Source organism: Bacteroides sp. QWL-09 (assembly GCF_058683585.1).
The window spans coordinates 1,095,760-1,153,430 of sequence record NZ_CM178748.1 but is presented as its reverse complement, the minus strand read 5'-3'; the positions used below and the strand labels follow the sequence as shown (position 1 = coordinate 1,153,430).

Genomic DNA, 57,671 nt, shown 5'->3' with positions numbered 1-57,671 from the left:
GTAAACTGGAGCGGATCGAAAATGGTCGAGAGATTTTAAAGGATACTAATAATTCAACGGAAGATTTTAATTCTTCAGTTCGTGCAACTTTATTACCATAAGCCAATTTGTTGTGATCTTAACATGAATAAATCTTTTCTTCTTTTACTTTTTCTGATTACAGTGTGTCTGGATACATTACATGCTAATGGGCCAGATACACTCGTAATACAAAAGAAACTGATTAAGTCCGATCGCCCAGCTGTCAGCTTCCGCTCTCTAGTGTTTGATAATCCATCTATGCGTTACAGTATGCAGAATTTTAGTTTGACGACTATTTCTTTAAATGGATGGCATGAGCGAAAAGATCAAGGAGCATTGATACAAGAAGGGGATGGGAGTACTTTGGGGCAAATTGATGTTTTTTCATTTGTTGCATTGGATTCTTTAAATAGACTTTTTGGATCGGCATCTTATTCTAATGGGCGAGTAGAAAACATGCGTTGGAATGAAAACCTAGATCTTTCTGTGATTCACCCGTATGTGATAGGAGATTCTATTGGGGGATTCATGAAAAAAGAACGGTATAACTTTTCCGGAGGGTATATACACCGGTTTAATAACTGGCGTGTTGGTGGAGAACTTAACTATCTGGCTCAAATAGGATATCGTGATATAGATCCTCGTCCACAGAATATAACGTCCGATTTGTCAATAAAAGCATCTGTCTCTAGAGCATTAGGGCGGTGTTATGATTTTGGGACTTCGTTTTATCTACGCAAGTATCATCAACGAAGCCATATCAGTTTTCGGAACGATAAAGGTTCAACTTCTGTTTATCAGATGCTCGGACTTGGAATGGATTATACTCGTTTTGCCGGTGCTCAATTTTCTGCTAAGTATAATGGATGGGGAATGGGAATAAGCATTGATCTAATTCCATTGAAAGAAAATATGGTTTCATCCGGATGGTCTGTATCGTTACAAACTGATCTTTTCAATTTATCAAAGGATCTAGATGGTATTAGCACCGAACCCTTAAATACCTTGCGTGATTTGAACTTTGGCTTGGAGGTTAGTTGGATTAAAGAGTCTCATAATTTTAATTATGGGGTTAAATTATTAAGTTGTTGGCGCATGCGAAACGGTTACGAATCGTTATTTGGAGAACCGATTGGAGCGACTTACCCTTTATTGAGTCGTATTCGGCAATATCAGAAAAAAGAATCTCAAATTGGGTTATATGGTCTCTTGCAACACCAACTATTGGAATCTCAAAATTGGGATTGGAAAGTGATGCCACGTGTCGTGTTAAGTCGTATGGACGTTGATCATTTATCTGCTAGACGTTGGGTAGATATGGCTCATGTTGAAGGCGGAGTGGATCTTCAAGCTCGTTGGAGAAAGAAAAGTTGGTTGATCACTCCTTATTGTGGATTGGGATATCAGACCAATCTTGGCTCAAAACATCAGTTGCCGGGACTGAATGAGAATTCATCTATTGGACAAATGATCATCCATGATATTAAGGCACTATCGAATAATCGTTTCTTATTTGATTTGACTTTAAGAGTGGATTATCAAGTTACATCCAATTATGGTTTTCTGTTTCTGACTCATTGGAGTCATACCGTTTATGAGACTTACGGTAAGACAAATACTTTAGAGTTGAGTTTGGGTATTAATTTTTAAACCCATTCAATCATTATAACTAAACTATTATTAAAATAAACAACATGAAAATGAAAAAAGGGATTATTGTATTGGCCATGATGGCCATTGTTATGACGGGAACGTCGTGTGCAAATAAGCAAAAAAAAGTAGTAGAAGTATCGGTTACCGAAAGAAAAGGTTTAGATGATGCTTTAGAGGTTGATTCTTTGTTGGGAAGTGCCGAAAGACTTTTAAACAAGGAGGTAACCGTTAAAGGTCTTTGCACTCATACTTGTAAACATAGTGCGAAGAAAATATTTCTTATGGGAAGTGATGATACACAAACCATTCGTGTTGAGGCTGGAAAATTAGGATCATTCGATTCAAAATGTATAAATTCGATGGTGAGAGTTACTGGGTTAGTTAGAGAACATAGAATCGATGAGGCTTATCTGCAGAGTTGGGAAAACCAAGTGAAGGCACAGTCTAAAGAAGAACATGGAGATGATGCATCAGGTTGTTCTACGGAAAAGAAAGCGCGGGGAGAAACGGGTAGCACAACCCAAGAGCGTATCGCTGATTTTCGCATGAAGATAGCTCAATCTAAAGAAAAAACGGGGAAGGATTATCTCTCATTTTATTTCATTGAAGCTATGTCATATGAAGTGGAAGAGTAGTATTTTTTATAAATGGAATCGGTCTATTCATCGTGAACTTTCATTCTTCTTTTCCGGTATGGTTCTCATCTATGCAATTTCTGGAATAGTGATGAATCATAGAGATAAGATTAATCCTCACTTTTCCATTGAAAAAAAAGAATATATTCTTGAGCAGGAATTGCCTGCTCAAGATCTTATTTCTATTGATTTGATCAAGAAAATACTTTCCCCTCTTGACGAAGAAGACCACTATACGAAACATTATTTCCCTAATCATCATTGTATGAAGGTCTTTTTAAAAGGAGGTTCGAATTTAACTGTTGATCTAGCAACCAATTCTGCCGTTTATGAATCGGTTAAACGTCGCCCGATTATTGGGAACATGGCTAAACTTCATTATAATCCAGGGAAATGGTGGACTGTTTTTGCTGATGTTTTTGCAATAGGACTTATTGTGATTACGATCACCGGTCTTGCGATGCTTAAAGGAAAAAAGGGAATATTAGGGAGAGGAGGGATTGAATTGGGACTAGGGCTTATTCTTCCATTACTATTTCTTCTCTTCTCTTGAAAATAAGAAAATATATTTTAGCGCAATTAGCTTTTGCCTTAGAGGAAAATATCTAATTAATAATATAATAATGATTAAATGGAATCGATAATAGAGTGTGAAAATCTAACCCATTACTATGGTAAACGTTTGATTTATGAGGATTTGAACTTTTGTGTCCCTAAGGGGAGAATATTAGGACTTTTAGGAAAAAATGGAACAGGAAAAACGACAACAATAAATATTTTGAGTGGATATTTGAAACCTCGTTCCGGAAAATGTCGGATTTTTGGACAGGATATACAGACTATGGATGCCACATTAAGACGGCATATTGGTTTATTGATAGAAGGACATGTGCAATATCAGTTTATGACTATTAGGCAAATTGAACGATTTTATTCGGCGTTTTATCCTAATCAATGGCGGAAGGAAGCTTATTACGAATTGATGAACAAACTGCAAGTGGGTCCTGGACAGTTAATATCAAGAATGTCTTGCGGGCAGCGCTCTCAAGTTGCTTTGGGACTTATTTTGGCTCAAAATCCTGAACTGTTGGTTCTAGATGATTTTTCTTTAGGTCTTGATCCCGGTTATCGCCGATTATTTGTCGATTATCTTCGGGATTATGCATGTAGCGAGGATAAGACGGTTTTTCTTACGTCCCATATTATTCAAGATATGGAGAGATTGATTGATGATTGTATCATAATGGATTATGGCGGTATTCTATTCCAATCGCCTGTTGATAAACTCCTACGTGATATTCGTCAGTATACTTGCAACGTTCCGGAAGGAACCTTTTTGCCTGATATTCAGGAACTTTATCACCCGTCCATTATCCGTCGGACATTAGAATTTGTATCGTTCCTTCCTATGGACGAAATTAGAACTTTGTTGAAAAAATCCTCGATCAATTACACTGATCTAAAAAGTCGTAACGTGAATCTTGAGGATGCCTTTATTGGGCTGACTGGGAAATATTAATAAATGATTAAAAACTAAATTAGAGTGAATACTGCATTGTTTTATAAAGAATGGATAAAAGTACGATGGTATTTTCTTTTATCTGTAATAGCAACACTTGGACTTTCTGGGTATACGATGTTGCGTATCAATCGTGTCGTTAATCATAAAGGTGTAGAACACGTTTGGGAAGTCATGTTACAACGGGATGCCATTTTTATTGATTTATTACAATATATGCCATTAATTGTTGGCTTATTGATGGCTATTGTACAATTTGTACCGGAAGTTCAACGCAAATGTTTAAAGTTGACTCTTCATTTGCCTCAGAAAGAGATTCGATCAATAATCATGATGATGCTTGTGGGCTTGTTATTGCTGTTAATAGAGTTTGCTTCAACTTTCATCTTCATGGACATTTATCTTGATTCGATTTTAGCATCGGAACTAAAATGGCATATTCTACTAACAGCTTTACCATGGTACCTTGCTGGTATTGCTGCTTATTTCTTGATTGCTTGGATCTGTTTTGAGCCGGTGTGGAAGATGAGAGTCTTCAACTTAGTCATTGCGCTGTTAATTCTTCGTGTTTTCTTTTTATCAGATGCTCCGGAGGCTTACAACAAGTTCCTGCCTTATATGGGACTTTATACCTTAGTTATAATTTGTTTTTCTTGGCTTTCTGTTTTAAGATTCAAGTCGGGTAAGCAAGATTAATTTTATAAAAATAAAAAGATGAAACGATTTAGTCAGTTATTATTATCTGTGACGATCTTATTTTTGCTTTTGTGGCAACTTCCATGGTGCTATAATTTCTTAGCATCTACCTCTGATCGTACCCCTTTTACAATATATAGTACTTTGGTGGGTGATTTTGTACAAACACTTCCTAACCAGAATGGTAAAGGTGTTGTCCGGCGTGATCTTTCAGGTAAAGTTTATACTGAATCAGAGTTCGATAGTATACTTCCAATGTTTTATGTTCGTCAGTTGGTCGTTGACGAACGTTTTCCCGATACGATTTGTGGAGTATCGGTAAATCCGCGGTTGGCTCAAATGGAAAATTTCACGTTTCGAAGTACCCCATCTGAGATTAACTCTGTAAAAATTGGACTTTACCCATTGATGGAGTCGTTGTCTGGTCGGGTAGATTTGAAAATGCCTAATGACGTTTTCCGCATCACATCAGAAGGACTTGAGTTTATTGATATCCAATCAAATTTAATTAATCAGTCTAAAAGTCTTCTGTTTACAGAAGCTTTAAAGCGCAAAGGCTTTTTGTTTCCTGCTATTGAAATTGCTGGAAATCCCACAGTGCGCAAGGATTATGATGAGGGATACCTTCTTTTGGATTCTAAAAAGCAATTGTTTCATTTAAAACGAATGAGAGGGCGCCCATTTGTCCGGCAAATAGAGCTTCCTCAGGATTTGGTGTTGAAACATCTATTTATCACTGAATTTAAGAATAGAAGAACTTTGGCTTTTATGACGGATGTTAAGAACCAATTCTATGTTTTAAAGGCTAAAAGCTATGAAGTCGAACCTACAGGGATCAGTTCTTTTAATCCTGAAACGGATGATTTGATGATTTTTGGAGATTTGTTTAATTGGACAGTTAAAATAGCGCATCTGAATATGGACACTTTTTATGCTCTAAAGGCTTCCGATTACTCTCTTGTGAAATGTTATAAACGTGAGGTTTATTCACATTATATGCCGGGAATTCATTTTTCATCGTTCTTGGATAACGATATTTTCCCTCGAATTAATTAATGATTTGAGCTATAACGTAAAAGGCTATCTGACGTAAATTTTCAGATAGCCTTTTTGTTATTTAATATTTCTTGTTCGCTTAATAAGCAAAGATTGGATATTTTTCCATTGTCTTATTTACACGTGCTCGTACTTTTGCGATAACATCTTCATTTTCAACATTCGAAAGTACAGTTTCGATCATTTCAGCTATTTCAGCCATTAATTCTTCTTTTGCGCCGCGTGTTGTAATGGCTGGAGTGCCTAAGCGGATACCAGAAGTTTGGAAAGCCGAACGGCTATCGAATGGTACCATGTTCTTATTAACAGTAATATCTGCTGCAACTAATGCTTTCTCAGCAACTTTTCCAGTTAGATCAGGGTATTTAGTGCGTAGGTCGACTAGCATAGAATGGTTGTCTGTACCTCCAGAAACAATGCTGAATCCACGTTCAATAAGAGCTTGAGCCAATGCAGCTGCATTCTTCTTAACTTGTTTTTGATATTCTTTATATTCTGGCTGTAAGCATTCACCAAAAGCAACGGCTTTAGCTGCAATAACATGCTCCAATGGTCCACCTTGTGTTCCTGGAAATACAGCAGAATCAAGCAGTTGAGACATCATTTTAATTTCCCCTTTTGGAGTCTTCTTACCCCAAGGGTTTGGAAAATCTTTTCCCATTAAGATTACACCTCCACGAGGGCCACGTAAGGTCTTGTGAGTTGTAGATGTTACAATATGGGCATATTCAAGAGGATTATCAAGTAAACCTGCAGCAATGAGTCCTGCCGGGTGAGCCATGTCAACCATGAAAATAGCTCCAACTTTGTCAGCTATTTCACGCATACGTTTGTAATCCCATTCACGTGAATAAGCCGATCCACCACCGATAATCATTTTAGGCTTCTCGCGTAGAGCAATTTCTTCCATTTGGTCATAGTCAACGCGGCCTGTTTCCTGGTTTAAATTATATTCACAAGGAGTATAAATGATCCCTGAAGTATTTACTGCAGAACCGTGAGATAAGTGACCACCATGAGCCAAATTTAATCCCATAAATTTATCCCCAGGATTTAAAACGGCTAAAAACACTGCAGCATTGGCTTGTGCACCGGAGTGAGGTTGTACGTTAGCCCATTCTGCTCCAAAAATTTCTTTGAGGCGATCAATAGCGATTTGCTCACTTTGATCCACAACTTCGCAACCACCATAATAACGTTTGCCAGGATAACCCTCTGCATACTTATTGGTTAAGCACGATCCCATGGCTTGCATAACTTGATCACTTACAAAATTCTCAGAAGCAATCAACTCAATACCTTTGAGTTGACGTTGATGTTCTTTTTCGATGATATCGAAAATCAAATCGTCTCTTTTCATTCTTTTATCAGATAAGATTAAATTTCTAAATTGAGATACCTTGTTTGCCCACAAATTTAGAAAAATAAATTGAGATTGAAGAACGTAAAAAGAATTTGTTGGTGGACTCTGTTATATAACAGTTCCTAAAAATTAAAAGAGTAGGCCAAATGAAAAACTTAAAGTGCTTTCTTTACGGCGAACTGTTATATTGGAGTTGTTTGATGTCGTTTGTGAAGGGTCTGAAGTATATGTAACAGATTTGGACAAATTAGTTATGCCTTGTTCATACCTAAAATCAAAAAACAGCTGCGATATAGTCACCCCAATGCCAATAACGATTCCGACGTTTATAGGATGTAACTTTTCTCTGATGTTTTGTTGATCAAAGTTCTGAAATTCAGTATCACACTTGTTTTTCCATAAGTAACGGAATTTCGGTCCACCAAAGATAGCCATTGAATATGGGAAGGATTTTACAAAATTATATCCATATAATATAGGAAGATCAAAACTATGAATAGTCGATTTTATAGATGAATAAGTGACTTCCTCTTTTAAATCGCTATTTTCTTGTTTATCGAATGCTATCTCCGATTTATTTATATTATAAGATAATTCAGGTTGTATAAAGTGATTCTTGATATTGAATCGTGTAAAGAAGGCTAGAAGATATCCGTTTTTATAATTATTTTGGATCTCATCAATTGTGTGATCATTAATTTGGAGTTTAGACACCATAAACATCGACGAATTGAATCCGGCCCTTATTCCGAAGTTTATACTCTTATTTTTATCAGTGGAAGTTTGGGCGTTTTCTTTTGCAATAGTCTGACTTATTCCAATAAAGGCTATTATAAAAATAAGAAATGCTTGTCTCATCATTATTGATCTATTTCTGTTTTTTGTTCTTCTCAACACTCCATCCGAATTTTCCGATTTTATCACCTAAGTCGTAATATCCCCCATGCACATAGACTAAAGGATGAGCTTCTGCTAGCTCTAACTTTCCGGTCTGAGCATTTAAATGTCTGTCATCTGCGCGTACGTTTACAACATCGGCAATGAACATATCATGTGATCCGAGTGACATAATTTCTTTGACTCGACACTCAATACATAAAGGAGACTCTTCTATCAAAGGCGCATTAACTACCGTACATTTTCCCGGAGTTAATTTCATCTCTTTAAATTTGTGATAATCTTTTCCTGAACGAACGCCGCACCAATCCGTTGCAAAAGCCATATCTTTAGTTGTCAGATTAATCACAAACTCCATGTTCTTTTTTATGATATCATAAGAATGACGCTCTGGTCGTACAGAGATATAGCACATCGGAGGATTGGTACAAAGGGTGCCGGTCCATGCTACTGTAATAATATTATATTCTTTCTCTTCCGAACCACAACTGATTAAGACAGCCGGAAGAGGATAGATCATTGTTCCTGGTTTCCAATCTTGTTTCATATATAGTCAAATATAAATGCCATCAGTAACAATGAGGATTGGGCGCTACTGATGACATTGATTTTAGGGGTTATTTATAAAATTGAGAAATCTTCTCTTTTTTGCTCTTTTTCGCAATAATGGCATTTTACAATACACTCTTCCTTGTCAATAACATGAAAGATAGTTGGCATTGGTTCATTATTGGTGATGCATTTGGGATTTGCACATTTAATAATACCTTTTAGCTCATCTGGCATTTGAACCTCTTTTTTCTCTATGACTTCATAGTCACGAATAATGTTCAGTTTGACGTGTGGCGCTACAACAGAAATACGATTGATTTCTTCGTCACAGAAATATTTATCGGCAATTTTTATGATTCCTTTTTTACCTAACTTTTTGCTATCCAAGTTGAACCCGATAGTGATATTGCTGGTCATTTGTTCAATCCCTAAGAGTTGTACAACTGTAAATAATTTCTCAGAAGGGATGTGGTCGATAACTGTTCCGTCTTTTAATGCGGCAACCTGTAAAGCTTGTTTATTTTCCTTCATAACTTTTATCCTTTATAACATCTTCCAAAGTAATACCTAACACATCGCAAAGAATGGCCTCACGTGCATAAAGACCATTTTGTGCTTGTTGAAAATAATAAGCTTTAGGGCTCTCATCAACATCGTATGCAATTTCATTCACACGCGGTAGTGGATGCAAAATACGGAGATTGTCTTTGGTTTGCGCTAACATCTTATGACGGAGAATATATACGTTTTTAACTCGCTCGTATTCCATTAAATCAGTGAATCGTTCTTTCTGAACCCGAGTCATATAAAGAATATCGGCATCAGCAATGATTTCTTCATTAAATTCAGTGTGTTCTACATATTTGATGTTATGCTTCTTACAGTACAATTTGTATTCTTCCGGCATTTTTAACTCATCAGGAGCAATGAAATGAAATGTAGGATTAAAATGGCGCATAGCCATTAATAAAGAATGCACAGTACGTCCGTACTTAAGGTCGCCGACCAAAAAGATATTTAAGTTTTCTAAAGTACCTTGAGTCTTATAAATCGAGTAGAGATCGAGCATGGTTTGTGAAGGATGTTGGTTTGCGCCATCACCGGCATTCACAATAGGCACCGGAGCCACTTCACTAGCATAACGGGCTGCTCCTTCAAGATAATGTCTCATGACGATAATATCGGCATAGTTACTCACCATCATGATGGTGTCTTTTAATGTTTCACCTTTTGAAGAACTGGTTACTTTAGGATCAGTGAAGCCGATAACACGTGCTCCTAGTCGATTGGCGGCTGTCTCGAAACTAAGACGAGTGCGAGTGGAAGGTTCGAAGAAGAGAGTTGCAACAACTCGGTCTTGCAGTAACCGGCGATTAGGGTTCATTTCAAACTGTCTCGCCATTTCAAGCATATAAAGGATCTTCTCTTTTGAGTGCTCGGCAATGGTTACTAAACTTTTGTTTTCCATTTTGTTATGATTAAAAATGTGGATAGAACTTGAATTACCGGAGTGTAAAGATAGTAATATTTTATAAAACTAGATCGATTTTAAAGGTTATTGTTTGAGATTTTAATTTTGCGAACGTGCTGATTCTTTTGACGATTTGATAAACGAACGAACTCTTGAATAAAGAAGTATAGGTCTTTATAGAGATTACTTAATGCGATATAAATAAATATTAAACGTGCTTGGCGTGTGAGGGATTTTATTTAACTTTGCGCTAATTATAATAAGCTTTAAGACTGTATTTATTTTAATTAGAGTATGATAAAAAAGATAATAAAGAGTCTCTGGATATTGTTTGCAGTAGGCGTATTGCTATGTGTCGTTGTTTTTGCTTCCATCTCTTATGGATGGATAGGTTATATGCCTCCTATTGAGGAATTAGAAAATCCTAATTATAAATTTGCTACGGAGATTCTTTCTGAGGATGGGAAAACGCTTGGGACGTGGTCGTACAGCAAAGAAAATAGAGTGTACACCGGTTATGATGAATTATCGCCTAATGTCATCAATGCTCTTGTTGCTACAGAAGACGTGCGTTTTGCTGAGCATTCGGGGATTGATGTTAAAGCTCTCTTTCGTGCGCTGATTAAACGAGGATTATTCTTTCAAAAAAATGCAGGTGGAGGTAGTACCCTTTCCCAGCAGTTAGCTAAACAGCTTTATACGGAGAATGTGGCTAAAAACACGTTACAGCGTTTGCTTCAAAAGCCGATTGAGTGGGTGATTGCCGTAAAGTTGGAGCGTTATTATACTAAGGAGGAAATTTTGAGCATGTATCTGAATAAGTTTGATTTCTTAAATAACGCAGTAGGCGTCAAGACTGCAGCATATACTTATTTTGGCTGTGAACCTAAAGATCTTAAACTAGAGCAAGCTGCAACATTGATTGGTATGTGTAAGAATCCTTCTTTATATAACCCGGTTCGCTATAACGAACGTTCGCGTGGACGTCGTAATGTTGTACTTGACCAAATGCGTAAAGCGGATTATTTGACGGAAGAACAATGTGATTCTTTACAAGAATTACCTCTTAAGTTAAATTATCATCGAGTAGATCATAAAGAAGGATTGGCTACTTATTTCCGTGAATATTTACGTGGAGTGATGACTGCTAAGAAGCCTGATAGAGGAGATTATAGATCTTGGCAGATGCAGAAGTATTATGAAGATTCTTTAGATTGGGAGACGAATCCTTTATATGGTTGGTGTGAGAAAAACCACAAGAAAGATGGTACTCCCTATAATATATATACAGATGGGCTGAAAATTCACACGACCATTAATTCACATATGCAACGTTATGCTGAAGAAGCAGTTAAAGAACATATTGGAGAATATCTTCAACCATTATTTTTTAAAGAAAAGAAAGGACGGAAAAAAGCCCCTTATAGCAACCAACTCACTCAAGAAGAGGTGGATGCTATATTGAATAAAGCCATGAAACAATCGGATCGATATCGCATCATGAAATCTGGCGGAGCTTCTGAATCTGAAATTAGAAAAGCGTTCAATACTCCTGAATCTATGTCTGTTTTTAGTTGGGAGGGGGAAAAAGACACTATAATGACTCCAATGGATTCTATTCGCTATTATAAATGTTTCTTGCGTGCCGGATTTATGTCGATGAATCCCAAGAATGGTCATGTGAAAGCATATGTTGGTGGACCTAATTATACTTATTTCCAATATGATATGGCTATGGTTGGACGCCGTCAAGTCGGATCGACTATAAAGCCTTATCTTTATACCTTGGCAATGGAGAATGGATTCTCTCCGTGTGACCAAGCAAGACATGTCGAACAAACTCTTATCGATGAAAATGGGCAACCGTGGTCACCACGCAACGCTAATAAGAAACGTTATGGTGAGATGGTGACATTGAAATGGGGATTGGCAAACTCAGATAACTGGATTACGGCTTATTTGATGAGTAAGTTGAATCCTTATGCTTTAGCCCGATTAATTCATAGCTTTGGCGTACGGAATAAGGATATTCAACCGACCGTTTCACTTTGCCTTGGCCCATGTGAGATCTCTGTAGGCGAGATGGTCAGTGCCTATACAGCGTTTGCTAATCGAGGAATTCGTGTGGCACCGTTGTTTGTAACGAGTATTGAGGATAACGAAGGTAATGTGATCGCTACCTTTACTCCACAAATGAAAGAAGTTATCAGTACGACTAGCGCATATAAGATGCTTGTAATGTTGCGTGCAGTTATTAATGAAGGAACTGGTGGACGCGTTCGTCGTTATGGAATTACTGCCGATATGGGAGGAAAGACGGGAACCACTAATCGTAATTCTGATGGTTGGTTTATGGGATTCACGCCTTCACTTGTATCTGGTTGTTGGGTCGGTGGTGAAGAACGTGACATTCACTTTGACACGATGACTTATGGTCAGGGAGCTTCGTTGGCTTTACCAGTCTGGGTCAAATATATGAAAAAAGTTTATGATGATCGGTCATTAGGTTATAGTCAGAAGGAAGAATTCCAACTGCCTGAAGGTTTCGATCCATGCAATACTTCGGAAATACCTGATAGTGATATTCCGGAAGAAACTGGTTTGGATGATTTATTTAACTAATAAATGAGTCAATGTCTCATAGCTATAGGAAGTAACTATCGGCGGCGGGAAAATATGCTTTCTGCGCGCGACAAGTTGGAGAAGATGTTTCCTTCTATTTGTTTCGCTCGTGAAGTAGATACTGTTCCGATTGAGTTTAAAAATCCGGCTTTATTTTCCAATCAAGTTGCGGTGTTTTCTATTGATGAGACGCTTGCGACTATTCAGCAGAAACTAAAAACCATTGAAAAAGAAATAGGTCGTTGTTCTGAGGATAAATTGGTTGAGAAAGTTTGCATTGATATCGATTTATTGGCTTATGACGGTCATATTTTAAAAACGGACGATTGGGATAGAGATTACATTGTCACGGGGTTAAAGGAACTAAAGAATAAAATAATATTATATCAGATGAAATTTCTAGGCATTATACCTGCTCGCTACGCTTCCACGCGTTTCCCGGGCAAACCACTCGCTTTGTTAGGAGGAAAAACGATGATTCGTCGTGTATACGAACAAGTTTCGGATGTGCTTGATCATGTTGTTGTGGCTACTGACGATGAGCGTATAGAAGAAGAAGTGCTATCTTTTGGAGGAAAAGTGGTGATGACTTCACCCGATCATAAGAGTGGCACCGATCGTTGTTATGAAGCTTTTACGAAGGTTGACGGCCATTTTGATGTTGTCGTTAACATTCAAGGTGATGAACCTTTTATTCAGAAACAACAATTAGAAGCGATCAGATCTTGTTTCGAGGACTCGACAACTCAGATTGCTACATTAGTTAAACCGTTCACATCTGCAGATTCTTTTGCTGCATTGGAAAATGTTAATTCCCCGAAGGTTGTGGTGAATCGTAATTTTAATGCTTTATATTTTAGTCGTTCTATCATACCGTATCAACGAAATCAAGATCAAAAAGTATGGTTAGCTAACCATACTTATTACAAACATATTGGTTTGTATGCTTATCGTTCGAATGTTTTACGAGAAATCACTAATTTGCCTCAATCGGCATTAGAGTTAGCTGAATCATTAGAACAACTTCGTTGGCTCGAAAATGGATATACGATAAAAGTTGGTTTGAGTGATGTGGAAACAATCGGAATTGATACCCCTGAAGACTTAAAGCAAGCAGAAGATTTTTTAAGAAAAAAAACAGATCAAGAATGAATCGTACGATACAACCCGATATTCAAACTTTAGAGACCATTCATCTTGCTTTACCCCAGCGACAGACTTTACCTAATGGCATTCCGCTGACGATTCTTAATGCCGGATCACAAGATGTGGTACGTATTGATATCATTTTCTCGGCAGGGCAATGGAATCAGTCTCAAAAGTTGCAAGCTCTTTTTACGAATAGAATGTTACGCGAGGGTAGTCGTTCTTATTCAGCTGCAATGATTGCCGAAAAGCTCGACTATTATGGTTCATGGCTTGAGTTATCTAGTGGTGCTGAGTATTCTTATATTACGCTTTATTCTTTGAATAAATACGTTTCGGAGACGTTACATATCATCGAATCTATCATCAAAGAACCTCTTTTTGGAGAAAAAGAGTTGAACACATTGGTTGATGCTAAAGTACAGCAACATTTAGTCAACCGGACGAAAGTTGATTTTTTAGCTCATCGCCAGCTTCTTAATGCCCTCTACGACCCTTCTCACCCTTGTGGTAAATTGGTTGAAGAAGAAGATTTTCGGGCGATTACTCCTGAGGTGTTGAGAGATTTTTATAGCGAACATTATCACTCTTCCAATTGCGCAATATTTGCTGCCGGCAAAGTGACCGATGATACTCTTCGCTGTATAACCGATATTTTTGGCTCTTCTTTTGGTGAAAGGCGTGCTCAGACATTGAAAATTGATTATCCTTTTTATAGCAGTTGTGAAAAACGCATCTTTGTGGAACGTGAAGATGCTTTACAGAGCTCCATAAAGATGGGTCTTACTACAATTACCCGTCATCATCCGGATTACCTTAAACTTCGTGTTGTGAATGCTATTTTCGGAGGATATTTTGGTAGTCGGTTAATGTCGAATATCCGTGAAGAAAAAGGCTACACGTATAATATTAATTCAGGCATAGCTTTCTATCCCGGTAGTGGATTATTTGTTATTTCTACCGAAGCCGATAATGACTATGTTGAACCGATTATTAAAGAAGTTTATCACGAGATTGACAGACTACAGCAAGATTTAGTTAGCGTGGAGGAGTTGACTCTTGTTCGTAATTATATGTTAGGTGAGATGTGTCGCACTTATGAATCTCCATTTTCTATTCTTGATGCTTGGATTTTTATATACACATCAGGAGTCGATATGAATTATTTCTCTAACTCCTTAGAGGCTTTAAAAACCATAACCCCGAATGAAATCCAAGAATTGGCTTTACGTTATTTATGTAAAGAGAGTTTAAAAGAAGTCATCGTGGGTAAAAAGATGTCATAAAACAAGGGCGTAGAGTCCGGTTTTTAGATAGAAATTCTATCTTTGTCGAAAATGAGATAGATCGTTTTATAATTGAAAAAAAGAAATCCATGAAATTTAAATATTTACTCACAGCATTTGCGTTAGTATGTGTCACCCATAGTAACCCTGTTGTAGCACAAAATAATAACCTGTTTGAGAAGTTCAAAAACATATTTTCTTCCGAAATTAAAATTGGAAATTACACCTTTAAAGATGGTAGCGTTTATACCGGAGAACTGAAAGGAAATAAACCGAATGGTAAAGGTAAAACGGTTTTTAAGAATGGAGATGTCTATGAGGGAGATTATGTGAAAGGTAAACGACAAGGTTTTGGTATCTATGCTTTCCCAGACGGTGAGAAATATGTTGGACAGTGGTTTCAAGATCAACAGCATGGTAAAGGTATTTATTATTTTATGAACAACAATCGTTATGAAGGGATGTGGTATCAAGACTATCAACATGGTAAAGGTACGATGTTTTATCATAATGGCGATTTGTATGAAGGCAATTGGGTTAATGATAAACGTGAAGGTGAGGGAACATATACTTGGGCCAATGGTGCACAATATAGCGGTCACTGGAAAAACGATAAAAAGAACGGGCAAGGAACGATGAAATGGGATGACGGATGTATTTACGTTGGAACATGGAGTAATGATGTTCGCCATGGAAAAGGTGTTTTTGAGTATACTAATGGCGATAAATATGACGGAGATTGGAAGGATGATATACAGCACGGTCGAGGAACTTACTTTTTTCATACGGGCGATCGTTATGAGGGAGCTTATGTTTTAGGGGCACGTACCGGACAAGGAAGTTATTATTATGCCAATGGTGATAAATATGTTGGAACATTTAAGGATGGCATTCAAGAAGGTGAAGGTTCTTTCTTTTGGGCCAATGGTGCTGTGTATGAAGGCCAATGGAAGAATAATGTTCGTGTAGGTCACGGTAAATATAAATGGAGTAATGGGGATCTTTATGAAGGCGAATGGAAAAATAACCGACCGGATGGGGAAGGAGTCATGACGACAATTGCCGGAGTACAATATAAAGGACAGTTTAAAGAAGGACTTGAAGATGGACATGGCGTTCAGACTGATAAGAATGGAATTGTATATGACGGGTTCTTCAAACAAGGTCAACGTCATGGGTCATTTGTTGAGAAAGATAAGGATGGAAATCTTATTCGAAAAGGTATTTACAAGATGGGGCATCCTGAAAATGTGTAAATCATCCATTCGAATTAACATGTAGATGGCCATCTGAAACGTTCTTTTAATAAAAGGTCATTGATCATCTTCATGCATATTAAAACAAGAAGGAGTCAAAATGTAACTCGTTACATTTTGACTCCTTCTTGTTTTATAGTAACTACATTTTAGTCTTGTGGATGATATAACTAGTCATGTTGTCCTTTGTTTTAACTTGCTGTAAAGTCCGTCCTAAATTGAAAAACGACCATTGCGGTCGTTATTTCTTTAAATCAAATAGATAAGTGACTTTCGCCGTTAACGTACTATGCGCAGCTCTTGAAAAATAATCCTTTTTAGTTGTGCCCATAAAGTCTGATAATGCAAAATAATAGCGTCCTTCTATTAGAAAACTGCCAAGCTTTGCTGTTTTTAGTTCCAATCCCAATCCTCCTGTAATTCCATAATCGAATTTATTATCGGCTTTGTTGGTATAGATGGCTTGTTGCGTTGATGTCAAAGTCCATTGATCGAGAGATGGACTAATCGATTCCTTTTCAGAGAGCAAAAAACCGATTTGTGGTCCGGCATTAATAAAAAACTGAAATCCTCGGTCTTTCCCGAAAGCCAAGTGAGCAAGAAACGGAATATCAATATAATTCATCTTTCGGACATACGAACGTGTATTGTCCTTTATGGTTTGGCCGTTAGCATCTGTCGTTTCAAACAATTCGCTCCATCCTCGTTGTGAGTAGTTCAATTCCACTTGTGCTCCACAGATCATTGCGAAATACTTCTCAGAGATATAGCGTACTGTGATTCCTCCGGTTAGTCCGGTCATCGTTTGCTGTTTTATTTTATACTGGAAAGTTGCATTGTTGAAGTTTACTCCTCCATTGAATCCAATAGCCAGATTCTGACGTTGTTCCCCGATTTGGGCAAAAGTTTGTAATGAACAAAATGCAAGCGAAGCCGCAAAAAATAATCTTCTAAGTTTTACCATCTGATTTATTGATGTAGATATTTTGAGTTATTATTCAAAATCGAGTTTGACCAATTCATAATTCCTTGTAAAACGTACAAAGAATGCTTTTTTATTGACGAATCCTCCCCAGTTGTTTACCCGTTCGAAGTTAAATCCGGTTTGTATAGGGGTGACATCCACTCTATTGAGATTGCTTTCGAAAGTTGATCCGAACCGATTAAGTCCTTTGATAAAGAAGAATCCGGTGTCAAATCCAAGCATGGCATATTGTGGATAACAGTTAGGCAACATATCTTTACTATACCATTTGTGGTAAGCTTTTGTGAAGTGTATGGCTGCCGGAAATAGATTGTTCGTATAAAATGATGAGTAGAAATAGGTGTCTAAATCGAAGAAAGTTTCTAGGTGGTCTTTCGTATAAGTCTGCCACTCCGGATACCCAAATAAATGAATGTTCATTTCAGGAAACTCTCTAACTAATAGGGTTAACTGAGGTAGGGTTTTAATCAAGATGATATTATTTCCCGAAGTTGGAATGAAAATATTCTGCTTGTCAGCACGTATCGCATTTTTGAGAATATCGGTTGTAGCTGTTTCACTCACGTTTTCGATACTAATTTTATTGCGTCTCAGTTCGGCTTTAAGTCCTTTGATGAACTCTTCCTTATCTTTGTCGACTTGACTAGGATGGATAAAAATGACATGAGCGTTAGAGAATTGACGAATGAAATGTTCGTAAACCTCAGAGTAAAGGTACGACTGTGGGGTATTAATTTGATAAAGATTAGGGTAATTAAAGACCTCGTTAACTTTCGATGAGAAAGGAATAACCAAACGAATATTATTGGCTTTGGTAAATTCTGCCAAAGGCTTGATGTGTTGCGATTGTGCCGGGCCTATAATCAAGTCCATCTTTTTAAGCTCTTCTTTAGCTAAGATGCTTTGCAACGAAGTTTGATCCTTCGCACAATCGTAAACGTGAAGGTCGATAGAAATACCCATCTGTTTCAAGCTGTCCACTGCTATGAGGAATCCTTCATAATATTCCACCATTCGTCTGTCTTCTGTAAAAGGAAGGAGCAAGGCTGTTTTGACGGTACTGAGTGACTTAGGTGCCACCTTGTTTTGACTAAAGAGCTCTGTGTTAGTTGGTGGAAGCAGATCCTTGGTTGCCTCTCCATTACTTTTGGCTGTCGGGTAGGAAATACAAAGAAGCTGTCCCTTTTTTATGCCATTCTTTAATTCAGGATTTGCTTTTATTAGTTCGTCTTGTGTAATTCCGTATTGGCGACTTACACTAAAAATAGTCTCTTTCCGGCTGACGCGATGCATTTCCTTGCATTTAGACTGTACCGGACCTTGAATATTATTTTTGACTCCTTCGCTAACCACAGTCGTATCAGTATTGCTTTGATTCAATGGGATGCGGATGACCTGACCAATACGGAAATTATCTGCGCTTAAGCCGGGATTTGCTTCACAAATGGTTTTAGCAGAAACTTTGTAAATTGTGGTTAGACGATATAATGTTTCTCCGGACTGGATGGTGTGGAACGTTTCTCCATTTAAATTGACTTTCTTTCTAGGAATTTTTATGGTTTGCCCAGAATATATCTTTTCTTCACATCCTGGGTTTAAACGGATAATATCAGATGTGGTGACATCGTACATGTTTGAGATAGAATATAGGCTTTGCCCTTTTTCTATGGTATGAAGAAAGTAGGATTGATTTTCTTGAGCCTTGCAAAAAAATGAGGCACTTATTACGATTAAAAATAAGATAATTCTTCTAGTTGCTTTCATTTAAGTTCAAACGTTTAGTTTCGAATTTGTGCAACAAAGGTAAACATTCTGCCCTGAATTTTAGGTATAATTGCGTTAAGAAAATAATAATAACCCTTGTAAACGTTTATATTTTCGACTGGAAACATTAATTTTGCAGATTATAGATTTCGATAATACGTATGCAAGAAACTGAATATATAAACGTTTATGGCGCACGCGTCCATAATTTGAAAGATATTGATGCGGAGATCCCAAGAGATAGTTTGACTGTGATTACCGGATTGAGTGGGAGTGGTAAGTCGTCTTTGGCCTTCGATACCATTTTTGCTGAAGGACAACGGCGATATATTGAAACCTTTTCGGCTTACGCTCGTAATTTTCTAGGGAACTTGGAACGTCCTGATGTCGATAAAATCACTGGATTGAGTCCGGTGATCTCTATCGAACAGAAGACCACGAATAAGAATCCACGGTCGACCGTAGGGACGACCACTGAGATCTACGATTATCTACGTTTGCTTTTTGCCCGTGCCGGAATGGCCTATTCATACCTTTCGGGCGAGAAGATGGTGAAATATACCGAAGAGCAGGTACTCGACCTGATCTTAAAGGACTATCATCATAAGAAGATTTATATGCTTGCTCCGTTGGTTAGGGCTCGAAAAGGACATTATAAAGACCTCTTTGAACAAATTCGACGTAAGGGCTATCTATATGTTAGGGTAGATGGCGTGATTACTGAAATAACTCACGGGATGAAACTCGATCGCTATAAGAATCACGATATAGAAGTGGTGATTGATAAGTTAGTTGTCGAAGATAAAGACGACAAGCGATTGAAACAGAGTGTGTCGACGGCTATGCGTCAAGGTGATGGACTATTGATGATTCTTGAAATGGGAGCGGATCAAGTCCGGCATTACAGTAAACGATTGATGTGCCCGGTCACCGGATTGTCCTATCGAGAACCGGCGCCTCATAACTTTTCATTTAACTCGCCACAAGGAGCTTGTCCGAAATGTAAAGGTCTAGGCGTGGTTAATCAGATCGATATCGAGAAAGTGATTCCGGATCAAGAACTTTCTATTCATGAAGGAGGAATTGCTCCTTTAGGAAAGTATAAAAATGTGATGATCTTCTGGCAGATTGCGGCTTTGCTTGAGAAATATGAAATATCACTGAAAACGCCTTTGAAAGAGTTCCCTGAAGAAGCACTCGAGGAGATTCTTTATGGCTCTGATGAGCGACTGAAGATTAAAAGCTCGTTGATTGGAACATCTTCCGACTATTTTGTGACTTATGAAGGGGTAGTGAAGTACATTCAAATGTTGCAAGAGAAAGATGCTTCGGCTACCGCTCAAAAGTGGGCGGAACAATTTGCTAAGACGGCGGTTTGTCCCGAATGTAAAGGAGCAAAACTGAACAAGGAAGCGCTCCACTTCCGGATGCATGACAAGAATATTAATGAGTTGGCGTGTATGGATATCAGTGAATTGTATGTTTGGTTGGAACAGGTCGATGAGTTCCTAACCGACAAGCAGAAAAAGATCGCTGCCGAAATCTTAAAGGAGATTCGTACGCGACTGAGATTTTTGCTGGATGTGGGTTTGGATTATTTGTCTTTAAATCGAAGTTCAGTGAGCTTGTCGGGTGGAGAGAGCCAACGTATCCGGTTGGCTACACAGATTGGGTCACAATTGGTCAATGTGCTTTATATCCTCGATGAACCGAGCATCGGACTTCATCAGCGCGATAACTTACGACTGATTAATTCATTGAAGGCTTTACGCGATATTGGCAACTCGGTGATCGTGGTTGAACATGATAAAGATATGATGATGGCGGCCGATTATATCATCGATATGGGACCTAAAGCAGGACGTCTTGGGGGAGAAGTGGTGTTTGCCGGTACTCCTCAAGAAATGGTGCAGACCGATACCTTAACGTCGCAATATCTCAACGGACAAAAGCAGATTGAAGTACCTGAGAACCGTCGCAAAGGGAATGGGCATTCTCTCTGGTTGCGTGGCGCTAAAGGTAATAATCTAAAGAACGTCGATGTCGAGTTTCCTCTAGGTCGCCTGATTTGCGTGACCGGAGTCTCCGGAAGTGGAAAATCGACGTTGATTAACGATACATTACAACCGATTCTTTCACAACGTTTCTATCGCTCATTGCAAGATCCCTTGGAATATGATTCGATTGAAGGACTCGATTTTATCGATAAGGTTGTCAATGTAGATCAGTCGCCTTTAGGTCGCACGCCGCGCTCTAATCCGGCCACTTATACCGGAGTCTTCTCCGATATCCGTAATCTGTTCGTTGGCTTACCGGAAGCTAAGATTCGTGGTTATAAGCCTGGTCGCTTTTCGTTTAATGTTTCCGGTGGACGATGTGAAGCGTGTTCGGGTAATGGGTATAAGACGATTGAAATGAATTTCCTGCCTGATGTTTATGTGCCTTGTGAAATCTGTCATGGTAAACGTTACAATAGAGAAACGCTTGAAGTGCGTTTTAAAGGAAAATCTATTGCGGATGTTCTGGATATGACCATTAACCGTGCGGTCGAGTTTTTTGAGAATGTGCCGCAAATCCTGAACAAGATTAAAGTGCTTCAAGATGTCGGTCTTGGTTATATTAAGTTGGGACAATCGTCTACCACACTATCGGGTGGAGAGAGTCAACGGGTGAAGTTGGCTACAGAACTTTCTAAGAAAGATACGGGGAAGACGTTGTACATTCTCGATGAGCCGACCACCGGATTGCATTTTGAAGATATTCGGGTACTCTTGAAAGTGATCAATCGTTTGGTCGATAAAGGCAATACGGTGATTGTTATTGAACACAATCTGGATGTGATAAAAGCCGCCGATTATATTATCGATATGGGACCTGAAGGTGGTAAGGGTGGAGGAGAGTTACTGAGCTTCGGCACTCCGGAAGAAGTTGCCCAAAGCTCGAAAGGATATACCCCACGGTTTCTTCGTGAAGAATTGGCCTTATCTTATAAATAAACTCTTTCGAGAACGATCGATTGCTTCGGTCTAAATCGATCGTTCTCGAAAAGAAAGATAGAACTTATTGCTTCTTTTTAGCGTCCTTGATGAATTTAATTTTGTCAAGGGCTTTTTTTTTTATATTTTTGCTCAGCAAAATAAAAATAGACTGACAAAATGAAAATAAATAAGACAAATGTGGCTCGATTGCTCGATAAAGCAAAGGTCGCTTATGAGCTCATCCCATACAATGTGGATGAAAACGATCTGAGTGCCATACATGTAGCCGAAAGTTTGGGTGAAGACATCGAACAAGTCTTCAAAACTTTGGTCTTACACGGCGACAAAACAGGCTATTTTGTTTGTGTCATTCCGGGTGATCATGAAGTAAACTTGAAGTTGGCTGCTAAAGTCTCCGGTAATAAAAAATGTGATTTGATTCCAATGAAAGAATTACTGCCGTTGACCGGCTATATTCGTGGTGGATGTTCACCTATTGGAATGAAAAAACACTTCCCGACTTACATCCATTACACTGTCGATCAATTCTCTTATGTTTACATTAGTGCTGGTATTCGAGGTTTACAAATAAAAATCGCTCCAAACGATCTGATTCGTGAATCTAGGGGCGAAGTTTGTGTCTTGTTTGAGTTGTAGATTCATAAAAAAGCATATATTTGCATCAATTAATCATTTTACTAATCTAATATTTAATTACGTATGTTTGAAGGACAACCGAAAGGTTTATACGCTCTGGCATTAGCCAATACGGGAGAGCGTTTTGGGTACTACACAATGCTTGCGATATTTACCCTGTTTTTGCAAGCAAAATTTGGTTATACAGCATCAGAAACATCTACCATCTTTGGTTCTTTTCTTGGTTTTGTATATTTCATGCCTTTGATTGGAGGTATATTTGCTGATAAATGGGGTTATGGAAAAATGGTTACCATTGGTATCGTAGTCATGTTTATCGGTTATTTATTATTAGCTATACCAACAGCCGCTAACTTGTCGGGTAAGATTATGATGTTTGGTTCATTGGCTTTGATTGCTTGCGGAACAGGTTTGTTTAAAGGTAACCTGCAAGTGATGGTCGGTAATCTTTATGATGCACCCGAATATCGCTCAAAGCGTGATACAGCCTTTAGCTTGTTCTATATGGCTATTAATATTGGTGCGTTGTTTGCGCCAACAGCAGCCACTAAAGTTACGAACTATGTCTTGGGACATGCAGGGTTGACTTACAATCCTCAAATTCCTTCGTTGGCTCATCAATTCTTGAATGGAACAATTAAACCTGAAGGTGCTGATTTGTTGAACAACTTGCAAGCTGCACAAGGTTTTGCCGGTGATACCACAGCTTTCTGTAACACTTATATTGAAAAGTTGTCTGAGGCTTACAACTACGGTTTTGCCGTCGCTTGTATTTCGCTAATTGCTTCAATGATTATCTATATCGTTTTCCGTTCGACATTCAAACATGCTGATTATAATTCTAAACAAGCAGCGGTGAATGGTCATCAAGAACCTGCTTTGAGCGCATCTGAGACTAAAGATCGTATTGTGGCTTTATTGTTAGTGTTTGCTGTGGTGATTTTCTTCTGGATGGCTTTCCATCAGAACGGTTTGACCATGACTTTCTTTGCACGTGATTATACCGTACAATCGGTTACCGGAATGGATCGTCTTGGTTTCCAAGTGATGAACTTGGTGATGATCATCATCATGGTTTATGCCGGATTCTCATTGTTCCAATCTAAGACCGGTAGAGGAAAGATGATTTCGGGCGTGGCTATTCTAGCGGCTTTTGGTCTATTAAGCTATATGTATTCTTCTATGGACGAAACCGTAACTATTCTTCCACAGATCTTCCAACAATTCAACCCATTCTTCGTGGTTGCTTTGACACCGTTCTCATTGGCTATATTTGGTCATTTGGCTAGAAAAGGTAAAGAACCTTCTGCACCTCGTAAGATTGGTATCGGTATGGTGATTGCAGCTTGTGGTTTCTTGTTATTAGCCTTTGGATCATTTGGATTGCCTACACCTTCTACGGTTGAAGCAGGCGGTATCGATTCTAATCAGTTAGTTTCTACTAATTGGTTGATCTCGACTTATCTGGTTCTGACTTTTGCTGAGTTGTTACTTTCACCAATGGGTATCTCGTTTGTTTCGAAAGTGGCTCCTCCTAAGTATAAAGGTATGATGATGGGAGGCTGGTTCGTTGCTACGGCTATCGGTAACTATATGGTTGCTCTTATCGGTTACTTGTGGGGCGATATGGAACTTTGGATGGTATGGAGCGTACTTATCGTATGCTGTTTGCTTTCTGCTTTGTTCATCTTCTCTATCATGAAGAGATTGGAAAAAGTGGCCAAGTAAGAAGTCTATTTCGACCGGAGGATAGAATTGAATCTACTATCCTCTGCGTTTAAAATAAAAGAAAGAGTAAAATGAACCTTATGGTTTGTTTTACTCTTTTTGGTTTTAGAGTGCTTTGTCCTTGGCGTGCTTTGTTCTTTTTCATTGTTTGGTTCGGTTATTGTTTGAGTTCTCTCAGAGTTGACTTGTGGCCTGATTTTATTTAGCGTAAGCGGATAAAAAATGATTGATTAGATCAATAAAGATCAAAAGTGGATCAACCCAAATAGTTAACTGACTGAGATACGGTTGTTGTGCTGCTGGAGTACGGTCGTTGCGCTACTGAGGTACGGTCGTTGCGCTACTGAGGTACGGTCGTTGTGCTATTGAGGTGCGGTCGTTGCGCTACTGAGGTGCGGTTGTTGCGCTGCCGGAGTACGGTTGTTGTGCTGCCCGAGTACAGTCGTTATAGCGCTGAGATAGGATATATCTTTCATCCCATTTTCCTCCTCCCTAAAGATTATTGTTTTGTTGTTTATCGCACACCTCTATCACTTTTTTTCTTGAAACAACCATGAATAAGTAGATTCGGAATAGTGTGAGATCATTAAATTCCCTCATTTATCCCACACTTTGTCGTTTATCTCACACTATCCTTCACTCTTCTGACAAATAGTCGATTTTGAGGATGTTTTCCTTTATCTTTCAACAGATAATCACCTGTTTTAATATCTTATAGATTACTTAAAATGGCCTATTTGTGAAAAGAACGGTGTCGTGTGGTGAAAAAATGCGAAGATGTACGATTTTTCTGGCACAGTGTCCTAGTAAAATAGCACAATGTCCTAGTAAAATAGCGCAGTGTGCTACGAAAATAACGCAGTGTGCTAGTGAAATGGTGCAGTGTACTAGGGAAATAGCACATTGCTATAGGAGTGTGCCATTGTTTAGAATTTACCTTTGTTTAGAATTTACGCTTTTTGTACTACGAGGTTATAGTTCAATCCGCATAATATAGTCGTTCATGTAATAACCTTGTCCAATAGGGAAGTCGCCTTCTCTGTGGATGGTCATTCCCATTTGATGGTAAAAGCCGACTGCTCGATTCACTCGATTGACGTTGAGTTCCATGATGCAAGGCTCGGGGTGTAGTTGTTTAATCTCTTTTATCATGAGTCGGAATAAATCTTCTCCGCAATGTTGTCCTTGAAAATGGGGGAGGACGTAGAGTTTCTGAAGATGAAAGAGGTGCTCATCTTCTTGCTGTATCGAGGCATATCCACACAGGTCGTTTCCGCAATAAGCAATAAAATAGCGATGCCCTTGATTCATTTGTTTCTCTATGTTTTGAGGGGTATACATCCATTCCATCATATAAGTTAATTGTTCGGGCGATAGAATGTTTTGATAGGTGGCCGGGAAAACAACTTTAGCCATTTCATGAATAAGCATACGATCGGAAGAATCAGCGGGGCGAATAGTTAGCATAATATGTTAATGTCAGGGTCTCAATATAAATATTTCGTTCGACTATAGTCAAACAAATTAGCTTTACTTAACAAAGGTAATTGTTCTTGTAAAGGAAATCAATAGGAGATTAGATAAAAAGCGTTAAGGAAAGTCAGGAAAGAGGTTTCATAAACAAAAATCTCCCATAAATTAGCTATTGTAATTTATGGGAGATTTTATCAATGATTTTATCAGACGAGTGCTATGGTTTAGACGTTATAAGTTTGGCCAAGAAGATGGCTCAACTTGAGATTCAACAGCATTTTCTAATTTATCAGGAAGATTATGGAAGAAGTCAATGCCTGTTAGCTCCTCTAACTTGTCAATGGTAATCACCTGCTCAGATAGATTATAGGGGGTAGGATAAGTTTTGTGTTCAAGCCAAAATCCAATGGCTTTATATCCATTTCCTTTTTTACAAAGCAATGCCATAAAATAATATTTAGGAACAGGCTTACTTTTATCTCCGCTAATGTAAGTGAGTACTTGATTATCTTTGTCGATTGTGCCTCCTTTGGCAACATATAAAGTATCTCTAAACGTATTACTTCTTCCCCAGGTTTGAACTTTTTGTTCGAGGTTGACCCATATACCTGCATTAAAGCTGTTGCGTTGCGGACTCATATTTGAGTAGTAAAAGGTCTGTATGTTAGCTTCTATACTATAGACACGATCTTCAGAAGCGCAAATATGCCCGCGATCATATCCTTTTTGTCCAAAATCCGATTGAACACGTTGGTATTGATACGGAATAGATGGGTCTGGTTCAAAGTCCTCATTTCGTCCGGTGTTTTTTTGTCCCGTCTGATTATCAAATCGAAAAGCGACCCAGCGTGCATGTTTCTTGCTACAGTCGTATTCTAAGCTATATGTTGTCGTTTCACGCCCATTAAATCTGGTCTTATGTGAAATAAATAAATTCGATTCTCCACTTTGTAAAGCTGGAAGTTCAATAGGTCCTGCCGGAGTAGAAGGGCCAATCGGATCTTCTGAACCTTTGCTGCAAGAAGAAAAAGCAAGAATAGTTGCCAGAAAACAGGAATAGGCTAATGTTTTAAGATATTTATTCATTTTAATGTAGTGATATAGGGAAAAAAAGGGGGTTATAAGAATAACCCCCTAGTCTTTTTATAAGAATTTGATTATTTAACTTCAGAAATTTCGAAGTCATCATAATATACGAATCCGCCGCCTGCGTTGTCTTTGTAAGTTCTCACTTCAAAGCGGAATTTATCTGCAGTAGCTGGAGCTTGGATTTGGAAAGTCACTTGTTGCCATTCTGCGTTATCGGTAGAATAGGTACCAGGCTGTAGCTCTGTTTTGTTGTCTGTCAATACAGATCCGGTTGCTAGCCAAGTTGACCAAATGCGAGATTTGGCATTAGCATCATTATCTAAGAACCAATATGAAATCTTGTAGGTTTTTCCACCTTCAACTGAAACTTCTTGTTGAATCTTGAAATTACCTGATGCTGTTGGCGCAGTATGCATTGCAGAGTTTGAGCCACCATGTTTGATGTTTGTTGATTTAGTAACTCCTGTGTTATATGTGGCGTTATCCCAGCTAGCTGCTAAAGCGTCTGTCCAATTCTCAAATCCTGGATTAGCAACAAGATTACCTGTTGTTGGTTCACCTCCGCCACCAGTATTTCCTGGAACAGCTACTTTTACATTTTTAATTTCCCATGTTCCAGCTTTTGTAGTGGTGCTGATGTATTTGAATGCAATTTGTACAGTCTTACCTACGTAGCTCTTAAGGCTGATTTCTCCAGCAGGTACAAAAGTCCAGCTCGCTCCATCAGAGAATGTAGGAATAGTTAATTGTGTCCATGCGTCTTTTCCTGCTTCAGAAATCCATAAAGTAAAGTCTGTTGCATTGCTTCCTGCAAAACGGTTAACGTGATCGAATGTTAAGGTTGCATCAGAAATTTGAGATAAATCCAATACCGGAGAAACTAGCCAGCTTTCAGATGCTAAGTTTTGACCCCCAATATATGCACTTGCTTTCATATAGCTTGTAGACCATTGCCAAACGTATGTAGAACCTGTAGGTAAAGTAACGTCTTTGATTGTAAATGCACCTTGGTTGGTCGCAAATGACTCTACGTAAGCTTGATTGGCTGTTACAACAACCTTATCACTAGGAGTTGGAGGTTCTTGTCCACCACCTTGAACATCGCTTGTTCTGATGTTGTCTAAGCAGTAAGTTGCAGAACTCTTACCTCCTTGGCCAATGTATTGGAAGCCAATGAAACCAACTTTTCCGGCAAACGGAGTTAAGTCAATTGTTAAGTCTTTAGACCAAACATATGATCCTGTGATAGGAATACCTGCTACATTGATTTCTGTTTTGTTCATTACGCCGTTCACCAACTCAAGGAAGTAAACTTTTAATGAAGATGTTTCAACATAGAATGCAACGCTACAGTCGAAAAGGATCTTTTTGTCTTTTACATTATTTACAGTGAATGCAGGAGTCGCAAACCATGTTTCATAAACTTGGCCTTCTGTGGTTCCGTAAGCTGTTGCTTTGATATATTTATCTGTATTAAATACAGTTCCTTGCCATTTTCTGTTTCCTTGAACGTAAGCATTCGACCATCCTGTCAAAGCATAGTCTGTCTTGTCTACTACATTTTCAAAGTTAGCAGAGAATGTGTTTACCGGATTGGCATCAGATAGACCTAATGGATTATTTCCGTCAACAGGACCACTACCACCAATTTCCACTCCGTCAAGAATTGCTGCAGATGTTTCTTTGATACCTGCTACGCCGAAGTATTTTGTTAGCTTTCCTGAGATGATAACTGCTTTTCCTAAATTATCTGCATGATCAAGAAGGTTTAAAGCAGAACGAACGTCACCAGTTAAGAGTTGAACAGCAATACATTTCTTGTAATCTGTTTCATCTTTTGAAGCAGCAATAAGAATGTTACTGCTTTTTGTAAATGGAGCAGTAAATACAGCACTTGTTTCAATGCTGATGTCATTTACTGCACCTACAATGTATCCCATAACCCAAGCTTCCGAATTGTCTTGTTTCTTCATAGCTGATGCTATGTCGTAAGGGTTTTCTTTTGTGCCTTCGCCAGTTAGCGTGCCTCCACCCTCATTAATGTCATAAGGAGAAGGTACATCACTACAACTAAATGTGGCTAGTGCCAATACAGCCAATAAAAGGCTATTAAAAATTTTCTTCATGATTAATTAATTATAATTGAATTAGTTATTGGTTTTAATATCGTTAGCAGTTCTAGCTACAATTTGCCAAGAACTATTATAGCGGCTTAAGATACCCGTAACATTCACTTTACCGGTAGGCATGATGTCATTAGAGAAATTAGCATATGCACTTGTGCGGAAAGTCAAAGTAGTAGACTTATCCAATTCTAAAGTGCGATTAACACCATTACCTCCGTCTTTTTCTGCATCAGGTGCAAAAATGGCATCACCGTCAGCTTCCACAATTTTAACATTTTCGAACGTCACTAATATTGGAGCTTTATCTTGGTCATACGCTTTAAGTGTTTCTGCAGTGAAGATTTCTGGTGTTAGTTCTGCATAATCCAAGCTTGGTTTATCTAGAAGTCTAACATGTTTTTGCCAAGTTGCAAAATCCATGCGTCCAATAGCACCTTGGTAGGTTGTACCTAGTTGGGCTTGTTTGCCGTATCCACCAATGTATAGGTCTTTGCAGTCAATGACAATCTTTTGACCTGCAGGACATCCGGCGTAAATACCTGTTGAATTGATTCCAACAACGATAGCTCCGGTTTCATCTTTAACGATGAGTTGTTTGTAGATATTTCCACTTTCATCATCGCCTACAACGACTGCAACAATACGTGTATCTTCCGCAATTTGCTGCAAACCGTTTGTGGAGATAATGTCTTTATATTTCGTTTTAAGATCCGCAATCGAAATGGTGCGTTCTTTATTTATATTGTTATTACCGTATGTGTTTTCTGTATTAGGAGTATCGAAATCATCCATGCAGGAAGTCAATCCAACAGAAAGTGTCAAGATGCCGGTTAATAAAATAGATGTTATTTTTTTCATATTACTTGTTTTTATGAGGCATTGGATATTAGAATCTGTATCCTATATTTAGGAAAGCATTGCATGCCGGTGCATAATAATATTTTGAGTTTTTAGAGAAAACATAAGTACGCTCAGAACCGTCTTCGTAGCTATCATCTCTGTTTTGTTCATACCCACCTGTACGAAGGTTAGTATTGTTCAAAATGTTATTAACGCTGAAGTTGATACTTAAGCTATGACCATTCTTCAAACGAATGAGTTTTCCGACAGAAGCGTCCAACATGAAACCACCATCAAGTTGTTCTTGTTCTGGAATAGCTGGAGCAACTGGGTTGCCGTTAGCATCTACTGTACCACCATTGTTCTTACTTAAAACACTACCTAGACGACGATAAGTTGAGAAGTCAAGATATACACGGTGGTAGTAGTTACCGGTGACGTTAAAGAACCAACCAGAAACATTGTAATCTAATCCTAAGCTATAAGCAGAAAGAGGAGTACCGTTGTCTTTTAAACCTTTGCAATAAACGCGGTCGATGTTTGATTCGCTTTCACTCTCGTAAGTACGTACAGCTTCAGGGTTATTCATATAGCGAGCATCCGACCATGTCGCAATCGTAGTCATCGATAGTTCAGGAGTAATTTTGATAGTTGCTCCAAGTTCGACTCCCCAGTTTTCTTTATCGATTCCGTTCATTGATAAGTAAGTGAAACGAGCTTCGTTATCATTGTAGAATGCATCCATTTCAACTTGATCATTGAATCGGGTATAATATCCGCTGATTCGTCCTGTGATAACCGGTGTGCTGAAACGATAACTAAGTTCGCCGTTGTAGATCTTTTCTGTTTTTAATCCTTTTGCGAAGTCGTTTTTGATACGTGGTGCGATGAACGCATTGTATGCTAATGGTGCGCGGTTTTCATAGCTAGCATTTAATTCAATAGAATGATTTCCATTGATGGCATATGTTGCTCCGGCTTTGATTGCTCCTTCAAGGAATTTGGCAGTACCACTTTCTCCTAATGATTTTTGAGGAGCACGACCGTTTCTCATTAAACCGTCACGGAACATTTGTGTCGATCCTATTTTACCGGCTGCAAAATAATTGAATTTATCTTTGTTACCTTGATAGCGTAACCAAGCACTTTGTGTATTGACGTATACATTATAGTTATAGCCAAATTTATCACCTTCACTGATTCTTTTGTTAGGATTGTCCAAGTCGTTTTGGATAATAGGTGAGTTATAGCCATAATCGCGAACAGAGAACTTGTCGATATCAGTATAAAGGTTGCCACCTAGAAGATCTTTCATCTTTTTATAGTGCATACCTTTTGTTGAACTGAAATGAACACCAGCAAGAATCGTGTTATGTTCATTGATGTTATGGTTCAATACCGAGTTTAAGTTGAATGCCAATTGGTCATTGTGGCGTTCTTCTAAATAATATAATGTTTCTTTATTTAAAGCATTAGCTTGTTGGTTGGTAAAGTACATCATATCCCAATCTAGTTGGCGAGCAGCTTTATTGTTTCTCCAATTGTCTGTAACGTAGTGGAATGAAGCTAACTCATCGGCAGACGGAGTGTAATCTTTATCGTAAACATTAAACACAGAACTAGGTAATTTCTTGTAGTAATCCGGACGTGGATCAGAAGCATTTCCACCCCATCCGAGAGCACTTGTTCCATAGTTACTATACCTAGCACCTAAAGAAGTCGTCAATTTGTTCTTTTTGTTAATGTTGAAATCCCATGTTGTTACTAAAGAAGGTTCGAAAGAACGTACAACACGTGCATTTCTTTTTTCTCCGTTTTGGTAACCCCAGTTTGGGTTGTAGTAGTGGCTATTAGCTAAATAGTAAGCTTCTTCGGTTGATGCTCCTTGTTGTCCTCTCTCTGTTGGGGCACCCCAAGTTGTAAATGATAAACTGTGTTTGTCGTTGAACACTTTTTCTAAGCTAAAGAAATATGAAAGCGCATTATAGAATGTACCTTCAATAACACCTTCGTTAGCCCAACGGTAACCGACTGAACCGGTAAAAGCCCAACCGTTATTCATTAAACCTGTTGAATAAGTATACATGCCACGTAAAAGGTAGTTGCGGTTACATCCTGATAGGGTTAATTTTGATCCCGCTCCATATTGACTTGCTCTTACGTTGATATTTGTAGATCCACCAATAGAACCATAGGTGAAGTTATTCATCTCAAATGGGCTGATTCCTTCTTTGTTTCTGGTTGCATCGTTTAATCCGCCGATCAATCCGTAACTGAAACGTCCGGTTTCTGCGTCGTTGAACTGAACTCCATTGATGTACATGTCATTGTATTGAGAGTTGTATCCTCTGACACGAAATCTCATTGGACTAAATAAATAGCCGACATTTGACAAATACACGTCGTTGTTGGAAGAAACAAAAGCCGAAATACTCTGCATAGCATCATCGTCTTCGTTTAATTGCGATTCTGTGAATGTGAAAGATGAATTGTCTTCACGAGCATTTTTTTGAACTTTCTGTTGCGCAAAGATTGCAGGGGAAAGACAAAATAACGCGATCGCTATTCCTAATCTCTGTTTCATAATTAAAAATATTAGTGTTAATTCGTATTAATTCATTTTCAATAATATCCCTTTAGAAAAAAAGGAATGGAATTACAAAAAAACAAAAAAAAAAGGACATAACATGAAAAAAATGCAGAAAAAATGCAGAAAACAGCTGATTTTTCGTTTTCTTTTCAGATATTTGTCAAACAAATGCAATGTTATTAAACAGTAAAACAATATAATGTAATGAAAAGGAAATTAATATTTTTAAGTTTGTTATTGGCTTTTTCAATGACAAACTATGCCCAAGAAAAGAGATATGCTCTTTATAGTGTGGCTTTTTATAATTTGGAGAATTTGTTTGATACCATTCATGATTCAGGTAAAAATGATTACGAATATTTGCCTGATGGTAAGAATAAATGGAATTCTATGAAATATGAGTCCAAATTAAAGAATATGTCGGAGATCTTATCTTTTCTTGCTACAGATAAATTACCGATGGGATCTGCTGTTATTGGACTTTCGGAAGTTGAAAATCGCAGAGTTTTGGAAGACTTGTTGAAACAACCTTCACTTTCGTCTAGGGGTTATAAAATTATACACTATGAAGGAGAAGATAAACGTGGGGTAGATTGTGCCTTTCTTTATAATCCGAAATTCTTTGAATTACAAGAAAGTAAACTTGTTCCTTATGTTTATATAAACGACACTATACATAAAACACGTGGTTTTCTGATTGCTAGCGGAATGATGGCGGATGAGAAAGTTCATTTGATTGTAAACCATTGGCCTTCTCGCGGTGCAACTTCTCCTGCTAGAGAAAGAGCTGGAGAACAAGTACGTGTATTGAAAGATTCTTTGATGGCTGCATATCCTAATTCAAAAGTGATTATTATGGGTGATATGAATGATGACCCAATGGATAAGAGTATGTCTGTTTCATTAGGGGCTAAACGTAAAATGAAGGATGTCGGAGCGACCGACTTATATAATCCATGGTGGGATACCTTGAAGAAAGGTACCGGGACGTTAATGTATAGAGGCCGTTGGAATTTGTTTGACCAAATTGTGATAAGTGGAAATCTGCTTGGAGATGACAGAACAACGTTGAAGTATTATAAAAATGAAATCTTTAGACGTAATTTTATGTTCCAAGAAACAGGCCAATATAAAGGTACCCCATTACGTACTTTTGGTGGGGGAGTATGGCTTAATGGCTATAGCGATCATTTACCGGTTATTATCTATCTTGTTAAAGAGATGAAATAACTTCTATTTATAAATTAAAAGAGTTTTAATAAAACATGAGACAAAGTATGTTAAAGGCTCTGTTGTTGATGATGGTATCAATAATGATTGGAGCTTGTAATGGGGATGAGAAAAATGAGCCGTTGATTAATTCCGACTTTACAGCAGAAACAGACCTGACAAACAATGAAATCAAATCACAAGGTGGTAGTTTCTTTTTGACTATCAAATCGGATGGCGAGTGGAAAATTGAAGCAAACGAAAAATGGTGTGTTTTCAATAGAACCTCTGGTGTAGGGAATGCAACTATAGTTGGTAAAATTCACGCTAATAGTGCGACAGAAGAAAGAAATGCATTGGTTACAATCATATCTGGAGAAAATAAAAAAGAGCTTCGCATTAAACAACTTAAAGGTGATGGATCTACAACTGATCCAGATCCGACTGATCCAACTAACCCTGACCCAGAAAAGCCTTCTGGTTATGCCGGACGTATTGAAATGCCGAAATTAAAAGGTGGAGCTGATAATTTATTCTATACACATACAGTAAATTATAATGGTAAATCGTGTATCAATTACAGTGCCGAATATGACTGCACTAAGAAGCATACGCGTTGGGTTGCTTTTTTCTTTGATAATGTAAACAACCAGAAAAACACTAGTCGTACCGATGATTGGGGGCAAGATCCTAATATTCCTTCGGCATACCGTACTTATAATAGTGATTATGATAGCCCTTATAATCGTGGACACTTGGTGGCATCGGCCGATCGTTATTTGACAAGAGAGGCTAATCAGCAAACTTTCTATTATTCTAATATGAGTCCCCAGATCATCAAGTTTAATGGTGGAATATGGAATCAAATGGAAGAAAAAGTACGTAGCTGGGCTGGTGGGCTTAACGCAAGCGATACATTATATGTGGTTAAAGGTGGACAAATCGATGGGACTATAGCTGATGGCACGCTTCTTGAATACACCGGAAATCATGTTGCTGTTCCACGTCATTATTTCATGGCGCTTTTATCGTTAAGAGGCGGGCAGTATAAGGCAATGGCTTTCTATATCGATCAAAAAGGATATAGTAGCTCTTCAATTGCAAGTTATGCTATCTCTATTGATGCTTTGGAACAAAAGACAGGAATCGACTTCTTCCACAATTTACCAAATGATGTTGAAGATCGTGTAGAAAGTTCCTATAATGCAGGTAGCTGGTTCTAGACTGCTCTGCTGAGAAATAATTATTTAAAGCTATCTCGTTAGTTCGGGATAGCTTTTTTTTTGATTTTGCTTTTCAAGCTACATGCATTTTTTTACCTTTGTATTATATAACGAAACCAGTGAAGCTATGAAGTATAAATTATTAGTACTTGATGTAGACGGAACGCTTTTAAATGAAGCGAAAGAGATCAGTAAACGCACACTGGCTACGCTCTTGAAGGTGCAGCAAATGGGAGTGCGTATTGTATTGGCTTCCGGACGCCCGACGTATGGTTTGATGCCATTGGCTAAACGATTGGAGTTGGGGAACTATGATGGGTTTGTGATCTCTTACAATGGAGGACAGATCATGAAGGCTAGTAACGGAGAACTGCTGTTTCAACGGCGGATTAATCCGGAAATGCTGCCTTATTTGGAAAAAAAGGCTCGAAAGAATGATTTTGCCATTTTGACTTATAATGAGAACGAAGTGGTGACTAATCGGCCTGAAAATGAACATGTGTGTCGTGAGGCTGCATTGAATGGGATGGTGGTCGTTGGCGAAGAGGAATTCTCTACGGCCATTGATTTTGCTCCGTGTAAATGTATGCTGGTGAGCGACGACTTAGATAAACTTATTGATCTTGAAACACACTGGAAGAAACGTCTTAATGGCGCGTTGGATGTGTTTCGATCGGAAGATTACTATTTAGAAGTAGTGCCTTGTGGCATTGATAAAGCAAATTCTTTAGGTGCTTTACTTGAGCTTCTGAATATTAACAGAGATGAAGTGATGGCTATTGGTGATGGTGTCTGTGATGTAGCGATGTTGCAAATGGCCGGTTTGAGTGTTGCTATGGGCAATGCCATCGATTCGGTGAAAGCTTGCGCCGATTGGATTACGGTTTCCAATGAGGAAGATGGGGTAGCGGTCGCTGTTGAAAAAGCCATTCTGGCCGAAGTTCATCCGTCTGAGATTCCTCTTGACCAACTGAATGCGCAAGCTGCGCATGCTTTGATGGGTAATTTAGGTATCCAATATACTTATGCTTCCGAAGACAGAGTAGAGGCCACAATGCCGGTTGATGAACGAACACGTCAACCATTTGGTATTCTGCATGGCGGTGCAACCTTAGCTTTGGCTGAGACGGTTGCGGGATTAGGATCGATGATTCTGTGTCAACCCGATGAAATTGTGGTTGGGATGCAAGTGAGTGGTAACCATATCTCTTCAGCTCATGAAGGGGATACGGTGCGTGCTGTGGGAACGATGGTGCATAAAGGCCGCTCATCGCATATCTGGAATATCGATGTTTTTACTTCAACGAATAAACTGGTTTCTTCTGTTCGAGTGGTCAATAGTGTGATGAAGAAAAGATGACAGAAGAATTTTTGAATATAGATACCGATTTAGAAGCCTTTATTCGTGAAGGTCGATCGTTTGCTTTTTATCGAATTCCGGGTGAGAAGAAGTTTAGTTTTCTGACTCAGTCGACGAATGTAAACGTACAGACTTATCAAGATATAAAGGATTTAAATGGTACATGCGGATTTATTGTTGCTCCATTTCGGGTAACTGAGAACTGCCCGGTTGTTTTGATACAGCCCGATGAGGTGATGAGTTATGATTTGCCGATGGGGGATGTTCAAAATGACAAAGAGGACACTGATCACCTCTTATGGTCCAAAGAGGAACAGTGCTTTGATGACTACCAATCGTGTTTTACGACGTTTATCAAGGCATTACATGGCAGGCGTTTTGATAAATTAGTGCTTTCCCGTTCGCAAACGATTCAACGGGATTCATCGTTTGGATTACTCTCTGCTTTTTTTACGGCTTGCGGGATGTATACCCATTCGTATGTTTATCTGGCTTATACTCCACAAACCGGAGTTTGGCTAGGGAGTACTCCGGAAGTCCTTTTATCGGGTGAACGACTGAACTATTATACGGTGGCATTAGCCGGCACTCAGTCGATTATCAACGGAGTCTTGCCCGATGAATGGGACGAGAAGAACCGCCAAGAACAAGAGTTTGTGGCACAATACATTCGTAAGCAATTGCATTCATTAGGTATTTTACCCCATGAGAGAGGCCCGTTCCCTGCTTTTGCCGGGACGTTGTCGCATCTGAAAACTGAATTCGACTTTTGCTTGTCCAACGAACAGTTGCTTGGCGATTTGTTAGCCTTGCTTCATCCCACACCCGCAGTTTGTGGTTTGCCTAAAGAATCGGCTTATCAGTTTATTCTTGATCATGAAGGATACGATCGCCGATATTATTCCGGATTTGTTGGTTGGCTTAATCCGAAAGGGAAAACCGATATTTATGTGAATTTGCGTTGCATGCAGATTGGCGATAAAGAGTTGACACTTTATGCCGGAGGTGGACTATTAGCCTCTTCTAATCTAGCCGATGAATGGACAGAGACGGAGAAGAAGTTGCAAACCATGAAAAGAATTTCTATTTCATGAATAAAAGACTGTAATTTATGGTCTGAGAGAATTGTTTTTTACTGAGATATAGACTAATCATCCTGCTTATGTTTACAGATAAAAGAAATGTACTTCAACTGGTGGCTTTATTAAAGGCTCATCGGATCACGAAGGTGGTATTATGCCCGGGGAGTCGGAATGTTCCTTTGGTGCATACCTTGTCGACTCATCCGGAGTTTACCTGCTATCCGGCTACAGATGAGCGGAGTGCCGGGTTTTTTGCTTTGGGATTAGCGTTAAATGGGGGGCAACCGGCAGCAGTGTGCTGTACTTCCGGAAGTGCGTTGGTCAACCTATATCCGGCTGTAGCAGAAGCTTATTATCAACAAGTCCCGTTAGTGGTCATCTCGGCCGATCGACCTGCGGCTTGGATCGGTCAGATGGATGGACAGACGATGCCACAACCCGGAGTATTCGGGAGTATGGTGCGTTGCTCGGTCAATTTGCCCGAGGTGCATACGGATGAAGACGATTGGTACTGTAACCGATTGATTAATGAGGCGATACTTGAAACGCAACATCATGGGAAAGGACCGGTGCATATCAATGTCCCAATTTCGGAGCCTCTGTTTAATTTTACAACCGAACAATTGCCTGAGGTGCGTGTGATGACTCGTTATCAAGGATTGAACGTTTACGATCGCGATTATAATGATTTGATCGATCGTTTGAACCAATACAGCAAACGGATGATTGTGGTTGGTCAGATGAACTTGATCTATTTGTTTGAGAAACGATATACGAAACTTTTATATAAGCATTTTGTTTGGCTGACAGAGCATCTGGGAAACCAGACCGTACCCGGCTTGCCGATTAAGAATTTTGATGCCGGAGTGGTGGCCTTATCTGACGAAAAGGCTGAGCAGATGGCCCCTCAATTGTTGATTACTTATGGTGGACACGTGGTGTCGAAGCGGTTGAAGAAATTCCTTCGGAAACATCCACCTAGAGAGCATTGGCATGTGGCAAAGGATGGGCAGATTGTCGATTTGTATGGCACGTTGACAACGGTGATTGAGATGGACCCTTTTGAATTCTTAGAAAAGATTTCCGGATTGTTGGACACCCGTACGCCGGTTTACCCACAACTTTGGGAGAATTTCTCCAACACGATTCCGGAACCTTCGTTCGCTTACTCGGAGATGACCGTGGTTGAGAAAATGATGAAGGCTTTACCGCCAGAGTGTGCGTTACACCTCGCTAATAGCTCGGTGGTTCGCTATGCCCAACTGTATGCACTGCCTTCGACAGTTGAAGTTTGCTGTAACCGTGGAATTAATGGGATCGACGGATCGCTGTCGACTGCCATTGGTTATGCTGCCGCTTCCGATAAGCTGAACTTTGTGGCGATAGGCGATTTAAGTTTCTTTTATGATATGAATGCACTTTGGCTGACAACCATTAAGCCTAATCTACGTATTCTTTTGTTGAATAATGGTGGAGGGGAAATCTTCCACACCTTGCCGGGATTAGAGATGTCTGGTACCTCGCATAAATATATTACGGCCGTGCATAAGACCTCGGCGAAAGGTTGGGCCGAGGAGCGTGGGTTTATCTATAAAATGGTCGAACACGAGGAAGAGTTGGAAGAAGCAATGACGTTCTTCACGCAGCCGGAAGAGACTGAGAAACCTCTTTTACTAGAGGTGTTTACGAATAAGAACAAAGATGCTCGCATCTTGAAAGATTATTATCAACAACTGAAGAACTTATAAAATTAAATAATTCACACTAATAATAGAGATTATGGCTCAAAGAGAATGGACGACGATCCGAGAATATGAAGATATTCTATTTGATTATTATAATGGCATTGCTCGAATTACGATCAATCGCGAACGTTACCGTAACGCCTTTACACCGACTACAACCGCTGAGATGAGTGATGCACTTCGCATCTGTCGCGAGGAAGGTGATATTGACGTGATTGTGATAACCGGTGCCGGTGATAAAGCGTTTTGTTCGGGTGGCGATCAGAACGTAAAGGGACGCGGCGGCTATATTGGTAAGGATGGCATACCTCGTTTGAGTGTGCTTGATGTGCAGAAACAGATTCGTAGCATTCCGAAACCGGTCATTGCTGCGGTCAATGGTTATGCGATTGGCGGGGGACATGTGTTGCATGTGGTGTGCGACTTGTCGATTGCTTCTGAGAACGCCATCTTTGGTCAGACCGGTCCACGTGTGGGTAGTTTTGATGCCGGTTTTGGGGCCTCTTATTTGGCTCGTGTTGTGGGACAGAAAAAAGCGCGTGAGATTTGGTTCCTTTGTCGTCAATACAATGCCGAACAAGCCCTTGAAATGGGATTAGTGAATAAAGTGGTGCCGTTGGAACAATTGGAAGATGAATATGTACAATGGGCTGAAGAGATGATGCTGCTTAGTCCGTTAGCTCTTCGCATGATTAAAGCCGGATTGAATGCCGAATTGGATGGACAAGCGGGTATCCAAGAATTGGCGGGTGATGCGACTTTGTTATATTACCTCACCGATGAAGCTCAAGAAGGAAAGCATGCTTTTCTTGAAAAACGTAAACCAAACTTTAAGCAATACCCTAAATTCCCATAGTCGCTTGGGAGAGAGAAGTCAAGTCTAAAACATAAAGTCATGAATTGTCAGTTGGCCGTTGTGCCTAAACAATTACATTTTAAATCTCCTGCCGGAACCTCACGTGGTGTTTATACCACCCGGCAGGTTTGGTATATTCAGGTCACCTCGTCAGACTATCCCGGTCGAGTTGGGATAGGAGAGTGTGCGCCTTTGCCTCAGCTAAGTTGCGACGACTATCCCGATTACGAAGAGAGACTTCGAGCAATTTGTCGATCCGTCGAACAGCACGATGGCGTCTATGATGCCGAATCCCTAAGAGCTTTTCCTTCGATGTTATTTGGTCTGGAAACGGCTTTCCTTCACCTGACTAAAGGTAGTTTGGCGCTTTTTGACACTCCTTTCTCGCGTGGTGAACAAGGTATTCCGATTAATGGATTAATCTGGATGGGCCATTATCGGGAGATGCTGGCTCAAATCGAAAAGAAAGTTGCAGAGAATTATCGTTGTATCAAATTGAAAATAGGAGCCATAGCGTTTGAACAAGAATTGGATTTATTGCGACATATTCGTTCGGCTTTTTCGGCCAAGGAGATTGAATTGAGAGTCGATGCCAATGGTGCCTTTGAGCCCCATGTGGCGCTTGATCGATTAAAACAGCTGTCCGAGTTCGATCTTCATTCCATTGAGCAACCTATTCGGGCCGGACAATGGGAGGAGATGGCGCGGTTGACCGAATTATCGCCTTTGCCTATTGCGTTCGACGAAGAACTGATCGGCTGGCACACTTGGGAACAAAAAGGGAACCTATTGGATGCCCTTCATCCTCATTATATCGTTCTTAAACCTTCTCTACATGGCGGCATGAGAGGAAGTGCGGAATGGATTAGAGCGGCCGAGCAACGAAACATCGGATGGTGGATCACCTCCGCTTTAGAGTCGAATGTCGGACTGAATGCCATTGCTCAATGGTGTGCTACTTATCCGAACTTAATGCCTCAAGGATTAGGCACAGGACTCCTGTTTACCGATAATATTGATCTCCCATTAGAAATACGTAAAGACTGTTTGTGGTATGGCACAGCTGATCATGAATAGAGACGATCAACGGTTGTGGTTGGACGGACGGCGCTATACTCCGGAAGAGATTCGTCGGTGGACAGGCGACTCCGATCGAACCCTTTCCGCCGAAAAGCGGGAACTCTTTACCTTCCTACAGCGTTGGTTCGATGATTCCGAAAAGCTGACGGTACAAACCTCCGGATCGACAGGAACTCCCAAACGATACGAGGTCCGCAAAGATCGCATGATAGAGAGTGCCTGCATGACTTGTACCTTTTTAAACTTACAACCCGGAGAGTCGGCTTTGCTTTGCATGAATCTACGGTACATTGGAGCGATGATGATGGTGGTTCGCGCGCTCGTTGCCGGTTTGCATCTCACGGTTCGCCCTGCAAGTGGTTCTCCGTTGGAACACGTTGACCAACCAATCGATTTTGCGGCCATGGTACCCTTGCAAGTGTACACTTCCTTAAATCAGCCCGAAACCAAAGCGCGTCTGAGTCGTATCGGTCGCCTGATCATTGGTGGGGGAGCCATTAGTCGCGACCTAGAAGCACAACTTCGCTTGTTGCCTCATCCCATCTATTCGACCTACGGCATGACGGAGACCCTTTCTCACATTGCGTTGAGAAGGATTAATGGTCCGGAAGCGGATGCTTATTATCGACCTTTTTCCGGAGTGACGCTATCGTTATCCGTCGATCAAGCCTTGGTGATCAATGCACCCGGTCTTTGTGATACCCCGTTGCAGACCAACGACGTGGCCGAACTTTGTGCCGATGGCCGATTTCGTGTGATCGGACGCTTAGACAATGTCATCAATAGTGGTGGTATAAAAGTTCAGATAGAAGTGGTCGAAGAACAACTCCGCTCGTTGATTGATCGCCCATTTGCGATCACCTCTATTCCCGACGATCGATTGGGAGAGGCTGTCGTCTTGTTGCTGGCGCAGTCGGTTGATGCAGCTCAGTCGGTTAGTATAGCTCAGTCGGTTAGTATAGCTCAGTCGGTTAGTATAGCTCAGTCGGTTGATGCCGCTAATGCTAATAGTGTAGCCAATGCGGATAGTCGTGCAGTTAATGCGGATCGTGCAGATCATCTGAACAACTTGATGGAGCAGATGAAAGCCTTACTGCCTCTTTATCATTCGCCCAAGTGTATCCTGCTGACCGATATCATCCCATTAACAGACAACGGAAAAGTCGATCGGCTCGCTTGCCGTAAGTTAGCCCAAGAATTGGCTTAATCTTCCTCGTCGCCATCCAAAGGAAGGAGGTTGCGACTCTCGTGATCCGGTAATTTCTCCACTTGACGGAGCTTTCGTTCGATGGCCCGCGTGCGTTTGCCAATGACCTCTTCCAATTGATCACCTGCATTTTGCAGATTCTTCTGAACCTTTTCCAGCAAACCGCCGAACTTTCCGAACTCTGTCTTTACGGCACCCAATACATTCCAAACCTCCCCGGTTCGTTTCTGTATCGCTAATGTCCGGAATCCCATTTGCAAACTATTTAAGATAGCGCCTAGAGTGGTTGGCCCGGTAACCACCACCTTATATTCTTTTTGTAGGGTTTCGATGAGAGCCGTGCGGCGAATCACTTCAGCATAAATACTCTCGAAGGGTAAAAATAGAATGGCAAAGTCCGTTGTAAACGGTGGATCCACATATTTGTCGTGAATATCTTTAGCCATCTTCTTGATGGTCGTCTCCAACTGTTTACCCGACGATTCCATTAAAGCCGCATCGCCTGCCTCGAAGGCATCGTAATATTGCTCGTATACATCCTTCGGGAATTTCGCATCAATCGGCAGATAAACCGTGGTCTGATCCTCATCCTTTCCCGGTAACTTAATGGCAAACTCCACAAACTCACTACCACTCTTCTTGGTCTTGACATTCGCATCATATTGCTCAGGGCTCATCATTTGCTCCAATAACGCTCCCAGTTGCACTTCACCAAAAGTACCCCTCATCTTCACATTGCTTAGCACCTTTTTGAGTCCCCCAACATCTTGTGCCAGAGATTTCATCTCACCCAACCCCTTCTGCACATTCTCCAATTGCGACCGGACAATCTCAAACGATTGTCCGATGCGCTCATTCAGAGTTTTTTGGAGTTTCTCTTCCACCATCAGACGCATATCGTCCAGACGCTTCTCTGTCGATTGAAGAAGCGCCTCCTGTTGGCGTCCCATCGTGTCGAACTTCTGTCTTTGGAGTTCGTTAGTAGCCATCATATTCTTATGCAAAGCATCCAACATCTGTTGCATGCTCTGATTTAAGGTCTGAGTCAATTCCATACGTAACTCTCTGAGACTGCGATTCAGCTCTTCACGGTTTTCCTGCATCTGCGTGCGTAAAGCCGATTCGAATTCCGCCTGATTATTTTTCTTGGTCAGCAGAAGAATCAAGATCACGACCAAGCAGGCCAAGATGATAGTGAGTAAGATTAATTCCATAATGATAGATCGAATACGATCAATTTAGTCCGTTATACTCTTGTTAGTCTTTAGTTCGTTAGGACTTTATTTAGTCCATTATAACTTCGCTTAGTAAGTTAAGATTTCATTTCCCGTTTCGGTGATCAGCAGCATATTTTCCCACTGTGCAGAAGGGAGACCATCATCGGTACAAACGGTCCACTCGTCATTCTCATCCACAAAGACGTCATACGTTCCCATGTTGATCATCGGCTCGATAGTAAACGTCATGCCCGGCACAATCAACATCCCTGTTCCAGGTCGTCCAAAGTGTTCCACATCAGGCTCTTCATGAAATTTGACTCCCACACCATGTCCGCAGAGGTCGCGCACCACACTGAATCCATTCTGTTCAGCATGCTTCTGAATAGCCGCACCGACATCGCCCAATTGTGCCCATGGCTGAGCTTTCTCGATACCAATTTCCAGGCACTCTTTAGTCACCCGAACTAGCTTTTGCATCTCCGGACTGACCTCGCCAATCATGAACATACGCGAAGCATCGGAAAAATAACCGTTATAGATGGTCGACACATCCACATTAATGATGTCCCCACTCTTTAGAATCTCGTGTTCACTCGGAATGCCATGACAAACCACATCATTAATGCTTGTGCATACACTCTTAGGAAATCCCTCATAGTTGAGTGGGGCAGGGATAGCCCCATGCGCCGTTGTAAAATCATAGGCCAATTGATCAATCTCGGCGGTCGACATTCCTTCGTGAATGTGCTTGGCAATATGATCGAGCAATGCCGTATTAATCTTGGCACTCTCTTTGATCCCTTCGATCTGCTCAGGCGTACGCAACATCTTTCGTGGAGGAAGTTTATACCCTCTTTTTCTATAGTTTTGAATCTTTTTTTCTACCTCATCCGAATAATTAGAGGGCGTAAAACGGAATCCCTTAATCACATTTTTCATTATTATATCATATTTATTGATGCTGAACTCGATCACTCTAGTTCGCATCCTTTTTATTTCGTTTATAAATTAGTCGCCTTGAATACCGGTTCAGCCTTTTGAATCTCCGATTCGAATCCAAACCAATACCCTTTGCCCTCGTCATCGACCGGCAAGAAACAAAGTCGCAAGCTCTCTTTATACTCTCCCGAAAGAACCGTCCATGTTTCCGGTGGCACTTGGCGTTTCGTTCTCACTCTTTCCGCCGGGGCTTTTTTGAGCGACATGCCCGCTTCAATCCATGCGATAGAAACATCCGTCAGTTCCTGTGGATAATTCCTTTTACAGAAATCGTAAAGAATCAACCCGCGTCTTTCCAAACTCAAGGGGTTGTCGATCACATCTTTCTCTGTCAGCTCCTCCAACAGCCTATGAATGAAATCCTCATGACGAAGAATCAGTTGTCGCGTGATCTTTCGCCACACCGGTGTATTGTAAAATCCATCCAAGAGGCGCGACAAGCGTTGCGAGACTTGTAACTCTTGTGGCGTAATCTCATTCGTTTGCAACACCTCGTAAGGCGGAAGTGGCGAATAACGAATGCCTAATTCCTCAGCCCGTCTACGCATTTCCGTTCCGGGTAATAGTTTCAACGATTCCAACTGAATCTCTCCCGCACCAAAATCGGCTAAAACCCTAATATCTTCGAAGATCTCATTCAATCGATACAACGGTAATCCCGCGATAAGGTCGGCATGCGTTTCCATATTGGGCAGCGAACAAAGAAACCGTAATCCCTCTAAAGCTAGCGAGAGATGCCCCATTCGTTTGCAAGCCTTCAGTACCGGTTCCCTTAAACTCTGTATTCCCGCTTCCAGATGTAATAAACCTTTTGGCAGAGTCTTCAATTCAGCCTTTAACTCCTCAGAAAGCAAAGCCGGATGAATTTCAAGGTGAAAACAGATATCCGGAGCATATTGTTTGAATAAGTCGAGCATCTCTTTGGCCCGTCTATTATTATAGTTAAAGGTTCGGTCGAGTACACGCACGTTTTTGATCCCCTTCCGGTGAATGCGATCAAGCTGGCGTTTCACCTTTTCCAATGGAATCACCCTTAACGGTTTTTCGCCACCACTGACACAAAACGCACACGTGTTGAAACATCCTCTGGTGGTTTCCAACTGCACAAACGGTTTGCTCCAATTATAGAACGCACTCTCCTGAGGGGAGACCAGTCCGTTAAAGTCGGCCACCCGTGCGATGCCATGATCCACATATTCCCCCGATGCCTTTAAAAGGCAAAGTCCCGGGATCTCTTCTTCTTCGAAGTTGAACTGAAGGTTCTTCGATAGCTTTTCCAGAAAGAGCGGAACCGATTCTTCGCCCTCGCCACGAAATACAAACCGAATAAATGGGTGATGTTCCAGGAATAATCTATTATCTCCAAGGAATTCCGGTCCCCCGAGTGCGATGATACATTGAGGGAGAAGTGCATGAACTCTCGATAAAATATGAATCAGTTCTTCGTGGTTGAACAACCAGCAAGTCGCTGTAATTAAGTCGGGTTTATGTTGAAAGATTTGGTCAACAATCATTCCGACGTTTTCGTTGATGGTTGCTGATAGAATATTCCATTCTATATCAGTCAGTTCTTGAGTCTGTGCATGAATAGCAGGTAAAGCAAGAGAAGAATGGGCGTATGAGCTGTTTAAATCAAGCCAAAGAAGTTTCATGTGATAATGCATATAATTTAGTTACAAAGATATAAAATGTAACTGTGAAACATTCCTCTTTTTAGTAATTGTGTTATTTTTGTAGAAATTTAAACTTTAAAGATATGAAAAAAATGAAATTTTCTTTGATAGGAGTGCTGCTCTTGACTCTTTTGATCGGGGTCTCGTCCTGCCAAAGTGACGAAACGATCTACGATCGTGTTGTAGGACGCACTTGGGTTGGTGATCTAGGTTTCTCTGACCAAGAAGGTCCATTAGAAAGTGGCATATACTTTGGATCAGATGGATTTGGTGAAGATAAATTAACACCATTTGGAGTTGATCAAGTTGTTCGGACCCTACGTGTTCAATGGCATGTCAATGACCAAACGATATACATTAGTTATGGAAATGTTGCAGAACCACGTGAGATTCGTGGAGCCTACGTATCTAGTGGTCGATTAAATGGAGAATTATATATCGGTGGTCGTTATTTTGACTCTATAACCTTGCGTTTATATTAAAAAGTCATATAATTTTGTTAAACTAAAAAAGGAGCATAACGCTCCTTTTTTTTATGATAGATCTCTTATCTGATCATTACATTGAATAACTACCAACCTGCATGTTCATTTTTGTTTTCTTTAGAGTCGACTTCCCGTTCCTTCTCTCCGGTATAGTTCCACTCAATTTCATCGGTCAACTCTTTCCCATCAATAGCTACGACGGCTTTTAACGTGTTTTTCCCTTCACTCAATGTTACTTGGTCGAACACATAATGAACCGCCGTATAGCCTTGGCGGATACCGGCTAATTGTTGCCCGTTTAGGTATACATTAGGCGTACCTACATTACAATAAACGGTTACGGAAGTCTGCTTTTTCTCCCGGTTTACATTGCGGCGTTGTGTCAGATAAAGCACAGGTTCTTTACTCCAATTGGCCTTATACCAGAAATAAGAATCTTTTTTAGTTTTTCGGTCGAAGGTCACTAATCCTTTTAGGTTACGTGCTTCCACTCCTCCACGTGTCCACATGGGCACAGCAAAATCGAACATATTCCATAAATAGGAAGCAATGATGTAAGGATGCTTGGCAATAACAGACCATTGATATTCGTGTGTTTTAGTCTGAAAAGTTTCGGGATAGAAAGGCTTACCCCAGTTAAGCGCATCTCCCAATAGTTCTGTTTGATGATCCAAGTTGGCATCAGCGCCATATTCCGTTAGCATTAGTTTCTGCCAAGGATAGTTCTTTTCCAACCCCTCGACCCATGGCTCAATATCCTGAATCTTCTTTTCGTACCAGCCAAAATAGCGATTCATCCCCTGAATATCGGCATTCTGATTCACCGGATGTTCTGCATGTCCATATCCGTTTACAGCCACTGTATATCGGTCGGGATCTTCGGTCTTGGCTAAATCATGGAGGGATTGAGTCAATGCGGAAGTATATTCATGTGGGTGATACACCTCATTATGTAACCCCCACACATAGATAGAAGGGTGATTAAAGCTTTGACGGATGAGTTCGCGAAGCTGACTTTGTGCATTCTCCGTTTCATAACCCGTTACACGGTTTACAAAAGGTATTTCTGCCCAGATCACTAACCCTAATGAATCGCAACGCGAATAAAGATATTCCGACTGCTGATAGTGAGCAAAACGAACTGTAGTAGCCCCCACATCCATAATGGTAGCCAGATCAAAGTCATGGTGCTCGTTTTTCAGTGCACTACCTAATCCCCACCAGTCTTGATGGCGAGTAACGCCATACATTGGATATTTCTTATCATTTAGATAGAAGCCTTTACCTGCAACGATCTCGTATTTTCGTACACCTAATGGTTGTACCACCTCATCGACAATTCGCTTCCCGTCAAGCAAGCGAGAAACAACTTTATACAAATAAGGGTCTTCACGTCCCTGCCAAAGGTGAGGATTACGAAGTTTAAAGGTTGAACTATACGTTTGTGTACCTTGTGGAGTGAGATCGAACGATTGTCTATGACTATCGACCTTTTTTCCTTCACGGCTATAGATCACATTCTCAAGTGTCAACGCAACAGGTGCGAGCGAACCATTATCTAACTTAACCTTTACGGTAACATCGGCCGATTTCTTCGATACATCTTTTTGTGTAATGTACACTCCCGGAGAAGCACAATCGGTCACTGTAATGTTAGTCGGTTCGGTCACGATCAACCATACAGGACGATAGATACCGCCGTACACACCAAATAGATTATGGTTGACCGGAATTACATCTGGGCGAGCTGTATTATCGGCTTTTACCATAATTTCATTTTCTACTCCCCAGCTCAAGGCAGTACCTATTTCACAGGCAAAGGCCGAGTATCCACCTTTGTGCGTTCCTACCAATTTGCTGTTTACATATACTTCGGCATTGGCACCTACTCCTTCAAAGCGCAGAAAGAGACGCTTCCCTTTCAGTTCTTCGCCGAAAAACTGTTTCTTCTTGTAATAACCTACTCCTTCGTAAAAAGAGGCTGCTTTCACCTGCATATCTTTAGCATTCCAGGTATGAGGAATTTCTACTTCGCTCCATTTACTGTCCCATTGAGCAGCAACACGCATGGGCTCCGAAGAAAAGGGCCCCCGTTTGAACTGCCAACCCGAATTGAAAGAGGTAACCTCGCGAGCCGTCACTGTCATAGCCCAGAGAGAAAGCAGACAGATAGCCATCCGTTTTATTATCAACATTCCATTCATTTGTTTTTTGTATTAGTTTAATGCCTTGCAAAGATAACTTTAAATGGATCTTTCAAATGCTAAATTTCTCCCAATTATGTGACCATATTGTCCGTTTATCTTAAACATGCATCTATCTGTTTTTATCTTGATACAATAAAAAATCATTCTGCCATTTTATAAATTTGGCAACCAGCTAGTAAGAAAGCACCTACACCATAGACCTCGGTCATCTCCCTGGTTACTTTCTTAGGGTCGGCACCGATCGGTTGTACAAAGCCCAACTTGCCATCAAAGTCTATAGCACTAGTCAATGCTTTCCAGCCTTTTACTACAACGGGCAGATACGTTTCTCTATTCAATAATCCCTCATTTATACCATAAGCCAATGCGTACACAATAAATCCTGTAGCACTCGTCTCTGGAGAAGGATAAGAAGCCGGGTCGAGTAAACTTGCATGCCAGTATCCATGGGGACTTTGAAGTGTTGCAATGCGATGGCACATCAGAATAAAGAGCTTTTCATAGAAAGTACGATTTTTATCTTTACGTGGTAACTCTTGTAACATTTCGGTTAGCCCTCCAAGTACCCAGCCATTTCCACGTCCCCAGAATACTTTAGCGCCATTATTTTCCCGCTGTTTAAAATAGCGCCAATCGCGATAAAATAAGTTTTCTTCTTTGTCGAATAAATAGTTGTAAGAAACTTTATATTCGCGATTCATAAACTGGATGTATTTCTTATCTCCCGTAAGTACATAAAGTTTAGTATAAGTAGGAGGTGCCATAAATAGCGCATCACACCAAGTCCAGCGTTCCAAGGTTTCTACCTTACTGTAATCGAGTTCAAAAGAACCTTTCGAAGGATGAGATATTACCCACTCAGCACGGGCAATAGTAGGGTTTAGCATGGCCTGATTCTTATACTTGCGATATAGGTCAATAAAAACTTGGGAAACGGCAATATCATCAGCATGGTACATACGTTTATCGGGATGCCAACCATTGCGTCGGCCAATAGCTGTGAGCCATTTATAATATGTGGCATCATTATCTTGCTTCTCGGCCAGTTCCGCCCAATCGATCATTCCCATATATAACGCGGCATTTGTCCAATTCAGATCGCCATGTTCATATCCGGTATTCGGGTTAGCAATCTGCCAATCGGCTACACGCTTCATGTCGTTTTTTACTTCGGTTTTAGTGAAGGGTATTTGTGCATTTGCACCGACACACAAAGTCAATGCAAATGCCACAAAAAATGATTTTCGTTGTTTCATACTTATTTACTAGAATATTTATGATGACTCTAATCACTATGTTAGCGCATCACGATATTTATTGGCTGCTCCTTTTTCTTCTTTGATTTGAAGTTTAATAACAAATGGTTCTCCCGGCTCTACCGAAGGCATAGATACATTATATTCGTTGCGAGCTATTTCCAGTACCTTTACATCACCACCATGAATCAAGTGCGCTCCAATTATCTGAGTACCTTTTGGCGTTTTTACTAATAACTGCTTCGTATAAGGGCGATTGAATACAATCATGAAAATATCTTGTCCTTTACGAGTATAGTATCCCCAATCTTGTTTAGGCCATCCGGCATAATCACAGCCATAAATTGCTTCACTATATTGGTTCATCCATTGCCCCAACGAGCTAGCAAGCGCTTTTTCTTCGGGACGAAAATCACCATCAGCTTGAGGTCCAAAGTTAACAACCATGTTTCCTCCCATAGAAACGGCATGAACAATACGGTCGATCACTTCCAATGGAGTTTTTACATAACTCAAAGACCAGTCTTTATGATAGCCCCATTGATTCTCGGGAATAGTCATACAAGCTTCCCAGTCCCATTGTGTTACTTCGAGATCCTTAACCGGATCGGGTAGACGGCGTTCGTATCCCGATTCATAATCGCCCATTAGTCTGCCATTACTATCGAAATGGCGTTTACCATAATCATCAGCGCGCAAACGGCTGTTGATTGTAACTCCCGGAACCAATTCTTTCAAAGTCTTTTCAATGTGAGCAGTCCACCATCCGTTTTTTTTGATGCTAGAATCCCATGTGCCATCAAACCAAAAGTCTTTCACTGTAGGGTAACGAGTCGCCAACTCTTTCAACTGATTATCTGTGAAAGTAAGGAAACGACGAAAAGCAATACTATCAGCTTCTGATTTGATGCTGTATCGATAATCAGGATGGCTCCAGTCCATTACCGAGAAGTAGAAATGCACATCAATGCCTTCGGCATTATAAGCTTTTACGATTTCACCTAATATGTCTTTCTTGTAAGGAGTATTCGCTACGGTATATTTGGTATACTTACTTGGCCAAAGACAAAATCCTTCATGATGTTTTGTGGTGATTTTCACATAACGCATTCCCATATCCTTAGCCATCTTGGCCCATTGTTTAGCATTAAATTTAACCGGATTCCATTGTTTCATTAACGCCATCCATTCATCCGATGGTACCTTTGCCCATGACTTTAACCATTCGGCTGCCCCGTTATAGACCTTCCCATTCCATTCACCGCCCGGAATAGCATATAGTCCCCAATGAATAAATTCACCTAAACGGTTATCACGAAACTTCTGCATAGCCGAATCTTGGCGTTTACCAACATAAGTAGCACCATATTTCAGAGGAAATTCCTGCTTCGCTTCTTGGGCAAAGGCCGTTAGAGTAACAAAAAGTGTGATCACAAAAACTATTCTATTTTTCATTTTGTCTGATTTATTGTCTATAAAAATAAGGAAAAGAATTCGGTACGAACTCATTACGCTCATACCGGATTCTTTTAAAACTAAACTTTATCTGTTATTTTTCGCCATCAGCTTCTAACCAACCCGGATTCTGCGTCAAATTCGAATTTAAACGAATTTCTTCAGCAGGAATAGGCCATAGATAACGATAATCGCTCCAAGGAAGTACCCCTTTAATTGTTTTCTTATAAGGACTTTTTGGGTAGCAAATCAAGAAGTTTTCGTCATCCAAAAAGACATCTTTATCTATCACAACCTTCACTGCAACTCCTCCATTCTTACGATCTTTGTGTGAACCGTCATACAGCTTTTGCATTTCTGCATCAAACTTCATGCCTCGTAAGGGAATAGTCAACAAGTTACCTGCCTTCCAACGCATCAAATCAGTATACCGTTGATTCTCCAATACAAACTCAACGCGTCGTTCGCGACGAATCTCACGTAACAACGGAGCCACAGTATAGTCTAATTTATCTGCATAAATCCGATCCAAACGCGGATCGATGGGCTCTTGACCGACCACTAATTTAGCAGTAGGATATTTGGTGAAATCGAAGCCAGCTCTTTTACGCAAAGCGTTGATTGTCAAATCGACATCGGCTTGAGATAATGTTCCATATAACTCATATTTCACTTCAGCATACATCAGCAGTAACTCGGCATAGCGGAACTCAATAGCTGCTTGAATACCTTTTGTCGTTGCATCCTCTTCTTCTTTGTCACCCATCCAATGCTTAATGAAGCGATATCCCGTTACAGTACTGCCACTTCTATTGTAATTCAATGCCGGATATTCAATGCCGTTGGCAGGGTCAATAACCCCAGAGAGATAGATCGTAACGTATTCACCCGGGCGACAAATGGTCTGAGTTAAACGCGGGTCGCGATTATCTAATTCTTTCCACATACCATACCCTTTAAATAAAGGATTTGACTCGTAATTGCCTTCAGAACCTCCGGTATATATTGGACGCCCGTCAGCACATAGATATTCTTCTATTAATCCTCGTGTAGCTCCCATTGCTTGGCGATTGGAGTTGTTTTGTCCATAATAACGTTGAAACGAAGTACCATATTCATCCTTGATGCAAGTACGTCCTAAAATAACTTCCGGATTATTGTCATGGGCTGTAGCACCTTTAGCCGTAAACATCTTATAGTATGAATGATCTCCGTCTTTATTGTACAAACTATACTTTCCGATCAACGCGTTGCAAGCTGTTTCGCACTCCTGAAGAAACTTGGTACCATCTAATTTAAGCTCTTTATGATACTTGCGATAAGTACCTTCGAATAGACAAATGCGTGCCTTGAGGAAGTTAGCCATATCTTTATTTAATCGGCCCTCTTCTTCTTTTCCTTTTATAGGCAAATGAGTCACTGCTTTATTTAGGCAGAGTAAAATAGAGTCCATCACTTCGGCACGAGGAGTTCGCTTCATGTATAACTCCTCCGAATCAACATTCAAATCGGTAGTCATCCAAGGCACATCGCCAAAGTACAACACCTTTTTATAGTACTCCCATGCTTTAAAAAAATAAGCTTCGGCAGCATACTTATCAAGGGTCGCTTGTGGTAAATCAGCGCGTTGATAACGTGTTAGGAAAAAGTTGATGTTGCGAAGATTGCTCCATTCCCAACCATTGGCACTTGTTCCTGTTCCTGTCGGGATTTTCTTTGCATCAGCCAAGTCAGTAAATTCATTACCCGTACGAATACAGTTGTCCGAGAAAACATCACCATATGCCAACGGACTGCCTGTGACAGGTAATGGATAAATGTATTTTTGATTCGCCCATCCATCACCATGCCCAATGATATATATCGGGTAAAACTCATTTAAATACAATTTCATATCACCCTCTGAGGTCCAGAATGCCATATCAGTGGGCACATCCAATGGATAACGCTCCATGAAATCATCGTTACAACCAACCATCATGGTTGCCAATCCTAACGCTGCAATATATTTTTTAATATTCATAATTATTTCTTTTTTAGTCATCATTAAAAGTTAACCTGAACACCCAATGCGATGGAACGCATCATTGGATAAGCAGACTGAATAGATTCGGGATCGAAGACATTGGGGACTCCTGAAATCGTAAATAAGTCGTAACCGGAAAGGTTGAAACGCACCGTGTTAAGTGATAACTTCTTGGTCCATTGTTGAGGTAGGGTATAACCTACTGCCAATGTTTTAAGACGTACATACGCCCCATTGTACATATAACGACTATTGGTTACTAAGTTTTGACTACGTCCATACATATGATATTGAGAGTTTGGATTTTCAGGCGTCCATGAGTTCTCAAACGTATGGAGATTACCTCCTGAATCACTACCGCCAAAAAGCATTCTGTCGCTGATAAATACATCACGTTTAGCAACGCCTTGAAAGAATAGATTCAAACTAAAGTTTTTCCAAGAAACATTACCATTCAAACCAAAACGGAAACGAGGGGTGGAATTACCCAACACTCGAAGGTCGCCTGAGTTGTAGACTGTATTCTCTCCATTAGAAATTCGATTATCGGGACCTGCATCACTCTTTCTTTCATCTTCACCTTTAGTACCCCCCAAATCGGCAAAACGAAGATCTCCAGGGTACCAAGTTGAGCTTATATCGGTTTGTGAAGCACCTTTCAGTATATATTTTCCATTTTCATCAACATCAAAATCACTCTCTTGCAAAATGCCCAAACATTCGTAACCCCATATCTCACCAATCTCCTTACCATCGTATAGACTAGATAGAGATTTATTCTTGTTGCCATTGAATTTCTTAACGGTAGTGATATAGTCGGACAATACAAAGCTAACATCATAGCTTAATCCGTTCTTCAAACGATCTTGCCATTTCAAACTTAATTCCCAACCATTGGTTTTCAGAATACCAGAGTTCTTTTTAGGAGCTGAAGCCCCCAATGTAGCCGGATATTGGTCACCTGCCATTAAGATATCCCTAGTCTCACGGTTATACCAGTCGAATGAAAAGTCTAGGCGATTACCTAAGAAAGAAGCATCCAATCCAAAATCGATAGTCGTAGCTGTTTCCCATGTTAATGAAGGAGAGACTAATCCGGAAGAACTAATTCCGAACGGTCTTGTTCCTCCCATATTCCAAGGCACATATTCTACTGCACCATATTTCGCGATGTAAGCATAGTTGTCTACATTCTGATTACCTAAAGAACCCCATGAACCTCTTACCTTTAGGTTATCCAACCAAGAGCGTGTGCTAGTCATGAAATTTTCTTCCGAAAGTCTCCAGCCGGCAGATAATGAGGGGAAAAATTTGAAACGATCGGCTGTTGGAAAACGTGATGTTCCATCATAACGTCCGTTGAACTCTACTAAATAACGATCATTATAGATGTAGTTTGCACGGACAAATGCTCCACGAACAGCCCAGTGTTCAGCACCATCTCCGGCATATTGCTTACCTGTAGCTGTATTTATCATTGGAAGGTTCGGATTGAGTAAATTTTCACCTCTGGCATCGGTACTGCGATAAACATACCACTCTTGATTAAATCCCAATACACCTCCTATGCTATGTTTACCCAACGTCTTGTCATAGGTGGTATAAGCATTGATCGTATAGAAATCAGAATGACTAATGTTCTCCGATACATAGGACGGATCGGTATGGGTTTTGATAACAGACGACCAATCATCTACGATATACTCACGAGTCGGTACAACTCTTTTCTGGTAATATTCATTAGGACGATAAGAAAACTCTCCCTTTACAGTTAACCCCGGAAGGATCGTAATAGTAGGAGTTACATTAAACACGGCATTTGTACGTTTAGTGTCACGAGTAGCCCCATAAGCCAGCCAGCCTAATACATTGTCAGTCCATGTATTAGGTTGCGGATCATTCGGCCCCGATTTAATGGGCATACAGATGTTGCGACTCACTTCGCCCATCATAGCTCCCCACAATGTACCTTTTTGAGGATTCAGATAAGGCTCGTCATAACTACTGGTATTGTAACTGATCTTTGTGGCTACTTTAAACCACTTGTTAACCTCTGTATCTAGGTTAATCATACCATTGAAACGATTTTGTACATCAGTCTCAATTTTATACATACCCTCTTGTCGTTGATAGCCTAAAGATATATAGTAACGAGTCTTAGCCGTACCACCGGTAAAGCTCACTGTATGTTTCTGCATCGGAGTCCAATCTCTTACCGCTTCATCATATGGATTCATACTACTCACCCAATCAAATCTGGTGGAGCTTCCTTCTTTGTATATCCATGCAGGTGCATTTTGTGGATCATCTCTCCATGCCTTTTTTGCAGCCAATAGTGTTTCGTTATAGGTCGACACCGTTCCTCCAGTTAATTTTGTTAATTGGTTTGCTGCTAATTGAATAGTATAAGCATCCATAATATCAGGTCGAGCAGATGGAGTATTCCACTGCATGTTGAAATTATAAGTCACATTAGCTTTTTGTTCTTTTTTGCCCGATTTAGTTGTTACCAACAAAACACCATAGGTGGCACGAGCACCATAGATAGCCGATGATGCAGCATCTTTCAATAACGATATATTCTCGATATCATTAGGGTTCAATATACTCAAATAAGTCTCGTCCATCTGCACACCATCGACCAAGATCAAAGGGCTGCCGTTCTTTACCGCCCATTTCCCGTTACTATCTTGCTCCATTGATGTACCACCACGCACGTTGAAAGTAGGAACAGCATTAGGTGATCCACTAGTAGGGGAGATGTTTAAGTTAGGAATTACCCCTTGCAGTGCCTGTCCAATATTGCTTACCGGTTTGTTTTCAAAGACTTCCGACGAGACAGAAGCTACAGCTCCTGTTAAGTTAACTTTCTTTTGTGTTCCAAACCCGACAACAACGACCTCATCAAGAGTCAAAGCATTTTCCTTTAATTCAATTATTGCTTTAGTACCAGCTTTTAACTTCTGGGTAATATATCCGATATAGGAAACCACTAAATTAGAACCCGCTTTAACTTTTAAGGTATAGTTGCCCTGAAGGTCAGTAATCACTCCATTAGTTGTTCCTTCTTCCAATACATTAGCACCGATAATAGCCTCTCCCCTTGAATCGGTTACAGTGCCCTTAAGAACCAGTTCTTTTCCGAAACTAGTGACCATGTTCTTTTTTAATGGGAAAAGAGCTATTTGCGTATTTACAATGTCATAGCCTAGATCCGTTCCTTTCAGTAAAGATGTCATCAATTGCCGAATCGTAACTTTATTGACATTTAATTGAACTTTCTGATTGACATTCACCTGCTCCTCATCGTAGAAAAAGGTATACTTACTTAGCTTTTCGACTTGTGTCATAGCTTTAGAGAGCGGGATATTTGAAAATTGAAGCGTTAAAAGCTTCTCTTTGTGTTGTGCCGAGATTGTGACACACAAAAATAACAGCAACAATGTTGCTAGATATTCTTTAGATTTCATACTTTTGTGAGAATTTAATGTTAACTGTTAGAGTCAGTTGCGAATTTTAAGGTGTTCAAGCTTTCTCGCAATCCGACTTCTGTTAATTGAATTTAAACGGAGAAGGATACAACCATATAGTGTTGTGTCCTTTTTTTGTGTTTTTCATTTGTGTCTTTTACATAAGCATCAATTTTATTGGTTAATACAAATCAGCAGTTGAATTTATCTTCTGATTCACTTTGTTAAAAGGTTATTGTTTAGTTAATGATCTTCTTTCCTTTCTTTCTCAATCTTCTTTAATGTCAATCTATTAGAAAAATAAAGCACTCATTATTCCAATGATAATTCATAAGGACAAAGAGTAAAACTTATAAAAAGATATATGCATATCTGCGATGATTATGACTTAAAAATAGGGATCAAAGGTTAACAACTGATTCGCCTAATTAATACATACAATTGATCTTATTGTGCAGATATTATTAATTCATTTTGTTCATTAAACGTATAATTCATCGGATGAATGCGATTCATAATGCGCATAACCTCTTCCAATGACTCTTTTTGTAGTTTAAATGTATAAAGATATTTATCCGACAGTCGTGGGTCAAGCTTAATCTTGACATTATACCATTTCGACAAAAACTTACAGATAACCCCCAATGGGCGTTTCTCAAAAACCAACTTATCCTTAGCCCATGAAGATTCAAAGTCAACATTCGTTTTTTCTACT

Annotated in this window: 44 protein-coding genes and 1 pseudogene (2 of these 45 only partly in view); 24 read left to right on the top strand and 21 right to left on the bottom strand. The window is 40.0% G+C overall.

Features of this window, described 5'->3' with window-relative positions; translation table 11 throughout:
* The 7 genes from AC4PG5_RS04550 to AC4PG5_RS04520 all read left to right on the top strand — a co-directional run.
* A protein-coding gene (locus AC4PG5_RS04550) for a DUF4876 domain-containing protein (RefSeq protein WP_492030258.1) crosses the window boundary here: on the top strand, window positions 1-101 show its final stretch. Its footprint begins 1,147 nt before the window's first position; the window shows 101 of its 1,248 coding nt (coding positions 1,148-1,248); its start codon lies off the left edge, out of view; the stop codon is at window positions 99-101.
* A 22-nt stretch (window positions 102-123) separates the two neighbouring features.
* Entirely contained in the window at window positions 124-1,671 is a 1,548-nt protein-coding gene (locus AC4PG5_RS04545; RefSeq protein WP_492030257.1) for a DUF6850 family outer membrane beta-barrel protein, read from the top strand.
* 44 nt (window positions 1,672-1,715) lie between these two features.
* Window positions 1,716-2,309, top strand: a complete 594-nt coding sequence (locus tag AC4PG5_RS04540) for a hypothetical protein (protein ID WP_492030256.1) — start codon at window positions 1,716-1,718, stop codon at window positions 2,307-2,309.
* Window positions 2,293-2,862, top strand: a complete 570-nt coding sequence (locus tag AC4PG5_RS04535) for a PepSY-associated TM helix domain-containing protein (protein ID WP_492030255.1) — start codon at window positions 2,293-2,295, stop codon at window positions 2,860-2,862. The genes AC4PG5_RS04540 and AC4PG5_RS04535 overlap by 17 nt, the downstream gene beginning before the upstream one ends.
* A 78-nt stretch (window positions 2,863-2,940) precedes the next feature.
* Window positions 2,941-3,828: an ABC transporter ATP-binding protein gene (locus AC4PG5_RS04530; protein WP_492030254.1), complete on the top strand. Its 888-nt coding sequence runs from the start codon at window positions 2,941-2,943 to the stop codon at window positions 3,826-3,828.
* Between the two features lie 24 nt (window positions 3,829-3,852).
* Window positions 3,853-4,524, top strand: coding sequence for a hypothetical protein (locus tag AC4PG5_RS04525; protein ID WP_492030253.1), 672 nt, complete (start codon window positions 3,853-3,855; stop codon window positions 4,522-4,524).
* An 18-nt stretch (window positions 4,525-4,542) separates the two neighbouring features.
* Window positions 4,543-5,580 (top strand): DUF4857 domain-containing protein, encoded by a 1,038-nt coding sequence (locus tag AC4PG5_RS04520; protein ID WP_492030252.1) that lies wholly within the window; start codon window positions 4,543-4,545, stop codon window positions 5,578-5,580.
* Between the two features lie 79 nt (window positions 5,581-5,659).
* Here AC4PG5_RS04520 and glyA read toward each other — a convergent pair whose 3' ends face one another.
* The 5 genes from glyA to pyrB form a co-directional block, all read right to left on the bottom strand.
* On the bottom strand, window positions 5,660-6,940 hold the full coding sequence (gene glyA / locus AC4PG5_RS04515) for a serine hydroxymethyltransferase (RefSeq protein ID WP_492030251.1): 1,281 nt from the start codon (window positions 6,938-6,940) through the stop codon (window positions 5,660-5,662).
* Window positions 6,941-7,072: 132 nt separating this feature from the next.
* Window positions 7,073-7,801 carry a porin family protein gene (locus AC4PG5_RS04510; RefSeq protein WP_492030683.1) on the bottom strand — a complete coding sequence of 243 codons (729 nt, stop codon included), beginning with the start codon at window positions 7,799-7,801 and terminating at the stop codon, window positions 7,073-7,075.
* Window positions 7,802-7,811: 10 nt separating this feature from the next.
* On the bottom strand, window positions 7,812-8,387 hold the full coding sequence (locus AC4PG5_RS04505) for a flavin reductase family protein (RefSeq protein WP_492030250.1): 576 nt from the start codon (window positions 8,385-8,387) through the stop codon (window positions 7,812-7,814).
* Window positions 8,388-8,461: 74 nt separating this feature from the next.
* Window positions 8,462-8,923: an aspartate carbamoyltransferase regulatory subunit gene (pyrI, locus tag AC4PG5_RS04500; protein WP_492030249.1), complete on the bottom strand. Its 462-nt coding sequence runs from the start codon at window positions 8,921-8,923 to the stop codon at window positions 8,462-8,464.
* The gene (gene pyrB, locus AC4PG5_RS04495; RefSeq protein WP_492030248.1) at window positions 8,910-9,860 is read right to left on the bottom strand and encodes an aspartate carbamoyltransferase; all 951 of its coding nucleotides are present in this window, start codon (window positions 9,858-9,860) and stop codon (window positions 8,910-8,912) included. Before pyrB ends, pyrI begins: the two co-directional genes overlap by 14 nt.
* 297 nt (window positions 9,861-10,157) lie before the next feature.
* Here pyrB and AC4PG5_RS04490 point away from each other — a divergent pair, with 297 nt between their 5' ends.
* The 5 genes and pseudogenes from AC4PG5_RS04490 (at window position 10,158) to AC4PG5_RS04470 (ending at window position 16,173) form a co-directional block, all read left to right on the top strand.
* Window positions 10,158-12,485 carry a transglycosylase domain-containing protein gene (locus AC4PG5_RS04490; protein ID WP_492030247.1) on the top strand — a complete coding sequence of 776 codons (2,328 nt, stop codon included), beginning with the start codon at window positions 10,158-10,160 and terminating at the stop codon, window positions 12,483-12,485.
* A 3-nt stretch (window positions 12,486-12,488) separates the two neighbouring features.
* Window positions 12,489-12,794, top strand: a pseudogene (locus tag AC4PG5_RS04485) (2-amino-4-hydroxy-6-hydroxymethyldihydropteridine diphosphokinase); the annotation flags it as partial.
* Between the two features lie 81 nt (window positions 12,795-12,875).
* Window positions 12,876-13,637, top strand: a complete 762-nt coding sequence (kdsB, locus tag AC4PG5_RS04480; protein WP_492030682.1) for a 3-deoxy-manno-octulosonate cytidylyltransferase — start codon at window positions 12,876-12,878, stop codon at window positions 13,635-13,637.
* Window positions 13,634-14,917 (top strand): M16 family metallopeptidase, encoded by a 1,284-nt coding sequence (locus AC4PG5_RS04475; RefSeq protein WP_492030246.1) that lies wholly within the window; start codon window positions 13,634-13,636, stop codon window positions 14,915-14,917. Before kdsB ends, AC4PG5_RS04475 begins: the two co-directional genes overlap by 4 nt.
* An 89-nt stretch (window positions 14,918-15,006) precedes the next feature.
* Complete coding sequence (locus AC4PG5_RS04470) at window positions 15,007-16,173, top strand: phosphatidylinositol-4-phosphate 5-kinase (RefSeq protein ID WP_492030245.1); 1,167 nt, start codon at window positions 15,007-15,009, stop codon at window positions 16,171-16,173.
* Window positions 16,174-16,414: 241 nt separating this feature from the next.
* Here AC4PG5_RS04470 and AC4PG5_RS04465 read toward each other — a convergent pair whose 3' ends face one another.
* Both AC4PG5_RS04465 and AC4PG5_RS04460 read right to left on the bottom strand, forming a co-directional pair.
* Entirely contained in the window at window positions 16,415-17,137 is a 723-nt protein-coding gene (locus tag AC4PG5_RS04465) for a porin family protein (RefSeq protein WP_492030244.1), read from the bottom strand.
* A gap of 30 nt (window positions 17,138-17,167) precedes the next feature.
* Window positions 17,168-18,922: a LysM peptidoglycan-binding domain-containing protein gene (locus tag AC4PG5_RS04460; RefSeq protein WP_492030243.1), complete on the bottom strand. Its 1,755-nt coding sequence runs from the start codon at window positions 18,920-18,922 to the stop codon at window positions 17,168-17,170.
* A 161-nt stretch (window positions 18,923-19,083) separates the two neighbouring features.
* Here AC4PG5_RS04460 and uvrA point away from each other — a divergent pair, with 161 nt between their 5' ends.
* The 3 genes from uvrA (at window position 19,084) to AC4PG5_RS04445 (ending at window position 24,285) form a co-directional block, all read left to right on the top strand.
* Entirely contained in the window at window positions 19,084-21,918 is a 2,835-nt protein-coding gene (gene uvrA / locus AC4PG5_RS04455; protein WP_492030242.1) for an excinuclease ABC subunit UvrA, read from the top strand.
* Window positions 21,919-22,077: 159 nt separating this feature from the next.
* Window positions 22,078-22,557, top strand: a complete 480-nt coding sequence (gene ybaK / locus AC4PG5_RS04450; RefSeq protein WP_492030241.1) for a Cys-tRNA(Pro) deacylase — start codon at window positions 22,078-22,080, stop codon at window positions 22,555-22,557.
* Between the two features lie 63 nt (window positions 22,558-22,620).
* Complete coding sequence (locus tag AC4PG5_RS04445; RefSeq protein ID WP_492030240.1) at window positions 22,621-24,285, top strand: peptide MFS transporter; 1,665 nt, start codon at window positions 22,621-22,623, stop codon at window positions 24,283-24,285.
* A 972-nt stretch (window positions 24,286-25,257) separates the two neighbouring features.
* On the opposite strand, the gene AC4PG5_RS04440 is transcribed toward AC4PG5_RS04445, so the two are convergent.
* The 5 genes from AC4PG5_RS04440 to AC4PG5_RS04420 form a co-directional block, all read right to left on the bottom strand.
* On the bottom strand, window positions 25,258-25,752 hold the full coding sequence (locus AC4PG5_RS04440) for a GNAT family N-acetyltransferase (RefSeq protein ID WP_492030239.1): 495 nt from the start codon (window positions 25,750-25,752) through the stop codon (window positions 25,258-25,260).
* A gap of 237 nt (window positions 25,753-25,989) precedes the next feature.
* Entirely contained in the window at window positions 25,990-26,844 is an 855-nt protein-coding gene (locus tag AC4PG5_RS04435) for a DNA/RNA non-specific endonuclease (protein ID WP_492030238.1), read from the bottom strand.
* Between the two features lie 71 nt (window positions 26,845-26,915).
* Window positions 26,916-28,973, bottom strand: coding sequence for a DUF6359 domain-containing protein (locus AC4PG5_RS04430; protein WP_492030237.1), 2,058 nt, complete (start codon window positions 28,971-28,973; stop codon window positions 26,916-26,918).
* A gap of 21 nt (window positions 28,974-28,994) precedes the next feature.
* Complete coding sequence (locus AC4PG5_RS04425; RefSeq protein WP_492030236.1) at window positions 28,995-29,831, bottom strand: DUF5689 domain-containing protein; 837 nt, start codon at window positions 29,829-29,831, stop codon at window positions 28,995-28,997.
* 28 nt (window positions 29,832-29,859) lie between these two features.
* Window positions 29,860-32,397 (bottom strand): TonB-dependent receptor, encoded by a 2,538-nt coding sequence (locus AC4PG5_RS04420; protein ID WP_492030235.1) that lies wholly within the window; start codon window positions 32,395-32,397, stop codon window positions 29,860-29,862.
* A gap of 210 nt (window positions 32,398-32,607) precedes the next feature.
* On the opposite strand from AC4PG5_RS04420, the gene AC4PG5_RS04415 reads away from it, so the two are divergent.
* From AC4PG5_RS04415 to AC4PG5_RS04380, 8 genes are all read left to right on the top strand, one after another.
* Window positions 32,608-33,633, top strand: coding sequence for an endonuclease/exonuclease/phosphatase family protein (locus tag AC4PG5_RS04415; RefSeq protein WP_492030234.1), 1,026 nt, complete (start codon window positions 32,608-32,610; stop codon window positions 33,631-33,633).
* Window positions 33,634-33,668: 35 nt separating this feature from the next.
* Window positions 33,669-34,835, top strand: a complete 1,167-nt coding sequence (locus AC4PG5_RS04410) for a DNA/RNA non-specific endonuclease (RefSeq protein ID WP_492030233.1) — start codon at window positions 33,669-33,671, stop codon at window positions 34,833-34,835.
* A 127-nt stretch (window positions 34,836-34,962) separates the two neighbouring features.
* A complete protein-coding gene (locus AC4PG5_RS04405) occupies window positions 34,963-36,195 on the top strand; it encodes a Cof-type HAD-IIB family hydrolase (RefSeq protein ID WP_492030232.1) in 1,233 nt (410 codons plus the stop codon).
* Complete coding sequence (locus AC4PG5_RS04400; RefSeq protein ID WP_492030231.1) at window positions 36,192-37,289, top strand: isochorismate synthase; 1,098 nt, start codon at window positions 36,192-36,194, stop codon at window positions 37,287-37,289. The genes AC4PG5_RS04405 and AC4PG5_RS04400 overlap by 4 nt, the downstream gene beginning before the upstream one ends.
* A 68-nt stretch (window positions 37,290-37,357) precedes the next feature.
* Window positions 37,358-39,025, top strand: a complete 1,668-nt coding sequence (menD, locus tag AC4PG5_RS04395; protein ID WP_492030230.1) for a 2-succinyl-5-enolpyruvyl-6-hydroxy-3-cyclohexene-1-carboxylic-acid synthase — start codon at window positions 37,358-37,360, stop codon at window positions 39,023-39,025.
* A 28-nt stretch (window positions 39,026-39,053) separates the two neighbouring features.
* Window positions 39,054-39,878: a 1,4-dihydroxy-2-naphthoyl-CoA synthase gene (menB, locus tag AC4PG5_RS04390; RefSeq protein ID WP_492030681.1), complete on the top strand. Its 825-nt coding sequence runs from the start codon at window positions 39,054-39,056 to the stop codon at window positions 39,876-39,878.
* 39 nt (window positions 39,879-39,917) lie between these two features.
* The gene (locus AC4PG5_RS04385; protein ID WP_492030229.1) at window positions 39,918-40,955 is read left to right on the top strand and encodes an o-succinylbenzoate synthase; all 1,038 of its coding nucleotides are present in this window, start codon (window positions 39,918-39,920) and stop codon (window positions 40,953-40,955) included.
* On the top strand, window positions 40,933-42,165 hold the full coding sequence (locus AC4PG5_RS04380) for an AMP-binding protein (RefSeq protein ID WP_492030228.1): 1,233 nt from the start codon (window positions 40,933-40,935) through the stop codon (window positions 42,163-42,165). The genes AC4PG5_RS04385 and AC4PG5_RS04380 overlap by 23 nt, the downstream gene beginning before the upstream one ends.
* On the opposite strand, the gene AC4PG5_RS04375 is transcribed toward AC4PG5_RS04380, so the two are convergent.
* The 3 genes from AC4PG5_RS04375 to AC4PG5_RS04365 all read right to left on the bottom strand — a co-directional run bounded on the left by AC4PG5_RS04375 (window position 42,162) and on the right by AC4PG5_RS04365 (window position 46,036).
* Window positions 42,162-43,379, bottom strand: a complete 1,218-nt coding sequence (locus AC4PG5_RS04375) for a DNA recombination protein RmuC (RefSeq protein WP_492030227.1) — start codon at window positions 43,377-43,379, stop codon at window positions 42,162-42,164. The genes AC4PG5_RS04380 and AC4PG5_RS04375 overlap by 4 nt on opposite strands.
* Before the next feature lie 90 nt (window positions 43,380-43,469).
* Complete coding sequence (map, locus tag AC4PG5_RS04370; RefSeq protein WP_492030226.1) at window positions 43,470-44,324, bottom strand: type I methionyl aminopeptidase; 855 nt, start codon at window positions 44,322-44,324, stop codon at window positions 43,470-43,472.
* 62 nt (window positions 44,325-44,386) lie between these two features.
* Entirely contained in the window at window positions 44,387-46,036 is a 1,650-nt protein-coding gene (locus AC4PG5_RS04365; RefSeq protein WP_492030225.1) for a B12-binding domain-containing radical SAM protein, read from the bottom strand.
* 104 nt (window positions 46,037-46,140) lie between these two features.
* Here AC4PG5_RS04365 and AC4PG5_RS04360 point away from each other — a divergent pair, with 104 nt between their 5' ends.
* Entirely contained in the window at window positions 46,141-46,539 is a 399-nt protein-coding gene (locus AC4PG5_RS04360) for a hypothetical protein (RefSeq protein WP_492030224.1), read from the top strand.
* 89 nt (window positions 46,540-46,628) lie between these two features.
* On the opposite strand, the gene AC4PG5_RS04355 is transcribed toward AC4PG5_RS04360, so the two are convergent.
* The 6 genes from AC4PG5_RS04355 to AC4PG5_RS04330 form a co-directional block, all read right to left on the bottom strand.
* On the bottom strand, window positions 46,629-48,737 hold the full coding sequence (locus AC4PG5_RS04355) for a glycoside hydrolase family 2 protein (protein ID WP_492030223.1): 2,109 nt from the start codon (window positions 48,735-48,737) through the stop codon (window positions 46,629-46,631).
* Window positions 48,738-48,889: 152 nt separating this feature from the next.
* Entirely contained in the window at window positions 48,890-49,906 is a 1,017-nt protein-coding gene (locus tag AC4PG5_RS04350; protein ID WP_492030680.1) for a glycoside hydrolase family 88/105 protein, read from the bottom strand.
* Window positions 49,907-50,041: 135 nt separating this feature from the next.
* Window positions 50,042-51,460: an alpha-L-fucosidase gene (locus AC4PG5_RS04345; RefSeq protein ID WP_492030222.1), complete on the bottom strand. Its 1,419-nt coding sequence runs from the start codon at window positions 51,458-51,460 to the stop codon at window positions 50,042-50,044.
* 94 nt (window positions 51,461-51,554) lie between these two features.
* On the bottom strand, window positions 51,555-53,483 hold the full coding sequence (locus AC4PG5_RS04340) for a RagB/SusD family nutrient uptake outer membrane protein (RefSeq protein ID WP_492030221.1): 1,929 nt from the start codon (window positions 53,481-53,483) through the stop codon (window positions 51,555-51,557).
* Window positions 53,484-53,506: 23 nt separating this feature from the next.
* Window positions 53,507-56,836 carry a TonB-dependent receptor gene (locus AC4PG5_RS04335; protein WP_492030220.1) on the bottom strand — a complete coding sequence of 1,110 codons (3,330 nt, stop codon included), beginning with the start codon at window positions 56,834-56,836 and terminating at the stop codon, window positions 53,507-53,509.
* A 567-nt stretch (window positions 56,837-57,403) separates the two neighbouring features.
* Window positions 57,404-57,671 carry the 3' end of a FecR family protein gene (locus AC4PG5_RS04330; RefSeq protein WP_492030219.1) on the bottom strand. 740 nt of this gene lie beyond the right edge of the window, so 268 of the gene's 1,008 nt are visible here — the last part of the coding sequence; its start codon lies beyond the right edge, outside the window — the gene reads right to left on this strand; the stop codon is at window positions 57,404-57,406.

Coding starts and splice junctions, on each gene's coding strand:
- AC4PG5_RS04545 (WP_492030257.1), top strand. CDS start 124: ATGAATAAATCTTTTCTTCTTTTACTTTTTCTGATTACAGTGTGTCTG.
- AC4PG5_RS04540 (WP_492030256.1), top strand. CDS start 1,716: ATGAAAATGAAAAAAGGGATTATTGTATTGGCCATGATGGCCATTGTT.
- AC4PG5_RS04535 (WP_492030255.1), top strand. CDS start 2,293: ATGAAGTGGAAGAGTAGTATTTTTTATAAATGGAATCGGTCTATTCAT.
- AC4PG5_RS04530 (WP_492030254.1), top strand. CDS start 2,941: ATGGAATCGATAATAGAGTGTGAAAATCTAACCCATTACTATGGTAAA.
- AC4PG5_RS04520 (WP_492030252.1), top strand. CDS start 4,543: ATGAAACGATTTAGTCAGTTATTATTATCTGTGACGATCTTATTTTTG.
- glyA (WP_492030251.1), bottom strand. CDS start 6,940: ATGAAAAGAGACGATTTGATTTTCGATATCATCGAAAAAGAACATCAA.
- AC4PG5_RS04510 (WP_492030683.1), bottom strand. CDS start 7,801: ATGAGACAAGCATTTCTTATTTTTATAATAGCCTTTATTGGAATAAGT.
- AC4PG5_RS04505 (WP_492030250.1), bottom strand. CDS start 8,387: ATGAAACAAGATTGGAAACCAGGAACAATGATCTATCCTCTTCCGGCT.
- pyrI (WP_492030249.1), bottom strand. CDS start 8,923: ATGAAGGAAAATAAACAAGCTTTACAGGTTGCCGCATTAAAAGACGGA.
- pyrB (WP_492030248.1), bottom strand. CDS start 9,860: ATGGAAAACAAAAGTTTAGTAACCATTGCCGAGCACTCAAAAGAGAAG.
- AC4PG5_RS04490 (WP_492030247.1), top strand. CDS start 10,158: ATGATAAAAAAGATAATAAAGAGTCTCTGGATATTGTTTGCAGTAGGC.
- kdsB (WP_492030682.1), top strand. CDS start 12,876: ATGAAATTTCTAGGCATTATACCTGCTCGCTACGCTTCCACGCGTTTC.
- AC4PG5_RS04475 (WP_492030246.1), top strand. CDS start 13,634: ATGAATCGTACGATACAACCCGATATTCAAACTTTAGAGACCATTCAT.
- AC4PG5_RS04470 (WP_492030245.1), top strand. CDS start 15,007: ATGAAATTTAAATATTTACTCACAGCATTTGCGTTAGTATGTGTCACC.
- AC4PG5_RS04465 (WP_492030244.1), bottom strand. CDS start 17,137: ATGGTAAAACTTAGAAGATTATTTTTTGCGGCTTCGCTTGCATTTTGT.
- AC4PG5_RS04460 (WP_492030243.1), bottom strand. CDS start 18,922: ATGAAAGCAACTAGAAGAATTATCTTATTTTTAATCGTAATAAGTGCC.
- uvrA (WP_492030242.1), top strand. CDS start 19,084: ATGCAAGAAACTGAATATATAAACGTTTATGGCGCACGCGTCCATAAT.
- ybaK (WP_492030241.1), top strand. CDS start 22,078: ATGAAAATAAATAAGACAAATGTGGCTCGATTGCTCGATAAAGCAAAG.
- AC4PG5_RS04445 (WP_492030240.1), top strand. CDS start 22,621: ATGTTTGAAGGACAACCGAAAGGTTTATACGCTCTGGCATTAGCCAAT.
- AC4PG5_RS04440 (WP_492030239.1), bottom strand. CDS start 25,752: ATGCTAACTATTCGCCCCGCTGATTCTTCCGATCGTATGCTTATTCAT.
- AC4PG5_RS04435 (WP_492030238.1), bottom strand. CDS start 26,844: ATGAATAAATATCTTAAAACATTAGCCTATTCCTGTTTTCTGGCAACT.
- AC4PG5_RS04430 (WP_492030237.1), bottom strand. CDS start 28,973: ATGAAGAAAATTTTTAATAGCCTTTTATTGGCTGTATTGGCACTAGCC.
- AC4PG5_RS04425 (WP_492030236.1), bottom strand. CDS start 29,831: ATGAAAAAAATAACATCTATTTTATTAACCGGCATCTTGACACTTTCT.
- AC4PG5_RS04420 (WP_492030235.1), bottom strand. CDS start 32,397: ATGAAACAGAGATTAGGAATAGCGATCGCGTTATTTTGTCTTTCCCCT.
- AC4PG5_RS04415 (WP_492030234.1), top strand. CDS start 32,608: ATGAAAAGGAAATTAATATTTTTAAGTTTGTTATTGGCTTTTTCAATG.
- AC4PG5_RS04410 (WP_492030233.1), top strand. CDS start 33,669: ATGAGACAAAGTATGTTAAAGGCTCTGTTGTTGATGATGGTATCAATA.
- AC4PG5_RS04405 (WP_492030232.1), top strand. CDS start 34,963: ATGAAGTATAAATTATTAGTACTTGATGTAGACGGAACGCTTTTAAAT.
- AC4PG5_RS04400 (WP_492030231.1), top strand. CDS start 36,192: ATGACAGAAGAATTTTTGAATATAGATACCGATTTAGAAGCCTTTATT.
- menD (WP_492030230.1), top strand. CDS start 37,358: ATGTTTACAGATAAAAGAAATGTACTTCAACTGGTGGCTTTATTAAAG.
- AC4PG5_RS04385 (WP_492030229.1), top strand. CDS start 39,918: ATGAATTGTCAGTTGGCCGTTGTGCCTAAACAATTACATTTTAAATCT.
- AC4PG5_RS04380 (WP_492030228.1), top strand. CDS start 40,933: ATGGCACAGCTGATCATGAATAGAGACGATCAACGGTTGTGGTTGGAC.
- AC4PG5_RS04375 (WP_492030227.1), bottom strand. CDS start 43,379: ATGGAATTAATCTTACTCACTATCATCTTGGCCTGCTTGGTCGTGATC.
- map (WP_492030226.1), bottom strand. CDS start 44,324: ATGAAAAATGTGATTAAGGGATTCCGTTTTACGCCCTCTAATTATTCG.
- AC4PG5_RS04365 (WP_492030225.1), bottom strand. CDS start 46,036: ATGAAACTTCTTTGGCTTGATTTAAACAGCTCATACGCCCATTCTTCT.
- AC4PG5_RS04360 (WP_492030224.1), top strand. CDS start 46,141: ATGAAAAAAATGAAATTTTCTTTGATAGGAGTGCTGCTCTTGACTCTT.
- AC4PG5_RS04355 (WP_492030223.1), bottom strand. CDS start 48,737: ATGTTGATAATAAAACGGATGGCTATCTGTCTGCTTTCTCTCTGGGCT.
- AC4PG5_RS04350 (WP_492030680.1), bottom strand. CDS start 49,906: ATGAAGCGTGTAGCCGATTGGCAGATTGCTAACCCGAATACCGGATAT.
- AC4PG5_RS04345 (WP_492030222.1), bottom strand. CDS start 51,460: ATGAAAAATAGAATAGTTTTTGTGATCACACTTTTTGTTACTCTAACG.
- AC4PG5_RS04340 (WP_492030221.1), bottom strand. CDS start 53,483: ATGAATATTAAAAAATATATTGCAGCGTTAGGATTGGCAACCATGATG.
- AC4PG5_RS04335 (WP_492030220.1), bottom strand. CDS start 56,836: ATGACACAAGTCGAAAAGCTAAGTAAGTATACCTTTTTCTACGATGAG.